We start from the raw sequence: 52,880 nt of genomic DNA on the forward strand, positions 1-52,880 counted from the left end.
GACGCCGCCGACGCGTGGGACATCGACTCCAAGCTCGAACTCGCGATGGATGCGCTGCGCTGCCCGCCGCCGGACGCCGACGTCACCAAGCTCTCCGGTGGAGAGCGCCGCCGGGTCGCGCTGTGCAAGCTGCTGCTGGAGGCGCCGGACCTGCTGCTGCTCGACGAGCCCACCAACCACCTGGACGCGGAGAGCGTGCAGTGGCTGGAGCAGCACCTGGCCAAGTACGCCGGCACCGTCCTGGCGATCACCCACGACCGGTACTTCCTGGACAACGTGGCCAACTGGATCCTGGAGCTGGACCGCGGCCGGGCCTACCCGTACGAGGGCAACTACTCCACCTACCTGGAGAAGAAGGCCGCCCGGCTCTCCGTCGAGGGACGCCGCGACGCCAAGATGAAGAAGCGGCTGTCCGAGGAACTGGAGTGGGTCCGCTCGAACGCCAAGGCTCGGCAGACCAAGTCCAAGGCCCGCCTGGACCGCTACGACGAGATGGCCGCCGAGGCGGAGAAGACCCGGAAGCTGGACTTCGAGGAGATCCAGATCCCGCCGGGCCCGCGACTGGGCAACACGGTCATCGAGGCGCAGAACCTGACAAAGGCGTTCGGTGACCGGGTGCTGATCGACGACCTGTCGTTCTCGCTGCCCCGCAACGGCATCGTCGGCATCATCGGCCCGAACGGCGTCGGCAAGACCACGCTGTTCAAGACCATCGTCGGGCTGGAGCAGCCGACCAGCGGCTCGGTCCGGGTCGGCGAGACCGTCTCGCTGTCGTACGTCGACCAGAACCGGCAGGGCCTGGACGGCGACAAGACGGTCTGGGAGGTCGTCTCCGACGGGCTGGACCACCTCATGGTGGGCAAGGTCGAGATGCCGTCCCGGGCGTACATCGCGGCGTTCGGCTTCAAGGGGCCGGACCAGCAGAAGCCGACGAAGGTGCTCTCCGGCGGCGAGCGCAACCGGCTCAACCTGGCGCTGACGCTGAAGATCGGCGGCAACGTGATCCTGCTCGACGAGCCGACGAACGACCTGGACGTGGAGACGCTGTCCAGCCTGGAGAACGCGCTGCTGGAGTTCCCCGGCTGCGCCGTGGTCATCTCCCACGACCGGATGTTCCTGGACCGGGTCGCCACGCACATCCTGGCCTGGGAGGGCGACGACCAGAACCCGGCGAAGTGGTTCTGGTTCGAGGGCAACTTCGAGGCGTACGAGAAGAACAAGATCGACCGGCTCGGCGCCGAGGCGGCCCGGCCGCACCGGGTGACCTACCGCAAGCTCACCCGTGACTGACCGCTTCGTCTACCACTGCGCGTTGCGCTGGTCCGACCTGGACGCGTACGGCCACGTCAACAACGCCCGCTTCCTCACGCTCTACGAGGAGGCCCGGGTGGCGATGATGTTCGCCGGTGGCCGGGCGTGGGGAGTGGGCTCGTTCGCCGACGGGGTGGTCATCCGCCGGCACGAGGTCGACTATCTGCGCCCGGTCGACTACGCGCTCGGCCGGGCCAGCGCGGAGGCGGCCCCGACCGTGCGGATCGAGCTGTGGGTGGACCAGATCCGCAACGCCTCGTTCTCGGTCGCCTACGAGCTGTACGACGGCGACACGCTGGCCAGCACCGCCCGGTCGGTGCTGGTGCCGTTCGACCTCGCCGCCCAGCGGCCACGCCGGATCTCGCCGGACGAGCGCGCGTTCCTGCTCCGCTACGCGCCGGGGCTGAGCGGATGACGACCGGGCACGGGCTGACCGGGGTGGCCGACGCGGGGGCCTTCCTGGCCCGGCTGGTCCGGTTCGACCCGGCCACGGTGGTCCGCCTGCGGCCGGTGCCCGGCGCCGGGCGTACGGCGCTCTGGGCGCGGCTGCCCTGGGGGGTGCTCGTGGTCCGTACCGTGCCCGGCGCCGCCCCCGGTGACGTCACTGTGGCCGCGGGGGAGCTGCTGGCCGAACTCTCCGCCGGGGGCGCGGCGCTGCCGGTACGGCGGGACGACGGCTGGCGCTGGCAGCTCCCACCGGCTGCCAGCCGCCTGGTGGAGACGCTGCCCGGCGCGGAGTTGCGCCGGATCGCGGAGGCGGCGGCCGGGACGCTGCGCGAGGCGGCCACGCACGGGGTGGCCGGCCGCGCGGTGGGTCAGCGGGTGCTGCGGGACGCGTTGCTGGACCACGTCGCCGTGGTGGTGACGCCGGACGAGGACCCGCGCACGCCGGTGGAGGTGTCGCAGCGGCTGGTGCAGGGTCTGGTCCGGATGGGCTTCGCCGGTAGCGGCGAGGACGACGTTCAGGTGCGGGTCGCCGGCCGGTGGGTCGGGCTCGTCGGTCCGTTCGGGGCGGTGTGGTCGCGTACCGTCGCCGATCTTGCACTCAGGCCGATGCCGGGTCAGCCGAAAGTATGACCCATCATCGGCCTTCCGGTTTGGGGCGGCCGTTGGGGGGATGCCTCATGCCGCCTGTCCGGGTACCGTCCTTCCTCGGATCCAACGCACCGTAGGCGATTGGATCCGCTGGGGAGTGAGGTGCGCGAGCGATGCCGTGGTGGTCATGGCGCCCTGGTCCCGCCGCTGGCGGCGAACCGGAGACTCGAAGCGGAGTCACAGTGGATGACACCATCCGGGTGGGGCCACCTACCCCGCGCCAGCCGGGAGACGACGCGCCGGCACCCGAGCGCCCGGCCCTGGCGGACATGCCGGCCACTGTCGCCCCGGTCACCCTGAGCCGGGTCTGCGACGCGCTCGACCTGCTGGACGTGCGCTACCTGGCCGACGGCGGCGGCAACCTGCTGGCCATGTGGGAGCGGCACGCCGTGCTCGTCGCGCTGGAGGGCCCGGAGGACGAGATCCTGGTGATGCGGGCCCGCCCGCACGCCACCGTCCCGCCGGACTGGGCCGACCGGGCGTACCGGGTGGTCAACGAGTGGAACCACACCCGCCGCTTCTGCAAGGCGTACATCGGCGACCCGACCGAGCGCGGCCAGCTCCCGATCTACGCCGAACTCCAGGTCCCGCTCGGCGCCGGGGCCCACGACGCGCTGCTCGTCGAGATGCTCGACTGCGGCGCCGCGGTCGCCACCACGTTCGTCGACTGGCTGCACGACGAGGGCGCGCTGCTCTGAGAGCCGGGCGGCTCAGCCGGCCGCCGGGTCCTCCATCACGTTCACCATGAAGTAGGCGGCCCGCTCCAGGTAGTCCCAGAGCGCGCCGGCGAGCTGCGGCGGCAGGTCCAGCGCGTCCACCGCCCGGCGCATGTGCAGCAACCAGGCGTCGCGCTCCGCGGCGCCGATCCGGAACGGGGCGTGCCGCATCCGCAGCCGGGGGTGCCCGCGCTGCTCGGAGTAGGTGTGCGGCCCACCCCAGTACTGGATGAGGAAGAGGGTCAGCCGGTCCGCCGCCGGGCCCAGATCCTCCTCCGGGTACATCGGCCGCAGCAGCGGGTCCTCGGCGACGCCGGCGTAGAACTCGTCCACCAGCTTGCGGAAGGCCGGTTCACCGCCGATCGCCTCGAAGAGGGTCATCGACTCGCCTGGGGAAGTCACGCTTCCATCCTGCCAGGTGCGCCCCCGCGGTCGCGCCCGCCCGCGGGGCGGCGCGGATCACGTCACCGCGTGCCGGCGCCGGCCGTGCTCCCGGCCCCGGTCGCCCGCCGCCGGGCCACGCGCGGCGTGCGTGGGTGCGGCGGCGTCCGGGGCCGACTCGGCGCGGGCAGCCGCGATCGCCGCGTCGATGGTGCGCGGCCGAGGCCAGGCGAACGCCGCGACGAGCATCAGCAGCACGCCCGCCGCGCTCCACGCGCCGACCACCGACGGGACGGAGAACCGCTCGGCGAGGGCGCCGGTGGCGAGCACCGCGGCGCCCTGGATGACCTGGGTGCCGGTGGCCATCACCCCGAACGCCCGGGCCCGGTAGCCGTCCGGCAGGGCCTGCACGAACAGCCCGTTGGCGACCGGCACCAGCCCGGCGACGGCGAAGCCGCACGCCGCGGCGAGCAACGCCACCACGGACGGGGCCGGGTCGAGGAGCGCGGGCACGAGAACCGCCGGCGCGATCACCATCAGCGGCCGCATCAGCGCCAACCGGCGCGCCGGGGCGATCAGCCGCCCGATGATCACCCCGCCGAGGACGTATCCGACCGGACCGGCGGCCATGATGACCGCCTGGGCGGTGCCGGCGTCCATCGTGCCGTCGGTGCGCTCGGCGGCCCAGCCGGCGGCCAGCCCTTCGGGGACGATCGAGAACAGCATCGCGCTGAACACCAGCATCGCGATGGCCCGCAGCACCGGCCGTTCGAAGACGATGCGGAAGCCCTGGCCGGTCTCCCGCAGCAGGTGGCTGCGGTGCTTCGCGGTCATCGTCGACGGCCGGTCGCGTACGCCGACGCGGACCAGCAGGGCCGACAGGGCGAAGGTCGCCGCGTTGACGAGCAGCGCGGCGTTCGGGTTCAGCGCGGCGATGGTCGCGCCGATCAGGTAGCCGACGACCTGGGCGGCCTGGGACGCGCTGGTGAACGCGGACAGGCCCACCACCAGCCGGTCGCCGGTGAGGATCTGCGGCATCACCGCCGAGCGCGCCGCCTGGCTCGGCGGATTCGCGAGCGTGGCCAGGAAGATCAGCGCGAGGACCGACCAGGCCGGCATGAACGGCATGGCGACGAGCACCATCAGCGCCATCCGGATCAGGTCGCAGATCACCATGACCCGGCGGTAGCGGTGCCGCTCGGCGAGCGCGGAGAGCAACGGGCCACCGAGCAGCCAGGGCAGATAGCTGACCGCGAACGCGGCGGCGGAGAGCGCGACCGATTCGGTCTCGCGCAGCACGAGCACGGTGACCGCGGCCTTGGCGAGATAGTCGCCGACCCAGGAGAGGATGTTGGCGGCGAAGAGCGCCCGGAACTCCGGCTGACCGAACACGTCGCGGAAGGTGGCCGGGCCCTCCTGGGCGGGTCGCTCGTCGGACACCGTCGCCTCCATCGTTCCTGGTCGACCACTTGTGATGGCCCGACCGGGAACCGTCGTCAGATCAACCGATCAGCGAGGACACGAGCACGCTCCCCGGTGGAGCGTGTTCACCGGATTCTGCCCGATCGTCTGACAACTGGCTAGGGTGAACGGATTGATCGTCGCATCTCCGACTGAACCGAACGGACGATACCCGAGGGGCCGCGCGGAGCGCGACCCCCGGAAAATAGTCCGGCTTGTCCGGCGACTCAGGTGGGTCCGCTGGTCCCCGTGCCCTCGGCAGTGGGCGTCGCCGGCGTCTGGGGCGGCAGCCCGGGGAAGAGCCGGGCCGCCGCGATCTGCGCGGTGATCCCGGAGTTCTCCAGCGCCTCGGCGAGGCGGCGGCGCAGCTCCCGGCCCACCGCGAACTGCCCGTCCGCGGTGGTCTTGACGACGGTACGGATCACCGTGCCGTCCACGGTGATCTGCTCGACGCCGAGGACCTCCGGCGCCTCGACGATCTTCGGCGCCAGCTCCGGGTCCAGCGCCACCGACGCCGCCGCGGTACGCAGCACCGCCGTGGCCTCCTCGGTGCCGGCGAAGCCGATCGGCAGGTCGACCACGACCAGGGCCCAACCCTGACTCTTGTTGCCGACGCGGACGATCTCCCCGTTGCGGATGTACCAGAGCACCCCGCGGCCGTCACGGACCGTGGTCACCCGCAGGCCCACCGCCTCCACCACGCCCGTCGCCTCGCCGAGGTCGACCGTGTCACCGACGCCGTACTGGTCCTCGATCAACATGAACAGGCCGGCGATCAGGTCCTTGACCAGGCTCTGCGCGCCGAAACCGAGCGCCACGCCGGCGATGCCCGCGCTGGCCAGCAGCGGGGCCAGGTCGAAGCTGAACTCCTTGAGCACCATCAGCAACGCGATGCCGAACACGAACGCGGTGACCATGCTGCGCAGCACCGACCCGATCGCCTCGGCCCGCTGCCGCCGCCGCTCCGGCACGAACTGGTCCGGGTCGGGCGTGGCGCTGGGAATCCGTTCCCGCAGCGGGCGGAGCATGGTCGGCACCGCGCCGTCGGTGGTGGTCCGCACCAGCCGGTTGATGGTCCGGTGCAGCGCCCAGCGGGCGGCCACCGCGAGCAGCAGGATCAGCGCCACCCGCAGCGGCTTGAACAGGATCCAGTAGCTGCTCTCGGCGAACCAGGCGGAGTCGGTGACCCGGTACACCCACTCGCAGGAGCTGCTGCCCTGGCAGTCCGGCCGCCGGTCGGAGACGGCGGACAGCAGGGCGGAGATCAGGTCGGAGAGATTCACAGTGCTTTCGTACCGCACCCGCGTCGCCCGTCCGGCGCGGACCCACCGCCGGCCGGGCAACCCGCCCTGCTTCCTGCTCCGTTGTACCGGGGGGCGGCAAAAACGCCCCGGCCCGCACGGGGGCCCCGCGACTGGCCGTCCAGCGCGCAGATGGGCGGAGCAAGGGGAAAAGCGACATGACGGAGGAACTCTTAGGCGCGCGCCGATCCTGGTCCCGTCGTCAGGTGCTGACGGTGGTGGCGGCGGCGGCCGGCGCCGCGCCGCTGGTGGCGACCGGGGCGGCGAAACTGTCTGCCGAATCGCCTGTCAAGTTCCGCAGCGACCCGTTCGAGATCCGCGATCTGCCGCAGGGGCAGCGGCCCTACTACAGCGGGGTGCGGCTGCCGCTCGTCGACACGGGCACGCACGACGAGCACGGCGTACGCATGGCGCTGCTCACCGGCAAGCTCTACGACCATCCGGTGGCCCAGGCCCAGTACGGCATCAACCTGCTGGAGAGTCACCGGGTCACCGGCGATCAGGTGTACCTCAAGCGGGCGATGGCGCAGGCGCAGCGCCTGATCGACAGGCGGGTCGTGCGGCGGGACGCCTGGTTCTACCCGTACCGGTTCCGGCACGCCATGCACCGCGGCACCGACGTCTACGAGACGCCGTGGTACTCGATGATGGCCCAGGGGCAGGCGATGAGCCTCTTCGTCCGGCTGGCGCAGATCGTCGGCGAGCGCACCCACTGGCGGCAGGCGGCCGACTCGACGTTCGCGTCCTACCTGCTCCCGCCGGTGGGCGGCCTGCCGTGGGGGGTGTACGTCAAGGACGGGCTGCTCTGGCTTGAGGAGTACGCCCACCCGACGCGGGTGCGCGGCGACCAGACCTACAACGGGCACGTCTTCTCGGCCTTCGGGCTCTGGGACTACTGGAGCCTGAGCCGCGACGCCCGGGCCCGCCAGATGCTCCAGGGCGCGATCACCACCGCCCGGGACGCCCACCACCTCGTCCGCACCCGCCAGTGGCGGAGCCGGTACTGCCTCACCCACCGCAAGGACGCGGGCATGTACCACTCGACGCACATCATCCAGCACGCCGTGCTGCACGCGATCACCGGCGACCCGACATTCGCCGGGATCATGGACCTGTTCTACTCCGACCACCCCACCTACGGGGTGTCCGGAACGATCCGGCTCGCCCCCGGGGACCACGTCGGCTACAAGTTCGACGCGTCCGGCACGGTCCTGGACCGCAAGCGGATCTCCCTGACCAGGCCGACCGAGGCGGCCTCCACGGAACGGCACAAGGTGATGCGGCAGACCGGCATCTGGTACGACATCAGCGAGGGGAGCCTGAGCGGCTACCTGGTCCAGGAGATCCCCGGCCGGTCGTACCAGATCGGGAGAGCGGCGCCGATCGGCTACCGCATCCCGCGCTCGGCGGTGGTCGTCGCCGCGCCCGGCAGGGCGTACTCCCTGGACGACGCCGGGAAGGTGACGGCGGTGACCGCCGGCCTCGCCGTCGGTGACACCGTGACAGTGGATCTGCGCGCCGCCATCGACGGCGTCCAGCACTACCGCCTGGCCGCCGGCCCGCACGAGGGCCAGTGGGTCCGGCTGGGCACCCTGCGTAGCGTCGGCACGGCGTAGCGCGAGCGCGCCGGACCGCCCCGGTGCGGGTGATCCGGTGGGCCGCTTGCAGATTCGTGCGTGCAATCGAGGGCGCGATCAGGGACTATTGGCGCAACGGACGTCGGTGATCCGGCCGGCGTCGGAATTCGTTCCGCGCTGTTCGCGGGCGGTTCCGGCGCGCAGACGGCGGGAGCGGCTGGACCGGGAGGGTGAGCGCGATGCCTGACATACGACCCACGGCGGGCTCCGGTGCGCTCGTTCTCAACGCCACCTACGAACCCCTGTGCGTCGTGTCGGTGCGTCGTGCCGCGATCCTCGTGCTCTCCGCCAAGGCGATCTGCGTCGCCGACGGCGAGGGCATCCTGCACAGCGCGCGCAACGCGTTACCGGTGCCCTCAGTGGTACGCCTGACCCGCTACGTCCGGGTGCCCTACCGCACCCACGTCGGGCTGTCCCGGCGGGCCGTGTTCGCCCGCGACGGGTGGCGGTGCGCGTACTGCCGGGGGCCGGCGGAGACCATCGACCACGTGTTCCCGCGCAGCCGGGGTGGCCGGCACGCCTGGGAGAACGTGGTCGCCGCGTGCGCGCGGTGCAACCACACCAAAGGCGACAAGACGCCGGCCGAGCTGGGCTGGCGGCTGCACCACCTGCCGGCCGCCCCGAAAGGGGCGGCCTGGCGGGTTCTCGGGCACCGCGCGCCCGACCCGCGCTGGGCGGACTGGCTCGACCTGCGCGAGCCCGAGTCCGAGGCGGCCTGACCGGAGCGCTCAGCGCGCCTTGACCAGCGAGGCGTAGACGACCAGGTTGTCCGCGTACCCGGTCTCGCCGCCCACCCAGCGCCCACCGCAGGTGATCAGCCGCAGGTTGGGCCGGCTGAAGTCGCCGTAGACGTCCTCCACCGGCAGTTTCTCCTTGCCGTACCGCTCGATCGAGGTCACCTCGAACACCGCCACCGAGCGGTCCTCGCGGGTCACCTCGATCCGGTCGCCGTCGTCGAGGTTCTTCAGCCCGTGGAAGACGGCCGGCCCGGTGGTGGTGTCGACGTGCCCGACGAGCACCGCCGGGCCGTACTGGCCGGGGGTGGGGCCCTGGTCGTACCAGCCGACCTCGCCGGCCCGGTCCACGTCCGGCACGTCGATGCTGCCGTCCGGCGCGATTCCGACGCGGTGCACCGGCGCGCGCAGGTCGAGCTTGCCGATGCTCAGGTCGGTCGGCGGGCTGGCCGGCAGCACCGGGAACTTCTTCGGCGGCGGGCGCAGGCCGGCGACGATCCGGTCCGGCAGCACGCTGACCCCGGTCACCCGTTCCAGCCCGAGCATGGCCACGATCAGCGCCATCACGCTCGCCACCACGAGCACCGGGACACCCGGGTTGCGGCTCGGGGCGTACCGGCGGGTGGTGGCCGGTGCGGCGCGGGCCGGGACCGGCCGCGGGTCGGCGGTGGTGACGCTGGCCGTGAAGGCGTGCCCGGCGACATGGGCGAACCGGCGCGCGGCCCGGGACGTCAGCCGCAGCGCGGCCCGGAGCCGTTTCGCGCGCTCCGGCGGCCGGCGGCCGGCGGCGCGACGGCGGGTGCGGTCCGCCGCCGGGCCGGCGCGGTCCCGGCGGCGCGATTTGCGGGCCATGTCGGCGCCTCGTCAGACGCGGTTACCGGTCTTGCGGCGGGCGCTCACGCCGGCCACCACTGCCACCGCCACCAGGCCGCCGACCAGCAGCAGCGAGCCGGTGCCCCGGCCGCCCGCGGCGCCCCCACCGCCGGTCGCCGGTCCCTTGCTCGGCTGCGCCATGTTCAACACGGTGAGCATGGTCGAGGCGGTGTTGCCGTTGGAGCAGTCCAGGTTCACCGGGTAGTCGCCGGGCGCCTTGTTGCCGGGCACGGTGACCGAGCCGGTGAGGAAGCCGTTGTCGGGCCGCAGCGTCACCCGCCCGAAGGCGTCCGAGGTGACCTGGGCCTGACGGTTGTTGCTGTTGTCGCAGCCGGCCCGCAGGCTCACCCGGGAACCGGCCTGGACGCTGTTCGGCGTCACCTCGATGAACACGCTCTCGCCGGCCCGCGCCGGTGGCGCGGTCGCCAGGACGAACGTCGCGACCAGGCCGAACAGGCCCAGTACGGACGACAGCACGCGGTGTGACAGGAGCCCTCGCATGGTTCCCCCCTCCCGGCGCGACGGTGCGCCGGACCCACTGACGGGCAGCGGCGGCTGCTTTCCCGGGGGGCGGGGGAAGCTAACGAGGCGCCTTCACCACCGGATGCCAGGCCAGCGGCGTGGAGAGCACCATCGTGCTGGACGGCTGGCCGTACGGGGCGAGCCGGTCGATGACCTCCTCGAACTCGCCCATGTTGGTGGCGGCGACCTTGAGCATGCTGCAGGCGTCCCCGGTGATCCGGTGGATCTCCATGATCTCCGGCCAGCCGGCCACCTCGGGGTCGTTGAGGATGCAGCGCGCGCCGTAGCAGGACATCCGGATCAGGGCGAGCACCGTGCGTCCGGCCCGGGTGAGGTCGACGTGGGCGTGGTAGCCGGTGATCACGCCGGACTCCTCCAGCCGCCGCACCCGTTCGGCCACCGCGGGCGGGGACAGGTGGACCCGGCGGGACAACTCGCTGTACGAGAGCCGGGCGTCGGCCTGGAGCTCACGCAGCAACGCCCAGTCCATGTCGTCCACGCGGGGACCTTCCTTCCGTAAAGGGAGCGACGCGAGATGGTTTCGGTTCGCGAGGTGAGACCACCATACCGCCGTTGAACAGGCATTCCATTCGGCCGCCCACCAGCGGGATCATGACGTCTACCCCGCGCACGGACGGAGAACGACTGTGGAACAGACGACGGCGGTGCGCCCGGTAACCCCCCAGGAACGGGCGGCTCGGGCGGCACGCAACGGCGGCGAGCCGACGCTGGAATTCGCCGAGCGCGTGCCGTACGACGCCTACGTACGGGCCAGCACCCTGCACCGGCTCCAGGAGCCGCTCAGCGACGACCCGGGCGAGATGTCCTTCCTGATGGTCAGCCAGATCATGGAGCTGTACTTCGGGCTGACCTGCCACGAGCTGCGGCACGCCAAGCGTGAGCTGCGCGAGGACCGGATCTGGGAGGCGCTGGCCCCGCTGCGCCGGGCCGCCCTGCACCTGGAGGGCCTCAACGCGGCCTGGCACGGCCTGCGCTGGATGAGCCCGGCCGACTTCAACCGCTTCCGCGACCGGCTCGGCGAGGGCTCCGGCTTCCAGTCCGCGATGTACCGGCAGCTGGAGTTCCTGCTCGGCCTGCGCGACCGGGCGCTGATCCGCCCGTTCCGCCGGCAGACCGACGTGTACGACGAGCTGACCGCCGCGCTGGCCACGCCGAGCCTCTGGGACGAGGTGGTGGCGCTGCTGGCCCGCAAGGGCTTCGACGTGCCGGCCGAGCTGCTGTCCCGGGACGTCAACACCGAGCACGAGGCGCACCCGGCGATCGAGGCGGCCTGGGTCCGGATCTACGGCGACAGCGGCCCGGACAACCACCTGCGCCTGCTCGGCGACGCGCTGACCGAGATCGCCGAGGAGTTCGGCGACTGGCGCTGGAACCACGTCAAGGCCGTGCAGCGCACCATGGGCGCCAAGGTCGGCTCCGGCGGTTCCGCCGGACTGGCATGGTTGCAGCGCAGCATGGCCCGGGTGGTCTTCCCGGAGCTGTGGTCGGCCCGCACCGCGATGTGACGAGAGAGAACAGCATGCACACCCCCGAGAACGAAGCCCTCCGCCGCGACGCCGACGACCCCGGTCACCGGCACCTGTTCCACATCCCGCCGGCTGACGGCGGTCCCTACCCGGACACCGCGTACCTGGCCGGCAACTCGCTCGGCCTGCAGCCCCGCGCCACCCGGGACGAGCTCCTCGCCGACCTGGACGCCTGGCAGCGCCTGGGCGTGGAGGGGCACCTGGAGTCGGAGCGGCCCTGGCTGCCGTACCACGAGCTGCTGACCGCGCCGGCCGCCCGCCTGGTCGGCGCGCTGCCCGCGGAGACGGTGGTGATGAACTCCCTCACCGTCAACCTGCACCTGCTGATGGTGAGCTTCTACCGGCCGGCCGGCGAGCGCACCCGCATCGTGATCGAGGACAGCGCGTTCCCGTCGGACAGCTACGCGGTGCGCAGCCAGGCCCGCTTCCACGGCCTGGACCCGGACACCACTGTCGTCCGCCTCAAGCCGCGCCCCGGCTCCGACACGCTCGGCACGCAGGACGTGCTGGACTTCCTGGCCCGCGAGGGCCACACGGTGGCGCTGCTGATGCTCGGCGGCGTGAACTACCTGACCGGCGAGCTGATGGACATCCCCGCCATCACGGCCGCCGGGCGGGCCGCGGGCGCGGTCGTCGGCTGGGACCTGGCGCACGCCGCCGGCAACGTGCCGCTGGCGCTGCACGACTGGGACGTCGACTTCGCGGCCTGGTGCTCCTACAAGTACCTCAACTCCGGCCCGGGCGCGCTGGGCGGCGTCTTCGTCCACGAACGGCACCTCGGCGACCCGTCGATCCAGCGCTTCGAGGGCTGGTGGAGCACCGAGGCGGCCACCCGGTTCGAGATGACCCCGGTGTCCCGGCCGCCGGCCACCGTCGAGGCGTGGCAGATCTCCAACCCGCCGATCTTCGCGATGGGCCCGGTGCGTACCTCGCTGGAGCTGTTCGACTCCGTCGGCATGCCGGCGCTGCGCGAGCGCAGCCTGCGGCTCACCGCCTTCCTGGAGCAGCTGCTCGACGAGGTCACGCCGGGCCGCCCGCTGAGCGTGGTCACCCCGCGCGACCCGGCCCGGCGCGGCTGCCAGCTCTCGGTGCGGATCGGGGTGGGCAGCGCGAACGAGCTGACCAAGCGGCTGCGGCACGAGCACGGCGTCGTCGCCGACGCCCGGGAGCCGGACATCGTCCGGTTCGCCCCGGTGCCGCTCTACTCGACGTACCACGACTGCTGGCGGGTCGCCGAGGCGCTGGCGGCAACTGTTGAGAAGGAGGGCTCATGACCGAGCGCGACGAGATCGCTGTCGTCGGCGCCGGGCTGGCCGGCTGCCTGCTGGCCTGCTACCTGGCCCGGCGCGGCTACCCGGTGGCCCTCTACGAGCGGCGGCCCGACCCGCGTACCGGCACCGTCGAGCGGGGCCGCTCGATCAACCTGGCGCTGTCCGAGCGCGGCCTGGACGCGCTGCGCCGCATCGGCCTGGAGGACGAGGTGATGGCGGACGCGCTGCCGATGCGCGGCCGCATGATCCACCCGGTCGAGGGTGAGCCGGAGTTCCAGTCCTACAGCGGCACCGGCGACCTGGCGATCAACTCGATCAGCCGGGGCGCGCTGAACAACGCGCTGCTGGACGCCGCCGCCGCGCTGCCGAACGTGCGCGTCGCGTTCGACCACCGGCTGGTCGGCCTCGACCCGCTCGGCGGCGAGATGACGTTCGAGACCCCGCAGGGCAAGGTCACCGCCACCGCCTCGGTCATCCTCGGCGCCGACGGCGCCGGCTCCGCGGTGCGCGGGCAACTGCTCGCGTACGGGGGCCTGACCGAGAGCCTCGACTTCCTCGACTACGGCTACAAGGAGCTGACCATCCCGCCGCTGGGCGGGGAGTTCGCGCTCGACCCGGGCGCGCTGCACATCTGGCCGCGCGGCACCTCGATGATGATCGCGCTGCCGAACCCGGACCGCTCCTTCACCTGCACGCTGTTCTGGCCGACCCACGGCACGCGCAGCTTCGCGTCGCTGAGCAGCCCGGCCGCGATCGAGCGGTTCTTCGCCACCCACTACCCGGACCTGGTCCCGCTGGCCCCGAACCTGGTCGACGACTATCAGCACAACCCGATCGGCCTGCTCGGCACGGTGCGCTGCACGCCGTGGCAGGTGGCCGGGAAGGTCGGCCTGATCGGCGACGCCGCGCACGCCATCGTGCCGTTCTACGGCCAGGGCGCGAACTGCGCGTTCGAGGACGTGGTCGAGCTGGACCGCTGCCTCGACGAGTGCGACGACGAGTGGGCCGCCGCGCTGCCGTTGTTCCAGCACCGCCGCCAGGACAACGCGGAGGCGATCGCCCGGATGGCGCTGGCGAACTTCGTGGAGATGCGGGACAAGGTCGCCTCGCCGGTGTTCCGGGCCCGCAAGCAGGTCGAGCACGCGCTGGAGCGCGCGCTGCCCGGCCGCTACGTCTCCCAGTACGAGCTGGTCTCCTTCTCGACCACCCCGTACGCGCAGGTGCGCCGCCGGGTGCGCGCGCAGTACGCGGTCGTCGGCGCGGTGGCGGCCGGCGCGGTGGCGCTGCTCGCCGGTGGGGTCCGCGCGGCGCTGGGGCGGCGGCGATGACGCTCTGGGATCCCCGGCTGATGGCCGGGCACGCGCCGGACGGCCCCGGCCTGCTGCGCAACTTCGTCGGCGGCGAGTTCGTCGACGCCGGCTCCCGGTTCACCAAGCGCAGCCCGGTCACCGGCGAGCCGGTGTTCGAGGTGGTCGAGGCGTCGCAGTCCACGGTGGACGACGCGGTGGCCGCCGCCCGGGCGGCGCTGCGCGGCCCGTGGGGCCGGATGGGGGAGCGGGAACGCGCCGAGGTGCTGCGCCGGGTCGCCGACGAGCTGGAGAGGCGATTCGACGACCTGGTTGCCGCCGAGGTGGCGGACACCGGCAAGGCCATCTCGCAGGCCCGGACGCTCGACATCCCGCGCGGCGCGGCGAACTTCCGCGCGTTCGCCGAGATCGTGGCGACCGCGCCCACCGAGTCGTTCACCACTGTCACCCCGACCGGTGGCCGGGCGCTGAACTACGCGGTTCGCAAGCCGGTCGGCGTGGTCGCGGTGATCGTGCCGTGGAACCTGCCGCTGCTGCTGCTCACCTGGAAGGTCGCCCCGGCGCTGGCCTGCGGCAACGCCGTGGTGGTCAAGCCCAGCGAGGAGACCCCGGCCTCGGCCACGCTGCTGGCCGAGGTGATGGCCGCGGCGGGCGTGCCCGACGGCGTGTTCAACCTGGTGCACGGCTTCGGCCCGGGCTCGGCCGGCGAGCACCTGACCCGCCACCCGGGCGTGGACGCGATCACGTTCACCGGCGAGTCGGCCACCGGCAGCGCGATCATGCGCGCCGCCGCCGACGGGGTGAAGGCGGTCAGCTTCGAGCTGGGCGGCAAGAACGCCGGCCTGGTGTTCGCCGACGCCGACCTGGACGCGGCGGTCGCCGGTTCGGTGCGGTCCAGCTTCACGAACGGCGGCCAGGTGTGCCTGTGCACCGAGCGCATCTACGTGCAGCGGCCGGTGTTCGAGGAGTTCACCGCGCGGCTGGCCAAGCGCGCCGACGAGCTGGCGTACGGCTGGCCGGACGACGAGGCGACGGCGAACATGCCGCTGATCTCGCACGGGCACCGGGACAAGGTGCTCGGCCACTACGCGCTGGCCCGCACCGAGGGCGCCGAGGTCCGCGCGGGCGGCGGTACGCCGCGCTTCGGCGACGGCCGCGACGGCGGGGCGTACGTGCAGCCGACGGTGCTCACCGGCCTCGGCGCGGACGCCCGCACCAACCAGGAGGAGATCTTCGGCCCGGTGGTGCACGTCGCGCCGTTCGACGACGAGGACGAGGCGTTCGCGCTGGCCAACGGTACCGACTACGGCCTGGCCGCGACGGTGTGGACGCGGGACGTGGGCCGGGCGCACCGGGCCGGCGCCCGGCTCGACGCTGGCATCGTCTGGGTGAACACCTGGTTCCTGCGCGACCTGCGCACCCCGTTCGGCGGGGTGAAGGCGTCGGGTGTCGGCCGCGAGGGCGGCGTGCACTCGCTCGACTTCTATTCGGAACTGACAAACGTCTGTGTGGACCTGTCATGAGCGCGCGTGGTGGGCAGAATGGCCGGAATCCCCAGCGACGTAAGCGAGGAACCGCCATGACCGTGGACATCGAGGCCGCCAACCGGGAACTCGCGGTGGCCCGGCAGGAGGGCAAACCCTGCCCGCCGCTGCGCGGCCGGCTGCTGCCCGAGGGCGACGTCGAGGCCGCGTACCAGGTGCAGCAGGTCTACACCCGGCAACGGCTGGGCAAGGGGCACCGCCGCGTCGGCGCGAAGATCGGCCTGACGTCGCGGACCGTGCAGGAGAGCTTCGGCGTCTTCCAGCCCGACTTCGGGGTGCTCTTCGACGACATGGCCGTCGGCGACGGCGTCGAGGTGCCGATCGACCGGCTGCTCCAGCCGCGGGTGGAGGCGGAGATCGCCTTCGTGCTCGGCGCGGACCTGCCGGACGAGCGGGTCACCACTGTCGACCTGATCCGGGCGGTGGACCACGTGCTGCCGGCCATCGAGATCGTCGACTCGCGGGTCGCCGACTGGGACATCTCCATCGTGGACACGGTGGCGGACAACGCCTCCAGCGGGCTGTTCGTGCTCGGCACCGCGCCCCGGCGGCTCGCCGACGTGGACCTGCGGTTGTGCGGCATGGTGCTGGAGCACGCCGGTGAGCCGGTCTCGGTCGGCGCGGGCGCGGCCTGCCTCGGCAACCCGCTGCACGCGCTGCAGTGGCTGGCCGCGACCATGGCCCGGGCGGGCGACCCGCTCAAGGCCGGTGACGTGGTGCTCTCCGGCGCGCTCGGCCCGATGGTGCCGGTCACGCCCGGCGCCGCGTACGAGGCGCGCATCTCCGGGCTCGGCTCGGTGCGTACCTGTTTCTCGCGGGAGGGAAGCTCATGAGCGGCGTCGGAGTGGCGGTGCTGGGGTCGGGCAACATCGGCACCGACCTGATGATCAAGGTGTTGCGGCTCAGTGAGAGCCTGCGCATGGTGGCGATGGCCGGCATCGACCCGGCCTCGGACGGTCTGGCCCGGGCCCGCCGGCTCGGCGTGACCACCACCGCCGAGGGCGTCGACGGCCTGGTCGCGCTGCCCGAGTTCGCCGACGTCCAGCTCGTCTTCGACGCCACCTCGGCCGGCGCGCACAAGCGGCACGACGAGGTGCTGCGGGCGCACGGGCGCACGGTCGTCGACCTGACCCCGGCCGCGATCGGCCCGTACGTGGTGCCGCCGGTGAACCTCGACGAGCACCTGGGCGAGCCCAACGTCAACATGGTGACCTGCGGCGGGCAGGCGACGGTGCCGATCGTGCACGCGGTCGGCCGGGTCACCCCGGTCGCGTACGGCGAGATCGTCGCCTCGATCGCCTCGAAGTCGGCCGGTCCGGGCACCCGGGCCAACATCGACGAGTTCACCGAGACCACCGCTCGGGCGATCGAGGTGGTCGGCGGCGCCGAGCGCGGCAAGGCCATCATCGTGCTGAACCCGGCCGACCCGCCGCTGCTGATGCGCGACACGGTCTACTGCCTGTGCCCGGACGCCGACGCCGACCGGGTGAAGATCGCCGCCTCGGTGGCCGACATGGTGGCCGCCGTGCAGGAGTACGTGCCCGGCTACCGGCTCAAGCAGGACGTGCAGTTCGACGCCGTCGACACGTACGCGCCGGTGCTCGGCCGGCACTTCACCGGCCTGCAGGTGTCGGTGTTCCTGGAGGTCTCCGGCGCCGGGCACTACCTGCCCGCGTACGCCGGGAACCTCGACATCATGACGTCGGCCGCGCTGCGCACCGCGGAGCGGCTGGTGGCGCTGCGTTCCCCGGAGGGGGCACCCCGATGACCGACCTGTACATCCAGGACGTGACGCTGCGCGACGGCATGCACGCCATCGGGCACCGCTACACGGTCGACCAGGTGCGTACCATCGCCGCCGCGCTCGACGCGGCGGGTGTGGCCGCTGTCGAGGTGGCGCACGGCGACGGCCTGGCCGGTTCCAGCGTCAACTACGGGCACGGCGCCGCCGCCGACGCGGACTGGATCGCCGCTGCCGCCGAGGTGCTGACCACCGCGCGGCTGACCACGCTGCTGCTGCCCGGCATCGGCACCATCGCCGACCTGAAGGCGGCGAAGGCGCTCGGCGTGACAAGCGTCCGGATCGCCACGCACTGCACCGAGGCGGACATCTCCGCCCAGCACATCGCCTGGGCCCGCGAGAACGACATGGACGTCTCCGGGTTCCTGATGATGTCGCACCTCAACGACCCGGCCGGGCTGGCCGCGCAGGCCAAGCTGATGGAGTCGTACGGCGCGCACTGCGTCTACGTCACCGACTCCGGCGGGCGGCTGCTGATGTCCGGCGTGGCGCAGCGCGTCGACGCGTACCGGCAGGTGCTGGAGCCGGAGACGCAGATCGGCATCCACGCGCACCACAACCTGTCCCTGGGTGTGGCGAACAGCGTGCTGGCGGTCGAGCACGGCCGGATCCTCGGCGACGGCCCGCTGGGTTCGCCGTCCGGGCGGACCGTCCGGGTGGACGCGTCGCTGGCCGGCATGGGCGCGGGCGCGGGCAACGCGCCGCTGGAGGTCTTCGTCGCGGTCGCCGAGCTGCACGGCTGGAAGCACGGCTGCGACGTGTTCGCGCTGATGGACGCCGCCGACGACCTCGTCCGCCCGTTGCAGGACCGGCCGGTCCAGGTGGACCGGGAGACGCTCTCCCTGGGGTACGCGGGCGTCTACTCCAGCTTCCTGCGGCACGCCGAGCGGGCCTCGGCCAAGTACGGCGTGGACGTCCGCTCGATCCTGGTCGAGCTGGGCCGTCGCCGGATGGTCGGCGGCCAGGAGGACATGATCGTGGACGTGGCACTGGACCTGGCGAGCAAGGAGACCTCATGATCGGGCCGGACATCGCCGGCATCGCGGAGAAGCTGGGCGCGGCGGCCGACACCGCCACCGCGATCCCGCAGCTCGCCGCCGAGACCGGCCTCGACGTCGACGCCGCGTACGCGGTGCAGACCGCGCTGGTGAAGCGCCGCCTCGACCGGGGCGAGCGGCTGGTTGGCCTGAAGATGGGCCTGACCAGCAAGGCGAAGATGGCGCAGGTCGGCGTGGACGAGGTGATCTGGGGCCGGCTGACCGACGTGATGCGGGTGCCCGACGGCGGCGCCGTCGACGTCGGTGACTTCATCCACCCGCGCGTCGAGCCGGAGGTGGCGTTCCTGCTGGACCGGCTGCCCGACCCGGGCGAACCGGTCGGCTCGTTCACCCGGGCGGTACGCGCTGTCGCCCCGGCGATCGAGCTGATCGACTCCCGGTACGCGAACTTCACCTTCTCCCTGCCGGACGTGATCGCCGACAACACCTCGGCCGCCGCGTTCGTGGTCGGGCCGTGGGCGCCGGTGCCGGACGGGCTGGACAACCTCGGCGTGCTGCTGGAGATCGACGGGCGGGTGGCGCAGGTCGGCTCGACCGCGGCCATCCTCGGCGACCCGCGCCGCGCGCTGGACGAGGGCCTGCGGCTGGCCGGCCGGCACGGCGTCCGGCTGCGCAAGGGCTGGGTGTTCCTGGCCGGCGCGGCCACCGCCGCGGTGCCGCTGCGCCCCGGGGCGCACGTCCGCGCCACAGTGGAGAAGCTCGGTTCCGCCTCCCTGAAGGCTCTCCCATGACCGCCCGCGTGGTGGCCGGGAAGGCCGTGCCGCGGGGCGCGTTCCCGCACGTCAAGGTGGCCGGCGGATTCGTCTACGTGTCCGGTACGTCGTCGCGCCGGCCGGACAACACGTTCGCCGGGGTGTCGGTGGACGAGCTCGGCACCACCGACCTGGACATCCGGGAGCAGACCCGGGCCGTGATCGAGAACATCCGGGACCTGCTGCGCTCGGTCGGCGCCGACCTCGGCGACCTGGTGCAGGTCACCAGCTACCTGGTCAACATGAACGACTTCGGTGGCTACAACCAGGTGTGGGCCGAGTTCTTCGACGCCACCGGCCCGACCCGGACCACTGTGGCCGTGCACCAGCTTCCGCACCCGCATCTGCTGATCGAGATGCAGGCCGTCGCCCTTCTTCCGTCGGGAGGTTCCCATGAGTGAGATCGCCGAGCCGTTCAGCTTCTCCGGCTGGATCGGCGACAACCAGCACCTGCTCAAGCCCCCGGTGGGCAACAAGGAGATGCTGCCCGGCAGCGACGACTTCATCGTCATGGTGGTGGGCGGCCCGAACCAGCGCACGGACTTCCACGTCGACCCGTACGAGGAGTTCTTCTACCAGGTCAAGGGCAACATGCACGTCAACCTGATGCTGCCCGAGGGCCCGCGTACGGTGCACGTGCGCGAGGGCCAGATGTGGATGCTGCCGCGCAACACCCCGCACTCGCCGCAGCGTCCCGAGGCCGGCTCGATCGGCATGGTGATCGAGCGGGTCCGCGAGGAGGGCACGCTGGAGAAGTTCCAGTGGTACTGCGCCGAGTGCCACCACAAGGTGCACGAGGTGGAGTTGCAGGTCCGCGACATCGCCGCCGACCTGCCCCCGGTCTTCGCCGCGTTCTACGCCGACGAGAAGGCCCGCACCTGCGACAACTGCGGCGCGCTGCACCCGGGCAAGGGCTGACGCCGGTGTCGATGCCGGTCGTGGACGTGCACACGCACGTCGTACCGAAGGGGTGGCCGGACCTCGCCGCGGCGTGCGGCGGGTCCGGCTGGCCCTGGCTGCGGGTGGACTCCGAGCGCGCCGCCATGATCATGGTGGGGGAGACGGAGTTCCGCCCGATCGGCGCGCAGTGCTGGGACGCGCCGACCCGGCTCGCCGACATGGCCGCCGACGGCGTGGACGTGCAGGTCGTCTCGCCCACCCCGGTCTTCTTCAGCTACGACCGCCCGGCCGACCAGGCGGTCAAGGTGGCCCGGATCTTCAACGACCTCACCCTGGAGGTCACCGCGGCCGGCGGCGACCGGCTGGTGCCGTTCTGCCAAGTGCCGTTGCAGGACGCGGACGCGGCCTGCGCCGAGCTGGACCGCTGCCTGGCGGCCGGGCACGCCGGGGTGGAGATCGGCAACCACGTCGGCGACCGGGACCTGGACGACGCGGGCATCGTGCAGTTCCTCACCCACTGCGCCGAGGTCGGCGCGCCGGTCTTCGTGCACCCGTGGGACATGCCCGGCGGCCCCCGCCTGGACCGGTGGATGGCCCGGTGGCTGACCGGGATGCCGGCCGAGACGCACCTGTCGGTGCTGGCGCTGATCCTCGGCGGCGTGTTCGACCGGGTGCCGGAGACGCTGCGGATCTGCTTCGCGCACGGTGGCGGCAGCTTCCCGTTCTGGCTGGGCCGCGCCGACAACGCCTGGCACCGCCGCGGCGACCTGGTACGCGGCGCGTCGAGCGCGCCGCCCAGCTCGTACGTGGACCGGTTCCACGTCGACTCGGTGGTCTTCGAGCCGGCCGCGCTGCGGCTGCTCGTGGACACCATGGGCGCCGAGCGGGTGCTGCTCGGCAGCGACTACCCGTACCCGCTGGGGGAGCGGCCGGTGGGCCAGGTGGTGCACCGGGCGGACTTCCTCACCGACGATCAGCGGGCCGCGCTGCTCGGCGGCAACGCGCTGCGGTTCCTCGGCCGCTGAGACCGGCGCGGGTGCGTCCGTCGTCGCCCTAGAGTCGACGGACGCACCCGGCGCTGCTCAGGACCCGCCGGACGTGTCGCCCGGCCTCCCGGCCGCCGGACCGGCAGGATGGACGGCATGGCCGAGCCGCACGACCTGACCGCGCTGGAACAGGCCGCCGCGATCCGCCGGGGCGCGCTGTCCAGCCTGGAACTTGTCGAGCACCACCTGCGCCGGGTCGAGGCGCTCGGCGACACCGTCGGCGCGTTCGTCACCGTCACCGCCGAACACGCGCGGGCGGCGGCCCGGGCGGCCGACGCGGTCCCGGCGGCGGACCGGCATCCCCTGCACGGCGTGCCGACCGCGATCAAGGACCTGACACTCACCGCCGGGGTACGCACCACCTTCGGCTCGGCCGCCTTCGCCGACTTCGTCCCGCCGGTCGACGCCGACGTGGTCCGCCTCATGACCGACGCCGGCCTGGTCAGCGTCGGCAAGACCACCACCTCCGAGCTGGGCTGCTCGCTGTACTCCGAGGGGCTGGTGGCGCCGCCGGCCCGCAACCCGTGGGACCTCGCGGGCACAGCGGGCGGGTCCAGCGGCGGGGCGGCCGCAGCGGTAGCCGCCGGACTGGTGCCGGTGGCCCAGGGCTCCGACGGCGGCGGCTCGCTGCGCATCCCGGCCGCGCTCTGCGGCCTGATCGGCTACAAACCCAGCCGGGGCATGGTCTCCGGCGGGCCACTCGGCTTCGGTGGCTTCGGGCTGCCGGTGAACGGGCCGATCGGCCGCACCGTCGCCGACGTGGCCGCGCTGCTCGACGTGCTGGCGCGACCCGTGCCCGGCGAGCCGTACCTGCCGCCGGCCGCGCCCGCCGGCGGCTACCTCGGCGTCGCCCGCTCCGCCCGCGCCACCGGCCCCGGCCGGCTGCGCGTCGGCCGCTTCACCACGCCGATGCTCGCCGACGAGCCGGTCCACCCCGACTGCGTCGACGCCGTCGACCGGGCCGCCGCGCTGCTCACCGACGCCGGGCACGAGGTGGTCGACGTCCCCGCGCCGCTCGGCCCCGAGGCGTGGCCGCTGTTCGAGACCCTCTGGTACGCGCTGGCGGTCACACCGGTCCCGCCCGACCGGGAAGGCGAGCTGCTGCCGCTGACCCGGTACCTGCGGGAGCGCGGCGCGGCCCTCGGCGTCCCCACGCTGATGGCCGCGCTCGGCGAGCTGCAGGCGCAGGTACGCCTCGGCGTACGCCGTACCGCCGGTTGTGACCTGCTGCTCTGCCCGACGCTCGCGGCCCCGCGGATGCCGGTCGGCGCGCTCGCCGCCCTCGAACCGGCAGAGGATTTCGACAGGCAGCGGCGCTTCTCGCCGTACTGCGCGGTCTTCAACGTCACCGGCGATCCGTCCGTTTCCCTGCCGGTCGGACGCACCCCCGACGGCCTGCCGGTCGGGGTGCTGCTCACCGGCCGGTACGGCGACGACGCGACATTGGTCGCCACTGCCGCGCAGCTTGAGCACTCGAGTGGCGGATGGGATCAGCACCCCGCAATCTGGCTGGCCACCGACTCCGCTAACGTGAACATCACAAGTGAGGTGCGGCGCGGCCGGTCCTGACCGGTCACCCGACCCGAATCATTCCTGGTCTCTCTTTCCGCCTGGGGGCGTTGGGATTGTCTGTTACCGAGACGTTGGTGGTCTTCGTCGGCATCCCGGCCGCCGCGGTGCTGCTGATCGCCGGCCTGGCGGCCGTCGGGGGCAGCCGTGGCAACGGTGGCGGCGCCAAGCGCTACCGGCCGGGCCGGCCCTTCGACTTCACTCCGGTCTGGTTCCTGAGCCGTCCGGAGCAGCTGGCCGACTCGGCCGGCACGGCGCTGTCCGCCGGAGCGCAGGCGCCGGCGTTGACCAGCCGCAAGCAGGAGCAGGCCGGCCGGGAGGCGCCGGCCGGTGGAACCGGAGGCGCAAGTGACCGTTGGTGAAGCGCGGCCCACGACGGGGACGGACACTCCGCCCGACGTGCTGGACGGACCGTTCTCGACCCGTCAGCTGCTCCGCATCGACGAGGCGCTGCGCCTCGCCGACCAGGGCACCGGCCTGGTCTTCTCGGTCTACGTCGGCGGGCTGGACGAGCCGATCCGGGAGCACGCCGAGCGGCTGCACCGCCAGCTCGCCGAGCCCGACCGCTCGGTGCTGATCGCGGTGTCGCCCAACCAGCGGCAGCTGGAGGTCGTCACCGGCCGGTACGCGCGCAAGCGCATCCCGGACACGTACGCGAAGCTGGCCGCGCTCTCCATGGTGGCCGCCTTCGGTGGCGGCGACCTGGCCGGCGGCATCATCCAGGGCCTCGACCAGCTCGCCAGCCACGCCGGCAAGGGCTGACCCGCCCCGCACACGACGAAGCCCGGCCCGCGCACCGCGCGGGCCGGGCTTTCTCGTCGTCTCAGCGGGGCCAGGCAGAAGGATCCAGGCGCATGGGCCACGGCTCGTCGAGCTGGGCGGCGTCATCCGGCCCGACCGTACCCATCAGGTTGTAGTGGACACCCTTGACCAGTTGGTAGCGGTAGATCACCGGGCCGAAGTCGCCTCGCTCCACCCGCCAGTAGTGCGGGATGCCGGCCTCGGCATAGAGCGGAGGCTTGATCAGCCGGTCATACCGGCGGCTGCTGGGTGACTCGATCTCGACGACGAGCGCGACATCCGAGGGGTGCGTCCACAAGCCGTCCGGGGGAGCGCTCGGCCTCAGCACGGAGATGTCCGGAATGAGATTGGCGACAGGTGCCCGGAGCCCGGCCTCCCGAATGACCCACCAACCGGTCGGCGCAGTGGCCTGGAGCGCCGATCGGATCTCGTCGGCCAGAAGTTGGTGCCCGTACCCGGGGGGTGGGGTCACGTGCAGGCTCCCGTCGATGATCTCGTAGCGGCTTCCGTCCTCGGGGAGGTCGGACAGGTCCTGCTCCTGCCACGGCCGCTCCGGCGGGCGCCACTCGTGGGTCGGTTGTGCCATCACGTCCACCTCCTCCGCACACGATAACGGCCGGGGGTCGGCGCGGGCTCCCACCCACGCCGGCCCCCGGCCGCCGCGCCCCTGCTTTCAGGCGCTGCGGGCGTCCCGCTCGCGGGCCCTCAGCGCGCGGACCACACCGTCGCGACCCTCCGCCACCAGCCGCCGCAGCGACGCCGGCCGCCCGTCCTGGGCCAGCCACTCGTCGGTGGCCGCGACCGTGTCCTCCTCGACCAGGTGCGCCGGGTAGGCGAGCTGGACGAACTCCTGCGCCGGCTCGCTGTCACGCTGCGCCCACACCTGGTCCACCGTGGCGAAGTACCGCTCCCGGTACGGCGCGGTCAACTCGACCTGCGCCGCGTGGGTGAAGCCCTGCAGCAGCGCCCGGTTGCGCCAGTTGGGCAGCGCGTCCGGGCCGGTGAGCAGCGCCCACACCGCCGCCTTGTTCTCCTCGGTCGGCACCAGCGCGTACGCGTACGCGGCCTCCCGCTCGCCGCTGGCGGTACGGTCGGCGGCCAGTTCCGCGTCCACGTCGGCGGCACCGGCCGCGCCGTTGGCCACGAGCGACTGCAGCACGGTCCAGCGCAGCTCGGTGTCGACGGTCAGCCCCTCCGGCACCCCGTTGCCGTCCAGCCAGCCGCGCAGCGTCGCCAGGTCCTCGCCGGAACGGGCCGACGAGGCGTACGCGCGGGCCCAGGCGAGCTGGAAACCGCTGCCCGGCTCGGCGGCGGCCAGCGCGGTCCGGGCGGTACGGGCCAGGTCCGCCCAGCCGGTCGGCGCCCACTCCGGGTCGGCGTAGAAGGTGAGCGCGGTGTTCGCCTGCCGCAGCGTGGCCGTGACCAGGTTGATGTCCGTCTCGGCGGTCAGCCCGGCCAGCACCAGCGCCACGTAGTCGCGGGCCGACAGCTCGGCGTCACGGGTCATGTCCCAGGCGGCCGTCCAGCACAGCGCCCGGGCCAGCGACGAGTCGAAGCCGGCGATGTGCTGCACCACGGTGGCCATCGACCGCTCGTCCAGCCGCAGCTTGGCGTACGTGAGGTCCTCGTCGTTGAGCAGCAGCACGTCCGCGGCGGGCTTGCCGTGCAGCTCGGACAGCTCGGTCAGCTCGCCGGTCACGTCCGTCTCGATCAGCTCCCGGCGCACCAGCCGGCCGTCGGTCAGGTCGTACAGGCCCACGCCGATGCGGTGGGTACGCAGCGTCGGGTAGCCCGACGGCGCCTCCTGCCGGACCACCACCCGCTCGTACGTGCCGTCGGCGCCGATGGTCACCTCCGGGCGCAACGTGTTGACCTGCGCGGTCTCCAGCCACTGGGCGGCGAACTTGCGCAGCTCCCGGCCCGAGGCCGTCTCCAGCTCGGACAGCAGGTCGTCGAAGGTGGCGTTGCCCCACGCGTACTTGCCGAAGTAGGCGCGCAGGCCGGCCAGGAACGGCTCCTCGCCCACGTACGCGACGAGCTGCTTGAGCACGCTCGCGCCCTTGGCGTACGTGATGCCGTCGAAGTTGACCTCGACCGCCTCCAGGTCCGGCATCTCGCAGTAGACCGGGTGGGTGGAGGAGAGCTGGTCCTGCCGGTAACCCCAGTTCTTGCGGATCGACAGGAACGTGGTCCAGGCGTCGGTGAAGCGGGTGGCGTGCGTGTTGCACCAGTGGCTGGCCCACTCGGCGAACGACTCGTTCAGCCACAGGTCGTTCCACCAGCGCATGGTGACCAGGTCACCGAACCACATGTGCGCCAGCTCGTGCAGGATCGTGTTGGCGCGCTGCTCGTACTCGAAGTCGGTGACCTGCGAGCGGAAGATGTAGTGCGACTCGGCGTGCGTGACGCAGCCGAAGTTCTCCATCGCGCCGGCGTTGAAGTCCGGCACCCAGAGCTGGTCGTACTTGGGCAGCGGGTAACGCACGCCGAACTTCTCCTGGAAGAAGTCGAAGCCCTGCGTGGTGATCAGGTGCAGGTCGTCGGCGTCCATGTGCGGGGCCATGCTGGCCCGGCAGAAGTAGCCCATGTCGATGCCGTCGTGGCTGCGGCGCACCTCGTGGTACGGCCCGGCGCAGAGCGCGGTGATGTAGGTGCTCATCCGCTCCGAGAGCGCGAAGTGCACGGTCTTCAGCCCCTCACCGGCCGCCTCCTCGCGGGCCACCGGCATGTTCGACACGACCCGCCAGTGGTCCGGCACCGTGGCGTGCCAGGTGTAGACGCTCTTCAGGTCGGGCTGGTCGAAGCAGGCGTAGACCTTCTGCGCGTCGGCGGTCTCGAACTGGCTGTACAGGTAGGTCTCGCCGTCCACCGGGTCGACGGTGCGGTGCAGGCCCTGCCCGCTGTTCGAGTAGCCGAAGTCGGCGTCGACCACGAGCACGTTCTCGGCGGCCAGGCCGGTCAGCGTGAGGCCCCTCTCGGCGGACCAGCCGGACAGGTCGACCGGCTCGCCGTTGAGCGTGGCGGAACGCACCGACTCGGCGGCCGCCTCGATGAAGGTGGTGGCCCCCGGCTCGGCGCAGCGGAACCGGACCTCGGTCACCGAGCGGAACGTGCGACCGGTGGGCTGCACCGCGGTCGACAGGTCAAGGCTGATGTCGTACCCGGTCACCTCGAGCAGGCGGGCCCGCTCGGTCGCCTCGACCTGGGTCAGGTTGCGCACTCCCGGCACTGTTCGTCTCCATCCCACTCGTCTCGCCGCGCCCCGCGGCACCGGTCTTTCCCGGCCCGCTCGTGACGGCCCGCTGAGAACCGAGTCTTCCATGCACGGACCGCTCCCGGTGGTCGAGGTCACGCTCTCATTCCGGTACCGGTCGATACGGCCGTGGGTGGAGGATCGGGAGTGACCGCGCCGGATCCCCGGCGCGACATTGTCGTGAAGGGATGACACCGTGACCGAACGTGTCACCGCGGACATGTGGTTCGACCCGCTGTGCCCGTGGGCCTGGATCACCTCCCGCTGGCTGCTCGAGGTCGAGCAGGTCCGGGACGTGGACATCCGGTTCCATGTGATGAGCCTGTCCGTGCTCAACGAGGGCCGGGACCTGCCGGAGGAGTACCAGGACCTGATGGTCAAGGGCTGGGGTCCGGTGCGGGTGTGCATCGCCGTCGAGCAGGCGCACGGCGCCGAGACGCTGGCGAAGCTCTACACCGCGATGGGCACCCGGATCCACCTCGGCAAGGAGGAACTGGGCCGCGACATGCTGGTCGGCGCGCTCACCGACGTCGGTCTGGACCCGGCGCTCGCCGACGCCGCCGAGTCCACCCAGTACGACGACGCGCTGCGGGCCAGCCACGAGGCGGGCATGCGGCCGGTCGGCACCGAGGTGGGCACGCCCGTGATCCACGCGCCGGGCCCGGACGGCGGGCAGGTCGCCTTCTTCGGCCCGGTGATCACCCCGGCGCCCAAGGGCGAGGCGGCCGGCCGGCTCTGGGACGGCGTGCTGCTGGTCTCCGCCACCCCCGGGTTCTACGAGCTCAAGCGCACCCGCGAGCAGGGCCCCATCTTCGACTGAGGGGTAAGGAAGGGCCCCTTCTTAACGCCTCCGGCAGCGGAAGGGCCCCTTGTTAACACCCGCAGCGCGCCCCGAGCCCCGCACCCGCCCGTCACCGGGCCGGTGCGGGGCTCGTTTCACCGGATGTCCCAGCCGACGGCCCACGCGAGGCCGCACCACGGCAGCTCCTGGAGGCGTTCCCATGGCTAAGCACCGCCGCATGTCCGACGACGCGCCGCAGCCGGCGACCGAGGACTCCGGTGCGACGTACTGGTCGGTGACCGAGAGCGACTGGCCGGCCGGCCCGGCCGAGGTGGCCGACCTGCTGGCCCCGCCGATCGTGGTCGGCGTGGCCCGGGTGGTGGCCACGTCGCGGATGACGCCGCCGGCCGAGACCGTCCGGCCCGGGCGGGCGCCGTCGCGTACCGGCGCCGCCGCGGGCGCGACGACGGTACGCCTCAACGCCGGCTCCCGCCCCGCCGCCCCGGCTCGCCGTCCGGTTCCGGGCCGGCACCGTAACCCCACCGCCTGAGCCGCCCTCCCGGTGTTAAGAAGGGGCCCTTCCTCTACCGGAGGCGTTAACAGGGGGCCCTTCCTTTCACCTGGTGGTAAGGGGGTGAGTCCGGCGGCGGGGGCGATCGGGGCCCGGGTAGCGTCAGCGGACATGACGGTCGTGCATCCGATCAACCGGGCCTGGATCACCACTGGYGGCACCGGCGCGCAGAACTACGACGAGTTCGCCGACGACGCGGAGATCACCTCCATCGTCGAGGCGAATCCGCACAGCGCGCTGGGCATCGAGATGCCCCACCGGGCGCCGGGCAGCCTCGGGAAGTCGTTCCTCGACGCGCTGCCGGACGCGGTGGCGCGCCTGGCCGAGGCGAAGGCGGACGGCAGCTACACGCCGGCCGAGCAGGTGGTGGTGCTCTACCGGATCAGCGCGCCGGGCGAGGAGAGCGCGTACGGGCTGTGGGCCATGGTCGACACCGACCAGATCTCCACCCGCGCCGACGAGCCGGGCCTGGTGATCCGCAACGAGGACGTGTTCATCGCCAAGGTGCGCGAGCGCGTCGCCCTGGCCGAGGCGCTCGGTCACCTGCTCTCGCCCGTACTCCTGCTCCAGACCGGTAGGGGCGACGAGCTGCACGCCGCGCTCGCGGCGGCGACCGAGGCGGCCGGGGCCCCCGCCGCGACCGACGTCGACCAGTCCGGTCGCACGCACGCCATCTGGCTGCTCGGCCCGGGTGCCACGCAGGACGAGCTGACCGCGCTCGCCGGCGGCGGGGAGCTGGTGGTCGCGGACGGCAACCACCGCAGCCTGGCCGCGCAGACCGGCGGGTTCCCGCGCTTCCTCGCGGTGGTCACCACGCCCGCGTCGGTCGCGATCCAGCCCTACAACCGGCTGGTCAGCGAGCTGACCACCACGCCGGAGGAGTTGCTCGACCGGCTGCGAGCGGCGGGCGCGGAGATCACCCCGGTGGACGGGCCGGTCGACGTGCCGGCCACCGGCGGCGTCGTGCGCCTCTACCTCGGCGGCCGGGGGTACGCGGTGACGCTGCCGCACGTCGGCGCGGGCCGGCTGGAGAACCTCGACCACGCGCTCGTCGAGCGTCTGCTGCTGCGCGACGCGCTGGGCCTCGACCCGGGCGACAAGCGGATCACGTACGTGGGCGGCGACTATCCGGCGAGCTGGCTCGTCGGTGAGGTCGACGCCGGCCGGGCCGAGCTGGCGGTGCTCGTCGCGCCGGTGACCGTGGACGACTTCGTCGCGGTGAACCTGGCCCGGGAGAAGATGCCCCGCAAGAGCACCTGGTTCACCCCGAAGGCGCGGGCCGGCCTGGTCGTGGCCGAGCTGCCGCACTGACCGTGTGACGTACCGCCTCCGGGTCGCCGCCGGTTCGCCGGCCCGGAGGCGGGCCTGTCAGACTGCGCGGTATGCGCGTCTACCTGGGATCCGACCACGCCGGTTTCGAGTTGAAGGTGCACCTCGCCAACCACCTGGCCAAGCAGGGCTACGAGGTGGTGGACGTGGGTCCGCACGCCTTCGACCCGGACGACGACTACCCGGCGTTCTGCCTGCACACCGGCGACCGGGTGGTCGGTGACCCGGGCAGCCTCGGCGTGGTCATCGGCGGCTCCGGCAACGGCGAGCAGATCGCCGCGAACAAGGTCGCCGGCGTCCGGGCGGCGCTGGCCTGGAACGTGGAGACCGCCCAGCTGGCCCGCGAGCACAACGACGCCAACGTCGTCGCGATCGGCGCCCGGCAGCACACGCTGGACGAGGCGACCGCGCTGGTCGAGGCGTTCCTGACCACGCCGTTCTCCGGCAACCCCCGGCACAGCCGGCGCATCGAGCAGGTGGCCGCCTACGAGCAGAGCCGCAAGCTGCCCGAGCTGCCCGCCTGACCGGACGCCGCCGGGCTCACCGCCCGTTGCGGGGCAGCTCCTCGCGGGGCACCCAGTTGCGCCGGATCAGCACCACCCGCTCCTCCGCCGCGGCGAGATCGTCGTCGGTGGGGCGGGCGGCGTCCCGTGCCCGCAGCGCGGCGGTGACGCTCACCTGCGACGAGCCGGAGCCGACCAGCCCGCGCAGCCCGCGCTCGCCCTCCTCGGCGGTCGGGGCGGCGCGGCGTCCGCGGGGCTCCGGCTCGCCCGGCCGGCCGCCGCGCGGGGCCCGGGGCGTCACGTCGTCGTGTACGGGGGCGGTGCTGGCCGTGGTGCCGTCGGCGCTGTCGGCCGGGGCGCCGGCCTCGCCGTGATGCCGTAGCCGTCGTCGCCGTCGCTCCGCCTCACCCATCCCCCGACCGTACCGCCCCCGGCCCACCCGCGCCCGGGGTCGCGCCCGCGCCCGCGCGATCATGAAGTTGGCCGGGACGAAACGGACGGTTCACGCCGCCAACTTCATGATCGACGGGGAAAACGGGCGGGGCGGGCGGTCAGAAGACCTCCATGGGGGAGGGGGCGCGGTACCAGGTGAAGGCGGGCGTCAGCGCGGTCAGCGTGTCCGGGAGCAGCTCCCGGACACGGCCGGCGGCGGCCAGCGCGTACGGGTTCGCGCCGCCGAGGTACAGCTCACCGAGCGCGCGTACGTCACACGCCAGCCCGGCCGGTGCGGTGGTGGGCGTGCACTCCGCCCCGTCGGGGCCGCCGACCAGCCGCCAGCGGCCGGTGTTCTCCTTCAGCAGCTCGTCGGTGACCTCGATCACCACGTCCACGTCAGCGGCGTAGCGCCGGGCGGCGAGCGCGGCCGGCACGTCCACCACCCGCACCCAGAGCGCGTCGGCGAGATGCGGGGAGAGCTGGCGGGGTTCGTCCACCAGCCGCAGCAGCGGCTCGTCCAGGGCCGCGATCGGGAACGACAGCCGCCGGGTCAGGTCGACCGAGAGCAGCAGCCGCCACAACGCCGTGTACGCCTCCGGCGTCAGCGCCACCACCTCGCCGACCTGCGTCTCGGCCTGCGGGCCGGTGGCCGTCGAGCTGTCCTTCGTCCGGTAGAGCGCGTACCCGTCGAGCCCGCCGGGGCCCTCGTGCAGCAGCACCCGGCGTTCGGTGGCGCCGCCCCGGTGCGCCTTCAGGTCCGCCAGCAGGTACGACCACCAGCGCTCGTCGCGGCGGGACCAGCCGGGGCGGTCGGCGCGCGCCTGCTCGTACAGCCGGGCCAGCTCGTCCCGGCGCGACTCCGGACGGTCCAGACGCAGCCTGCCCTCGGCGGGCGCCGGGGCGGGCAGGCGCAGCCCGGTGGTGTCCACGGACAGCATGTACCGCGGTGCCGCCGACCCGTAGCCGAAGCGGGGATAGATGCGGCCCTCGCTGGCCCAGAGCACCGCGATCGGTTCCCGGCCGGCGTCGCGGACGTCCCGCAGCTGGCGGTGCATCAGCGCGGTGAGCAGGCCGCGCCGCCGGTGCGTCGGCGCGACAGCGACCATCGTCACGTGCGCGGCCGGCACGTTCGCGCCGGGTACGGCCAGTTCGCGGCTGAACGCGGCGGCGTTTGCCACGATCGTCCCGCCGTCGCGGACCAGTAACGACCGGTCCGGCTCGAAGATCGGGCGTTCGAGCGCCTGCACGTCGGGGTCGAGATCGCCGTGGAAGGCCAGCGCCAGCAGCGCCGCGATGTCGTCGAAGTCCTCAGCCCGGGATACCAGCACGTCAGTCACGGCACGTGTGTATCGCACCGCGATGGGGGTCGGCACCCTATTTGCGGGCTGGCTACCCTCGAAAGCGAGGCCGGGATCGGCCGAGGGGGAGGACGAGGATGGCGGACCAGACACAGCCGTGGGCCGAGCGCACCGTGGAGGTGCCGCCCCAGCCGGGGGTGGTGCCCCCGCAGCGGGACGCGTTCCAGCGCGGGGTGGCGGCGGTCGGTCAGCCGCGCACGCGGCGTACGCCCCGCACCGAGCAGTTCCCCACCGTCGAGCAGCACGGCGACTGGGCCGGTGAGCCGGCGCCGCGCCGGCCGATGAGCTGGCATCTCGCCCAGGCCCGCAAGGGCGGGGAGCTGAGCGCCGCCGGGGCCCTGTTCGCGTTCGTCTGCTGGGGCATCTGGGCGATCTCCGGGCGGGGCAACCTGATCGCGCCGCTGCTCACGTTCGTGCTCAGCCTGCTCACCGCGGTCGGCCTGTTCGCGCTGGCCCGGCTGCTGGGCCGGCTGATCCTGGAACGGCAGTTCGGCCGGGTGCGCCGCAGCGCCAAGGGTGCTCACCTGGTCACCGCGTTGTTCCTGGTCGGCGTGGGGGTGGCGTACCTGCAGCAGACCGAGTGGGTGGTCTCCGCCTGGAACTGGGTGACCGGCGTCTAGGTGACTGTCGTCCGTCCGGCCCGCGCCGGACGGACGACAGGGGCGTCGGCGTCAGAAGGTGGTCGGTGCGCCGGCCGTCTTGCAGGCGGCGTTGATGTCCTTGCTGGCCTTCTCCATGGCGGGGTTGTCGGCGGCGGTGCCCGGGTCGGCGGCTGAGCCCGCCTTGCCGGCTTCCGCGGCGAACTCCTTCAGGGCGGTGGCCGCCTTGCCGTCGCCGGCGGTCCCGGCGAGCTGGGTCACCCGGTCACCGAGCTCGGTCAGGATCGCGCCGGTCTGCTTCGTCAGGTCGCCGCCCGACTGCACGGCGGTCATGAGCTTCGCCCGCATGTCCTTGTTGATCTTCTCTGCGGCGGTGCAGAGTTCCTTGTCGCTCACGGCGGCCGCCGACGGCGAGGGGGCAGCCGACGAGGGGGTGGCGGAGGCCGAGGTGGCCGCCGGCCCGGCCGTGGTCGAGGGCTTCTCGTCGCCGCACGCGGCGAGCCCCAGCACGGCACAGGTCAGGAGGATCGGCAAGATCCGATTGGTTTTCACGCCTGCGCACGCTAGTCGACAGCCGTCGTCGATCAAACTCGGTTTGCCCCGGGATGCGCGGGCGGGCGGCATTCGCGCCGCCCGCCCGCGTGCCCGGCCGCGGTACGCCGCGACACCGGTCGTCTCTCCACCAGGACCGTGCTGGGTTACCCCGCCCCACGGGCTTCATCCGTCGCCCGTTGGGCTGAGCGGCCACCGCCCACCGCCGTGAGCGGCCGTTCAGCGAGCCGGGCCGTGCTTCCGGCGCACCGGACCCGTCCGGCCGTCGTGCCGGCGGTGCGCCGCGGCGCAGCATGACGGCATGGGCGCGTATCGATCAGCGTACGAGCGGAGCATCGCCGACCCGGCCGGTTTCTGGCGGGACGCGGCGGCCGACATCGACTGGGTCATCCCGCCGGAGCACATCCTCGACGAGGAGGCGGCGCCGCTGTACCGCTGGTTCCCCGACGGGGTGCTGAACACCTGTCACAACGCGCTGGACCGGCACGTCACCGCCGGGCGTGGCGACCAGCCCGCGTTGATCCACGACAGCCCGGTGACCGGCACGGTCCGCACGCTCACCTACGCCGAACTGCTCGCCGAGACCGCCCGGTTCGCCGGTGCGCTGCGCCGGCTCGGCGTCGGCCGGGGCGACCGGGTGCTGCTCTACCTGGCGATGGTCCCGGAGGCGGTGATCGCCATGCTGGCCTGCGCCCGGATCGGCGCGGTGCACTCGGTGGTATTCGGCGGCTTCGCCGCGCACGAGCTGGCCGTCCGGATCGACGACGCGCGGCCGAAGGTGGTGGTGGCGACCTCCTGCGGCATCGAGGCCGACCGGGTGGTGCCGTACCACCCGATCCTGGCCGCCGCGCTGGACGAGGCCGGGCACGCGCCGGAGCGCTGCGTGGTGGTGCAGCGCCCGCAGGAACCGGCTCCGCTGGTGCCGGGCCGCGACCTGACCTGGGCCGAGGTGATGGCGGACGCGGAACCGGCGCCGTGCGAGCCGGTGGCCGCCACGGACCCGCTCTACGTCCTCTACACCTCCGGCACCACCGGCCGGCCCAAGGGCGTGGTGCGGGACAACGGCGGGCACGCGGTGGCGTTGCGCTGGTCGATGCGCAACGTCTACGGCATCGAGCCGGGCGAGGTCTTCTGGGCCGCCTCCGACGTGGGCTGGGTGGTCGGCCACTCCTACATCGTGTACGCGCCGCTGCTCACCGGCGCGACCACCGTGCTCTACGAGGGCAAGCCGGTCGGCACCCCCGACGCCGGGGCGTTCTGGCGGGTCGCCGCCGAGCACCGGGTGGCGGCCCTGTTCACCGCGCCCACCGCGATCCGGGCGATCCGCCGCCAGGACCCGGACGGCGCGCACATCGACCGGTACGACCTGAGCGCGCTGCGTACCCTCTTCCTCGCCGGTGAGCGGCTGGACCCGGACACCTGGGCCTGGGCGGGGCAGCGGCTCGGCGTACCCGTGGTCGACAACTGGTGGCAGACGGAGACCGGCTGGCCGGTGGCGGCCAACCCGCGCGGCCTGGAGCCGCTGCCGATCAAGCCGGGGTCGCCGACGGTGCCGGTGCCCGGCTACGACGTGCGCGTGGTCGACGGCGCGGGCCGGGACGTGCCGCCCGGCACGGACGGCTCGATCGTGATCCGGCTGCCGCTGCCGCCCGGCTGCCTGCCCACGCTCTGGGGTGACGACGAGCGGTTCGTCCGCTCCTACCTGTCGACGTTTCCCGGCCACTACCTGACCGGCGACGGCGGCCGGTTCGACGAGGACGGCTACCTGTACGTGATGGGCCGCACCGACGACGTCATAAACGTGGCCGGGCATCGCCTGTCCACCGGCGCGATGGAGGAGGTCCTGGCGACGCACCCGGCGGTGGCCGAGTGCGCGGTGATCGGCGTGGCCGACGCGCTGAAGGGGCAGGTGCCCAGCGGGTACGTGGTGCTCAAGGCCGGCGCCGACGTGGACTCGGACGCGCTCGCCGCCGAACTGGTCGCGCTGGTCCGGCAGCGGATCGGCCCGGTGGCCGCGTTCCGCCGGGTGACAGTGGTGCCGGCGCTGCCCAAGACCCGTTCCGGGAAGATCCTGCGGCGCACCATGCGGGGCCTGGTCGAGGGGCGCGACGAGCCGGTCCCGGCGACCATCGACGACGCGGGCGCGCTCACCGTCTTCCGCGACCTCGGCGCCGCGGACCGGGACGGGCAGGGCTGACGCGGTCCCCGGCCGGGCTCCACCGGCCGGGGACCGCCTGCCCTCAGCGCCGGACCGGGTTGCTCGCCGCGTAGTCGCGGGCGACGCGGACCAGCTCCACCAGGCCGCCGGCGTACTCCTGCGCCTCGCCGTGCGCCTCGTCGAACGGCGGCTGGAAACCGACGCCCTCCCACTGGCCGGTGGCCTCGTTCCACCTGTCGTTGCCGACCTCGAAGTCCCAGGCGAAGATGCCCAGCTCGTAGTAGAGCTGGTCGGCCGAGTTGCCGGCCGCCGAGTAGAGCACGTCGGCGACCGGGCCGGTCTGCGACGGCCAGGTGACGGTGCCGCGCTCGGCCGCGATGGCCCCGACGATGCGCCGGGCGCTGGCCAGGAACAGCGTCGACTCGTCGATCGACGGGCGCGGCAGCGTCACCCGCCCGTCGGCCTTGTACGCCCCGGGCGGCCACATGAAGTAACCGCCGTACGAGTGCACGTTCATCGCGAACTTGATGTTCGGGTGCGCCTTGGCCAGGTCGATCACGTTGCGGCTCTCCGGCTCGGACAGCTCCGCCGTGCCCGCGTAGTTGCCGGCCAGGCAGTTCGTGCTCGCGCCCACGTACCCGTCGAACAGGGATCCGACCGTGTAGTTCCGGTTGACGTCGACGCCCCACATGTTCCGGTACTTCGGGTCCCGCGCTTCACCGGCGCAGTGGTTGACCAGGTTCTTGCGCTGGAAGTTGTAGTCGTGGAACGAGTAGTTCGCGCCGTCCGGGTTCACCGTCGGGATGACGAACACGTCCACCTGCTCCAGCAGCTTGCGGGTCGCCGCGTCGGTGCGGGCGTTGGCGAGCAGCCGCTCGGCGAACTCCAGCGTGACGAGCGGGGTGGCCCACTCGCGGGCGTGCTCCTGCGAGTACGCCAGCACGCCGATCCGGGAGCCGTCACGGTGTTTGCCGATGCGCAGTGCCTGCACCGTCCACGGCCGGGCCGGCACCTCGGTGCCCTGCAACCCGTCGTCGAGGCGTACCGGCCCGGTGACCGGCATCGGCAGCCCGGCCGAGCCCTCCTCCACAGTGGCCCGGAAGCGGGCGCCGCGCGGCGCGTTGATCAGGGCGGCGACGTCGTCGGTGGTGCTCGTCACCTTGCCCGCCCGGTCGGTGGCCAGCGAAATCGTGAGCACCCGGTCCCGGTAGCGCATGCTCAGCGGCCGGCTCGGCCGGCCCGGGTCGACGGTGCGTACCTGCACGCCGTTCATGCCCTGGTCGCCGAAGCGGACCGACTCCACCACCACGGCGGCGGCCGCCGGGTCACCCAGGTAGGCGGCGGCGTTGCGGCGGTAGCCCTGCGTCTTGTTCGGCAGGTCGATCACGTCGACCAGGTCGCGGTACTGGCGGCCGAGCCGGGCGATGCGCGCCTTGATGTCGACCGGCGTCAGGTACGCGTCGATGAAGTCCTTCTGGTAGCCGGCCGGCTGCGGCGGCGGGGAGGCGTTCGGCCAGAGCGACGGCGTGACCGGCCGGCTCGTCCCGCCCAGGCTGGACGTGGCGGTGAACTGCACGGGCCGGCCGGGCGCCGGCTGCGGCAGCGCGTAGTGGTACTGGTATTCGCCCGAGTCCTCGAAGCGGTACAGCGGGAACGAGCCGGTGGCGCCGTCGGCGGTACGCCAGGTGACGGTGATCTCCACGTCGGGGTCGTCGCTGGCGGTGGTGGCGACCTGCGCCTGGACGAACGTCCGCCCGCCGGTGGTCCACCAGTACGCCTGGAGGAACTGGAGCGTGTCGACAGCGGCGGCGCCGCTCGCGCGCAGCCCGGCGCGGGTGCGCTCCTGGGCGGCGCGGCGGCTCTCGGCGATCCGCCGGGTGCCGTCGTCGGCCCGCTGTACGACCTGCAGGGCGGTCGCGCCCTGCCGGGTGAGGTCGGTGAGCTGCCGGCCGGTGAGGACCAGGTCGGCGATCAGCCTGCCGTCCCGGGAGCGGGGACGGTTGGCCAGGTCCGCGCCGCCGGCGACCAGGCGGTCGAGCTGCGCCCGGTCGGCGAGCTGCACGCGGACCAGCGCGGTCTCGGTGGGGGCGAGGGTGAGCGCGGGGGCGGCCGGCGCGGCGGCGCCGGGGCCGGGATGGGACAGGACAGCGGCGATCAGGATGCTGGTGGTGGCGAGTGCGGTCCACCGTCGTCGGACGAACACGGGGCCTCCTGACGAACGTCGATCTCTCTGCCGTTCACACCAGCCGAGGCATCGATCGCTGTCAAGCTCACTTCCGGTCAGCCGGCGAACCGGTACAACCGGAACTCCTTCTCCGCGCCGCACACCAGCATCTCGGTGTTCCACGAGCAGGACTCGCTGCGGATCTGCTTGAGCTGCCCCATCTCGACCGGCTTGCCGTCCACCGCCGTGCCGGCGAGGACCCGGTCGTCCTCGTACGCGCTCGGCGCCTCGGAGAAGATCAGCAGGTTGCCGGCGTCCAGCCGGACCGCGAACCCGTCCCGGTCCCGCAGCACCTTCGCCGTGCCGTCCGGCGCGAACAGCGTCACCGCGTCCGGCGAGCCCTGCACGGCCAGCACGTGCTCACCGACCGGCACCAGCGACTCGGCGCGCGGTGCCGGCCACTGCCGGGTGCCCTCACCCTCGGTCGCCGCCACCACCCGGGTGCCGTCGGCGCCGCCGGCGGGCGTCTCCAGCAGGCACACGCGACGTTCCCCGCAGGTGACCAGATCCTTCACCCGGCCGCCCTGCTCCGGCGCCTCGTACAGCACGCCGGGCGTGCCGAGGCTGCCCAGGTCGTAGGAGAGCAGCCGCAGGCCACGGTCGTCCTCCGCCACGTACAGCCGGTCGTCGCGGGCGGCCATCGGGTCGTCGAGGCCGGCCACGTTGCCCCGGTCCTTGAGGACCTTTCCGCTGCGCAGGTCCAGGACCCGGACCGAGCGGTCCGCGCCGACCTGCACCAGCCGGTCCGCCTTCCCCGCCCACGGGGCGAGCGGCGAGCCCTCGGCGTCACCGGGCCCGTCCAGCGCCGCGCCGGTGCCGACCGGCAGCACCTTCGTACGGGCGTCGCCGTACTCGGTGCGCGGGTTGCGCCGCTCCCACCGCTGCCGGCCGTCGTCCAGCCGCAGCCCGACCAGGCGCTCGCCGGCCCGGTCCACCCGGACCAGCGTGTCGGCCCCGAAGAACAGCGCGTCGTCGCGGCCCACGTCCGTCTGCCAGCGCTGCTCGCCGGAATCGCCGTCGAGCACCGCGAGCACGCGCGGAGTGCCGCTGCCGGTGGCGTCGCCGAGGACGAGCAGCCCGTCGGGCAGCGCCCGGATCCCCGCCCACCGCTGCGTGGCCGCGTCGGTCCGCTTCTCCCAGACCGTCCTGCCGGTGGCCGCCTCGACGGCGGTCACGTGGAGGTGGTCGTCGGGCAGCGAACGGGCCAGGTAGGCGCGCTCCCCGAGCGTCGCGGTGAACATCTGGCCCGGCCGCGTGTCGCCGGCGGCCACCGTCCTCACCAGTTCGGCGGTGTGGAAGTCCAGCGCCGGGTGCCGGTCCCGGAACACCCAGAGCAGCACCGACGCCGCCACGGCGACGACCACGAGACCCGCGCCGAGCGCGAACCACCGGCCGCGCCGGGGCCGGCCGCCGCCGGGCCGGACACCGCCCGGAGCGGGGGAGAAAGGCGCCCCGGGTACGCCGGGACCGGGCCCCGCCGGCGGCCATCCACCGCCGGGCGGCGGCATCCCGGGTACGCCGGGTCCGGCGTGGTGCGCGGCGGGCGCTGCCCCCGGCGGCACGAAACCGGGGGCGCCCGGAGTGCCGTCGTACCTCGGGTGCGGGACCGGACCTCCGGCGAGCGGCGTGCCGTCGTACCTGGTGGCGGGGGTCTGCGGGACGGGCCCGTCGGCGACCAGCGTGCCGTGCGGTCCGGCGGAGGCCGCGTCCGTGCCGCCGAGCGGCGCGGTCGGGTTCGTCCTGGTCGCACCGGCGGGGACCGTGGCGGCGCTCGCCGTGCCGGCGTCGGTCCCGCCCGGCGCGGGCCCTGTCGGTTCGGGCTGCGTGGGCGCGGGCTGGACCGGCGCGGCCGGGCGGCCGGACCGGCGGGGCAGCGGCAGGTCGGTGAGCGCGCCCTCGGCGACCGGCATCTCCGGCTGCTCCAGCACCGTCGGCGCGATGCCCAGCTCGGCGTGCAGCAGCCGGGCCACCAGCGGCACCCGGGTCGACCCGCCGACCAGGAACAGGCCGCTGAGCTGCTCCGGTCGCAGCCCGGCGGCGGCGGTCACCTCCCGGGTCTCCGTCACCGCCCGGGCCAGCAGCGGCGCGGCGAGGCGTTCGAAGTCCTCCCGGGGCAGCGGCACCGCCGCCTCCACCCCCGGTACGGCCACCGGCGCCACCATGGCCCGGGACAGCATCTCCTTCGCGCCGCGCACGTTGTCCCAGAGCTGCTGGCGGTCCCGCCGCTCGGCGGTCGTCGTCGCCTCGGTCAGCCGGGCCCACTCACGCGGGTGGGCCGGGCCGACCAGCTCGCCGAGCCGCCCGAGCAGGGCCGCGTCCAGGTCCAGGCCGCCGAGGTCGGGAATCCCGCCGGTGGCGACCAGCTGGAAGCCGGAGTCGCCCCACGGGTCGGCGCCCTCGTTGCGCAGCACCGCCACGTCGAGCGTGCCGCCGCCGAAGTCGAACACCGCCACCGAACCGCCCACCGGCACCGGCCGGCGCAGCACCTGCGTGAAGTAGCGCGCCGCGGCCACCGGCTCGCGCAGCAGGCGGGTGCCGGGCGCGATCGGCCCGGCCAGCGTGTGCTCGGCCGCGGCCGGCCAGCCGGCGAGTTCCAGCGCGTCGTGCAGCACCTGACGGCGGGCCGGCGTCCAGGCCGCCGGGTGGGTGACCACCGCCGGGGGCAGCATCCCGACCGCCGTCACCGCCGCGTCCGCGACCTCGCGCAGCGTCGCGGCCAGCAGCTCCGCCGGCCGGTACGCCCGCCCACCCAGCTCGACGGTCTCCTCGTCGACCCGGCGCTTCGGGTTCGGCTCGTAGCCGGCCGGGTCGGCCTGTGCCAGGCGCTGCGCGTCCCGCCCGACGTGCAGGTGACCGTCCGCGTCGGCGTACACGCCGGACGGCAGGATCGGATGGCCGTCGACGAGCACCGGCCGGGTCCGCCCGTCCGGCCAGCGCAGCACCGCCACGGTGTTCGAGGTCCCGAGGTCCACGCCGAGGGCGAAACCGTCCTGCTGGCCTGCCATCCGCGGCTACCTCCACCACCCGACGAGGATGTCCGGCCCGCATCGTACGCAGGCCACGCCGCCTCGCCGTTCACCCGGCCCGGGGGAATGGACTGGCCCGTCCGGCCCTGCGCCGCATACCGTCGCCGTCATGAGGGTGATCTCCGTAAACGTGGGCCGACCGCAACCGAACCCGTGGAAGGGCATCGGGGCCACCGGCATCGACAAGCGGCCCGTGGACGGCCGGGTCGCCGTCACCGCCCCCGGACCGAAGGGCACCGGCGATGTCGGGCTGGCCGGCGACCGGGTCTACGACGTGGCCCACCACGGCGGCACCGACCAGGCGGTCTACGCGTACGCGCGGGAGGACCTCGACCACTGGGAGGCCGAGCTGGGCCGCCCGCTCGCCGACGGCAGCTTCGGCGAGAACCTGACCACCAGCGGGCTGGACGTCAACGGCGCGCTGATCGGCGAGCGGTGGCGGATCGGCCCGGACCTGGTGCTGGAGGTCACCTGCCCGCGCATCCCCTGCGGGACGTTCCAGGGGTGGCTGGGCGAACGCGGCTGGATCAAGCGGTTCACCGAGGAGGTACGGCCCGGGGCGTACCTGCGGGTGATCACGCCGGGCAGCGTCGGGACCGGAGACCCGGTCGAGGTCGTGCACCGGCCCGGCCACGACGTGACGGTGGCGCTGGTGTTCCGGGCCACGACGCTGGAGACGGAGCTGCTGCCCCGGCTGCTGGTGGCCGACGCGCTGCCCGAGGAGGACATGGCACGGATCCGCCGCCGCCTGTCCTGACCGGCCGTCAGGGCTGTCCGCGTCCGGTCCGCCGCCTGGCCGCCACCACCAGCCCGGCGACGGCGAGCGCCGCCACCGTCACGCCGCCGACGATCCACCAGGCAGGCGGTCCCGCGGCCCGCGTCCGCTCAGCCGTGGCGACGGACGGCGTGGTGGCCGCCGCCGGGCTCGACAGCTCGCGGATTCCGGCGCACACGCCGGTGGCGCCACCATACGAGTTCACCCGGTACCGGGTGCCGAGGCGGAAGGCGTAGCCGCAGGCGGCCTCGCCGGGCGAGACGCGCAGCGTGAGGCTGTTCCCGACCTGGGCGCCGCCCTTCTCGACGGACTCGACGGTGAGCCGGATCGCCCTGTCGGTCACCTGCGAGACGGTGCCGACGACGGTGCTGTCGGCGTTGGCGTCCTGTTCGGTGGTGGACCCGACGCACGAGCACGCCCACGCGGGTTTCGGGGGTGACATGACGACGACGAGGCCGAGAGCTGCCAGGGCGACGACAAGCAGAGCACGAAGTCTCATGGCCGCTTCGACGTCGTCCGATCCCCGCCGGTTCCGCGCCGCTTGACGTCAACCGGACTTCAGGTCGGACGCTTGCCGACGTGCTGAACTCCGTACTCGACGAGGCGTACGAGCGCGTACGCCACACCGGTCCCGAGCGCGACGGGTGGCTGTCCAACCACGTGCCGATGGCGGCGGAGGCGCTGGTGCGCCACGGCCACGGGCGGGCGGTGCACCGCTGGATCGACGCGTACGCCGACCGGCTGGAGGAACGTCCACGTGGCATCCGGCGTATCGCACCCGCGGAGTGGCGCGACCCGCTCGGCGACCCGGTGCGTAGCGGCGACTGGCTCGACTTCTTCGACCGAGAGCTGGCCGGCGAGCCGTGGCGCGACGTGCTGGCCCGGTGGTGGCCGCGACTGTTGCCGGGCATCGCCGCCGGGGCCACGCACGGTGTCATCCGCGTCGGCCACGCCGTACGCGCCCTGCTCGACGCCGAGACCGGACCGCGGGTCACCGAACTCGGCCACGGGCTCGCCTACTGGGCCGCCCGCTGGCAGCCGCTCGCGCCGCCAGGCGCCGGGCCGTACCCGGTGACCGACGCGCGGTCCGCGCTCGACGCGGTGCCCCGCGTACCCGATCAGCGGTTCGGCATCCGGTCCCGCCTGGCGCAACTGGCCGACCTGACCCGGTGGCCGGCGGTGGCGGCGGCGGTGCCCGGCGACGCGGCCGACGACGCGTCCACCCGGCTCGCCGCGGTCGTCGACGCCGCCGTGCAGCGGCACGGCACCCACGGGTACGCCGCCCCCGTCATGCTCGTGCACGCGGCGACCGCGCCGAACGCCGTGCTGCGGACGCTGCCGGCCCTGCCGCCGGCGCTCTGGCGGCCGAGCCTGGCCGCCGCCTGGGCGGCGACCGCCGCCGTCACCGCCGCCTACGCCCCGGTCGAGGCGCGTGCCCTCCCACCGGCCGCCGGGCCGGAACTCGGCGAGGCCATGGCGCGTGCGCTGGACACCGGGGACGCGCACGCGATCAAATTCATCGACACCCTGAGCGATGCGTACGCCCGCAGCGGTGACCCGGTCCTGCGCGCCGTCGCCGCCCGATCCGTCGAGCAGATCGCCGCCGACTGACCACCAGGAGAGCCGATGACCCCCGACGACGAAGCGTTCCTGCGCCGCGCCGTGGAACTCGCCGACCGGGCCGGCGCGTCCGGCGAGCGGCCGTTCGCGTCGCTGCTGGTCGGCGCGGACGGCACCGTCCTGATCGAGGACCACAACACGGTGGTCTCCGAACGGGACGTCACCGCGCACCCGGAGCTGAAGCTGGCCCGCTGGGCCGCCCGGCAGCTCGCCCCCGAGGCGGCGGTCGCCACCACCATGTACACCAGCTGCCAGCCCTGCCCGATGTGCACCGTGGCGATCAACGCATCAGGCCTCGGCCGGGTCGTGTACGCCCTGTCCACCGAGCAGTTCGAGCAGGTCAAACCGGCCACCCCGGCGCCGCGCCCGGTGCGGTACGACGGACCGGCGCTGTTCGACGAGGCGCGCCGGCCGATCGAGGACCACTACTAGGCCATCGGCGCCGATCGGGTGGAGATGGCGGCTCGCCGAGCCGGTGTGGCCCATCTGACCGGGGGCTCGCTCCGGCGCTGCTGACCAAGGTCGACGCGACTGAGCTGCTTCACAGCCAGGCGTTCGGAACGGGCACGAGATGGCGGGAGACCCGCCGGCCGTACGGCTGGCCCGTCACCGTCGCCTGAGGACGCGGGCGGGTGGCAGGCACCCCGTACGGTCGGCGGGGTGTTGTTCGAGCCGGTGTCCGCGGAGTTCTCGTTCCTCGACGACGGGAACGAGCTGGTCGGCGACTTCGTCCGGCCGCCCTGGCCGGGGCCGTACCCGGCGGTGGTCTTCGTCGAGGGTTCCGGTCCCGGTGGCCGCGACCAGGGGTCGTGGCAGACGAGGCTGGCCGCAGCCGGCGTCGCGAGCCTCGCCTACGACAAGCCCGGTTCCGGAGCGTCAACGGGTGACTGGACCCGTCAGACCATGACCGACCGCGCCGACGAGACCGTGGCAGCGGTCCGGGCCGTGCGGAGCCGCGCGGACGTGCTGTCCGGCGCGGTCGCGCTGATCGGCGGCAGCCAGGGCGGCTGGGTGGCTCACCTCGCGGCGGCCGCTGACGACGGGATCGCGGCGGTGGTGACGGTGTCGGGTCCGGGCGTGAGCGTACGGATCCAGGAGGAGTACCGGCTCCGCCACCAACTCGCGGCGGAGGGCTTCAGTGACACGGACATCCAGCAGGCGCTTCTCCTGCTACGCGACCAGATCCGGCGGGTCCGGTCGGGCGACGACCCGGCACGCGTGCACGCCGCGCAGGCGCACTGGCACGGCGCCCCCTGGTATCCGATGCTCGCCGGGACGACACCCGAGTCCATCGCGTTCATCGCGGGCATCGCGGACTACGACCCCGCCCCGGCACTGGCGGCCCTGCGCTGCCCGCTGCTGGCGATCTTCGGCGCGGACGACCTGCTCGTGCCGGTGGAGGCGAGTGTCCGCGCGATCAGCAGCGCCCTCGACGACGCGGGCCACGCCGATCACACGACTGTGGTCTTCCCCGGCGCCGACCACAGCATCCGCGTCTACACGGGCGACGGACCCGCGCAGGTGAAGGAGGGTCGCTACACCCCTGCCGAGCGGGCGCCGGGCTTCGACGAACTCGTCGTCACCTGGCTGCGGCGCCGCCTGCCGGCGACCGACCTGGGGTACGCGGCGCGCTGATCGCGGCATGGGCGGGTGCTCACGCGGGGAACCACCTCCACTGCCCCTTGGAGACGACCTCGACGGCGCTCAGCCCGACCCAGACGGTGTCCCGCAGCGACGGCATGAGGTCCGCCAGCCCGGACTGCCGCATCCGGTGGACCCAGTGCTCCTCGCCGATGTTCGGTAGTGCTGACAGTTTCGAGTACGCCCAGCGGCCTCCTGCGCGTAGCGGTCATGACGCTCTGCCCGGTGTCCGGAGATGGGTGCGCAGGAATGCTGACCGGACGCGGTAACGAAACCCGTCGCTGTCGACCGGGGGCTGCGGATGGTCGCAAGATCCACCCCACGGAAGCGAAAGGCCCAGGTGCCGCAATCATGCGGTCTGCCTGGGCCTTCGTGGGTGGAGCGGGCGACGGGAATCGAACCCGCACCGTCAGTTTGGAAGACTGAAGCTCTGCCATTGAGCTACGCCCGCGAGCACCCCACCACAGCAGGGCGCGCCGACAGCGTACCCAATCCGGGTTGGCGCCGCGAAGCGCATACCCCGCGCTCGCCGCGGACCGTCAAGATCCACACCACCTCGGCGAGGTGGCGCCTTCCCGGGCCCTCGGACCCAGCCACTTCCCCGAACTGGCGGCGCGGCGGCGGCCCGGCGGCGGCCCGCCGACCGCCGCGCCGCGCCCCGGTCACCCGCGCGGGGGACCGGACGGCATACACTCTTCGTCGCCACGGGGTGTGGCGCAGCTTGGTAGCGCACTCGCTTTGGGAGCGAGGGGCCGTGGGTTCAAATCCCGCCACCCCGACTGTCGTTCGCGACCGGATCGTCCCGGGAACCGCCGGTTTTTTCCGCGCGGTGCCCGGGCCCTGCCGATGCCGTCGGCCGGCTCGCCTACACTCGATGCGCGCAATCACGCCCCAGAATCAACACCCAGATCCGTCAAGGAGTACGCCTGTGAAGAGCACCGTCGAGACTCTGAGCCCGACGCGCGTGCGGCTCGCCATCGAGGTGCCGTTCGTCGAGCTCGAGCCGAGCCTCAAGAAGGCGTACCGGGAGATCGGCCAGCAGGTCCAGGTTCCCGGCTTCCGCCGGGGCAAGGTTCCCAGCGCGGTGATCGACCAGCGGGTGGGCCGGGGGACCGTCCTCAACGAGGCGATCCAGGAGGCCATCCCGCAGAACATCCTCGCCGCGGTCCGGGAGCACGACCTGAAGACGCTGGGCCGTCCCGAGGTCGACATCACGGAGTTCAACGACGGCGACTCGCTCAACTTCACCGCCGAGGTGGACGTCCGGCCGGAGATCACCCTGCCGGACCCGGCCACCATCGAGGTGACCGTCGACGAGATCGAGATCGCCGACAGCGAGATCGACGAGCAGATCAACAGCCTGCGCGAGCGTTTCGCCACGCTGAAGACCGTCGAGCGGGCCGCCCAGGAGGGCGACTTCGTGCAGATCGACCTGAACGCCACCGTCGACGGTGAGGAGGTCCCGGGCGGCTCGGCGAGCAACATCTCGCACGAGGTGGGCAGCAAGCAGCTCCTGCCGGGTCTGGACGAGGCGCTGGTCGGCCTGGCCGCCGGCGACAGCACCACCTTCACCACGCAGCTCGTCGGCGGCGACTACGCCGGCCGCGACGCCGACGTGGCGGTGACCGTCCGCACGGTCAAGGAGAAGGAGCTCCCCGAGCTCAACGACGACTTCGCGCAGATGGCCAGCGAGTTCGACACCATCGACGAGCTGCGCGGCGACCTGCGGGAGCGGATCACCCGGGGCAAGCAGGTCGAGCAGATCTACGCCGCCCGCGACAAGGCCCTGGAGCAGATGGTGGCCGCCGCCGAGGTGCCGGCGCCCGAGGGCGTCGTCAAGGAGGAGGTCGAGAGCCGCAAGGCCGCGATGGTCGACCAGCTCGAGCGCATCGGCGCCTCCCTGGAGGAGTACCTCGCGGCGGAGGAGAAGACCGAGGAGCAGATCGACGCCGAGCTGACCGAGGCGGCGACCGACGGCGTCAAGATCCAGCTCCTGCTGGACACGCTGGCCGACGCCGAGGACGTGCAGGTCTCCGACGACGAGTTCGGTCACGAGATCGTGCACCGGGCGCAGCGCGCCGGCATGGCCCCGCAGCAGTACTACGACCAGCTGGTCCGCTCCGGCGCCGCCGCGGCCGTCTTCGGCGACGTCCGCCGGGGCAAGGCGCTCGCCGCGGTGATGGAGAAGATCAAGATCAAGGACTCGGCGGGCAACGAGGTCTCCCTCGACGCGCTGCGGGCCCAGAACGAGGCCGAGCACGACCACCAGCACTGACCGTCGGGGGTGTCGGCCGCCGTCCCGCGCTGTGCGCCGGGAGGCGGCCGAAACCCTTTCCGGGGTACGCCGTGCGGGTGACTGCGCTGAGAGCGAACAGTGCCCCGACCGGGAGTACGCCTCCCGGCTGAGCGGTTAGTGTCGGGTAGGACGGTACGGAGAGCGAAGGGCTGCCATGACCGACATGCACATCCCCAAGAAGTCGCTCCGGGTGAACGAGGCCCGCGGTGGCGACTCCATTGGCAACCTCGACGACTCGGTCTACAACCGGTTGCTCAAGGAACGGATCATCTTCCTGGGCAGCGAGGTGAACGACCAGGTGGCCAACCGCATCTGCGCGCAGCTCCTGCTGCTCGCCGCGGAGGACCCGGACCGCGACATCTTCCTCTGGATCAACTCGCCGGGTGGCTCGGTCTACTCCGGCATGGCGATCTACGACACCATGCAGTACATCGACAACGACGTCTCGACAGTGGCGATGGGCATGGCGGCCTCGATGGGCCAGCTGCTGCTCTGCGCCGGCACCAAGGGCAAGCGCTACGCCCTGCCGCACGCGCGGATCATGATGCACCAGCCGTCGGGTGGCCTCGGCGGCACCGCGTCGGACATCGCGATCCAGGCCGAGCAGATGCTCTACACCAAGCGGATGTTCCAGGAGCGGGTCGCGTTCCACACCGGCCAGTCCCAGGCGCAGATCGAGGCGGACTCGGACCGTGACCGTTGGTTCACCGCCCAGGAGGCCATGGACTACGGCTTCATCGACAAGGTGATCATCGGGGCCGCGCAGGTTCCGGATGGCGCCGGGACCCTGAGCTGACCGAGGAGCTGACGATGACCGACCTGAGCCTGCCGCCCCAGTTCGCGGCCGTGCACAACCGCTACGTCCTGCCGTCGTTCGTCGAGCGCACGTCGTACGGGATGAAGGAGTCCAACCCGTACAACAAGCTCTTCGAGGACCGGATCATCTTCCTCGGCGTGCAGGTGGACGACGCGTCGGCCAACGACGTGATGGCCCAGCTGCTGACGCTGGAGGGCACCGACCCGGACCGCGACATCATCATGTACATCAACTCGCCCGGTGGCTCCTTCACCGCCATGACGGCGATCTACGACACCATGCAGTACGTCCGCCCGGACATCCAGACCGTCTGCCTCGGGCAGGCGGCGAGCGCGGCGGCGGTGCTGCTCTCCGCGGGCACCCCGGGTAAGCGGATGGCGCTGCCCAACTCCCGGATCATCATCCACCAGCCGGCCACCGAGGGCGGCTACGGCCAGGGCTCGGACATCGAGATCCAGGCGCGGGAGATCCTGCGGATGCGGACGCAGCTGGAGGACATGCTGTCCCGGCACTGCAACCGCCCGATCGAGCAGGTTCGCAAGGACATCGACCGTGACAAGATCATGACGGCCGAGGAGTCCAAGGAGTACGGGCTGGTCGACACGATCCTGACCAGCCGCAAGAAGGGTCTGCTGGCGTCGCACGCCGCGGGCTGAGCCACGTGTGGTCGGAGGTCGGCCGGGGTATCGTTCCCGGTCGACCTCTGACACACCGGTTTTGGGGGTCGGAGAAAACCCGGCCACCGGGTAACGTCGGGTCTGTACCGCTCCGCCGGTCGGATCGGTGGAGCCGACAGCATGGTGGAACGACAGGACGGACGGGCGCTCCGGCGCTCGCAGGTCAGGGCCGGCGTTCCGGCCGATGAGTGCAGGGAGAACGTAGGTGGCACGGATCGGTGACGGCGGCGACCTACTGAAATGCTCGTTCTGCGGCAAGTCGCAGAAGCAGGTCAAGAAGCTCATCGCGGGCCCTGGCGTCTACATCTGCGACGAGTGCATCGATCTCTGCAACGAGATCATCGAAGAGGAGCTGGCCGAGTCCGGCGAGGTGAAGTGGGAAGAGCTTCCCAAGCCGATGGAGATCTGCCAGTTCCTCGACAACTACGTGGTGGGTCAGGAGCAGGCCAAGAAGGCGCTCGCCGTCGCGGTCTACAACCACTACAAGCGGATCCAGGCCGAGGCCGCCGGCGCCCCGGGCTCCGGCACCGACGGCGTGGAGCTGGCCAAGTCCAACATCCTGCTGCTCGGCCCGACCGGCTGCGGCAAGACCCACCTGGCGCAGACGCTCGCCCGGATGCTCAACGTCCCGTTCGCCATCGCGGACGCCACAGCGCTCACCGAGGCGGGCTACGTCGGCGAGGACGTCGAGAACATCCTGCTGAAGCTGATCCAGGCCGCCGACTACGACATCAAGCGCGCCGAGACGGGCATCATCTACATCGACGAGGTCGACAAGATCGCCCGCAAGTCGGAGAACCCCTCGATCACCCGTGACGTCTCCGGCGAGGGCGTGCAGCAGGCGCTGCTGAAGATGCTCGAAGGCACTGTCGCCAACGTGCCGCCGCAGGGCGGGCGCAAGCACCCGCACCAGGAGTTCATCCAGATCGACACCACCAACGTGCTGTTCATCTGCGGTGGCGCGTTCGCCGGGCTCGACCAGATCATCGAGGCCCGCACCGGCTCCGGCGGCACCGGCTTCGGCGCCCGGCTCCGGTCGGTGTCCGAGCGGTCGACCGACGACATCTTCAGCCAGGTCATGCCGGAGGACATGCTGAAGTTCGGGCTGATCCCCGAGTTCATCGGCCGGCTTCCGGTGATCACCAACGTGCGCAGCCTCGACCGCACCGCGCTGGTGCGGATCCTGACCGAGCCGCGCAACGCGCTGGTCCGGCAGTACCAGCGCCTGTTCGAGCTGGACGGCGTCGAGCTGGAGTTCGAGCAGCCCGCGCTGGAGGCCATCGCCGATCAGGCCATGCTCCGCGGCACCGGCGCCCGCGGCCTGCGGGCGATCATGGAAGAGGTGCTCCTCTCCGTGATGTACGAGGTGCCGAGCAACCCCGACGCGGCCCGGGTGCTGATCACCCGCGAGGTCGTGCTGGAGAACGTCAACCCGACGATCGTGCCCCGCGAGTTCACCGGCCGGCGCCGGCGGGACCGCGAGGAGAAGTCGGCCTGACCGCCGTCGCGACCGCGCCCGGGTCAGCTCGGGCGCGGTCCGCGTGAACGGGTCCGCCGGTCCCACTCGCCCGACGGGGTGACCACCACCATCATCAGGCGCACCGGCTCGTCGCCGGCCGTCCGGTAGCCGTGCTCCCGGTCGGCGTGGAACTCGACCGTCTCGCCGGCGCGTACCTCGTGGTCGACGCCGTCGACGGTGACCGTCGCGGCGCCGTCGAGCACGTGCAGGATCTCCCGGGTGCCGTGGGCGTGGTCGGGGGAGCGCAACGTCTCTCCAGGTTCCATCCGCCAGTCCCACAGCTCGACCAGGTCGGGTTCGCCGAGCCCACTGAGCAGACGCGCCAGGCCGCCGTGCGGGCCGCGCCACAGCACCGGCGCGTCATCGGCAGCGCTGACCCGTACCGTGCTCTCCTCGGCCGGCTCCAGAAGTCGGGCGATGCTGACGCCGAACGCGTCGGCGACCCGGCAGAGCGTGCCGATGCTCGGGTTGGTGCGGGCACCCTCGATCTGCACGAGCATGCCCTTGCTGACGCCGGACCGGCCGGCCAGTTCCTCGAAGGACCAGCCGCGGGCGGCTCGCAACTCATGTACCTGCCGGGCGACCGCTGAGGTCACCGCGCCGACCCGTCCGCTTGCGTCGGTCATCACACTGTCCTTCACGGTCACTATTATGGTACGACTGCGGGGTGCTCCCCATTGTCCTCGCCGCCGTCTCGGCGCTCGCCTTCGGCACGGCCGACTTCTCCGGCGGCAAGGCGTCCCGATGGGCCGACCCCATCGCTGTCACCGTCGTGTCGCAGATGCTCAGCCTTCCGCTGCTGGTCGTGCTCGTACTCGTCGTGCCCGGCACCCCGAGCGCGCTCGACCTGGGCTGGGGACTGCTGGCCGGGGTGGCGGGCGCGGGCGGCGTCATGCTGCTCTACCGCGCGCTGGCCACCGGCGTCATGGCCGTCGTCGCGCCGGTCACCGCGATCACGGCGGCGATCGTGCCGATCGTCGCCGGCCTGGTCCTCGCCGATTCCCCGGGTGCGGTGGCGCTGGGCGGCGCCGGGCTCGCCGTGGTCGCGATCGCGCTGGTCAGCCTGGGGGAGCGCGGTGCCGCACGCCGCGTCTCCGGCCGCGTCCTGGCCATGGCACTCGCCGCGGGACTGCTCTTCGGCGTCTTCTTCGCGCTGCTCGGCCAGGCCGACGAGAGTGCGGGCATGTGGCCGGTTCTGGCGGTACGCGTCAGCTCCGTCGCGTTCGGCCTCGCGCTCGCCGCGCGTACCGGCACTCGCCTGCGCCTCGGGCGGCGGGTGCTCGGCTGGGCCGCGGCCGCCGGCCTGCTCGACTCGGCAGCGAACGCGCTCTTCCTCGCCGCCGCCGGACGCGGCCACCTGAGCGTGGTGGCCGCCGTCGCCTCGCTCTACCCGGCGAGCACCGTCCTGCTCGCGCTCGCCGTCGACCGGGAACGGCTCCGGCCGGTGCAACTGGCCGGACTCGGCTTCGCCGCCGCCGCGCTCGTGCTGTCCAGCGTCTGAGCCCTGTCGCGCGCCCGCCTGCGCCCGTACCCTCGGGTCATGCGCGTCGCAGTCTGCCAGCTCAACGCCCGCGACGACCGGGCGGCGAACCTCGCCGCCGCCGAGGCCCTGCTGGTCAGGGCCGCGGCGGCCGGCGCCGACCTCGCCCTCCTTCCGGAGTACGTCGACTACCTCGGCCCCGACGACCGGATGCCCCCGGCGGAGCCGGTCGACGGCGAGGTGGGGCGGTTCTTCGCGGCGGTCGCCCGGCGGCTCGGCATGTGGGTGATCGCCGGCTCGTTCCACGAGGCCGGGCCGGACCCCGCGCACACCTGGAACACCTCGCTGGTCTTCGACCGCGAGGGCGCGCTCGCCGCCGCCTACCGCAAGATCCATCTGTACGACGTGGAGATCCCCGGCCGCGTCTCCTACCGGGAGTCGGCAACCGTCGCGCCCGGAGAGAAGCCGGTGGTGGTCGACGTCGAGGGCCTGCGGGTGGGCCTGTCCATCTGTTACGACCTGCGGTTCCCCGAGTTGTACCGGCAGCTCGCGACCGACGGCGGCGCCGAACTGCTCGTCGTGCCGGCCGCGTTCATGATGCACACCGGGCGGGACCACTGGGAGGTGCTGCTGCGGGCCCGGGCGATCGAGAACCAGTGCTTCGTGGCGGCGGCGGGCCAGACCGGTGACCACGACCCGGGCCGGACGTGCTTCGGCCGGAGCATGGTGGTGGACCCGTGGGGGACAGTGCTGAGCCAGGTCGCCGACGGTCCGGGACTGGCGGTCACCGAGATCGACCTGGAGCGGCTGCGGACGATCCGCGCCGAGCTGCCCAGCCTGGCCAACCGCCGGCTCTGACCGCGGTCAGCCTCCGAACAGCAGGCCCAGGGCGGCGATTCCGGCGATCGCCGCTGCAGTGACCAGCAGGGCGGTGGTCATCCGGGAGGGGCCGCGCCGGGCCAGGCGTCTGATCGACAGCACCAGTACGGCGAGCACGACGGCCCCGATCACCAACTGCCAGAACGGCAGCAGGAGGCCGAGCAGAGCGTCCTCGGCGACGGCCGGGACCGGGGACGGGTCATCCATGCCGACCACTCTGGCACGGGGCCGCCGCCGGGGGATCCCTTCCGCGGGTGCTTTCCGGCCGGTATCGGCTGCGCGCGCTCCGCTCGGGCAATGACGATCATTGATTTGCCTTCCACGGCCGGTCCGCGTAACTTTCTCTCTGCACGCGGGAGGCCGGGGCAAACCGGCCGAGAGCGGGCGCCAGGCTGGTGGCGGCGACGCCGAGCCAGACTGAGATTCGGGCGGTGCTCGACACTCCGGGACACGGAGTTGCGAAGGCGAAGCCGACCGGGTAGAGTTCGAAAGCCGGCAGGGAGCCGGGCGGGTGGTCGCGAAAGCGACGCCGGCCGGTCCGCCGAAACCCATGAGAGCCACGAACGCCGGAAACGGCGAGCGTCAGCGTGGGTCTGGTCGAGCCAAGTTGATCACCTCGGACACGAGGTTGACGACGAACGTGAGACCGAGTAGGTTGGAGAGGTTGCCCCAAACGGGGGCTCCGCGGTGCGGGGTTTCTGGTTGGTGTGTGGTTGTTCTTTGAGAACTCAACAGGGTGCTTGTAAAGCCAGTGCCAATT

The 52,880-nt window shown here is 72.9% G+C and carries 51 protein-coding genes, 2 tRNA genes and 1 pseudogene (1 of these 54 only partly in view); 37 read left to right on the forward strand and 17 right to left on the reverse strand.

The features are described from left to right. The 4 genes from ettA to A8711_RS01995 all read left to right on the forward strand — a co-directional run. Nucleotides 1-1,290, forward strand: the 3' portion of a protein-coding gene (ettA, locus tag A8711_RS01980) for an energy-dependent translational throttle protein EttA (RefSeq protein WP_043328893.1). It extends 387 nt beyond the left edge of the window; only the last 1,290 of its 1,677 coding nucleotides appear in the window; its start codon lies off the left edge, out of view; its stop codon occupies nucleotides 1,288-1,290. Next, on the forward strand, nucleotides 1,283-1,726 hold the full coding sequence (locus tag A8711_RS01985; protein ID WP_043328894.1) for a thioesterase family protein: 444 nt from the start codon (nucleotides 1,283-1,285) through the stop codon (nucleotides 1,724-1,726). Before ettA ends, A8711_RS01985 begins: the two co-directional genes overlap by 8 nt. Then, complete coding sequence (locus A8711_RS01990) at nucleotides 1,723-2,388, forward strand: hypothetical protein (protein WP_064448653.1); 666 nt, start codon at nucleotides 1,723-1,725, stop codon at nucleotides 2,386-2,388. Before A8711_RS01985 ends, A8711_RS01990 begins: the two co-directional genes overlap by 4 nt. A 131-nt stretch (nucleotides 2,389-2,519) precedes the next feature. Next, on the forward strand, nucleotides 2,520-3,104 hold the full coding sequence (locus A8711_RS01995) for a YbjN domain-containing protein (protein WP_043328898.1): 585 nt from the start codon (nucleotides 2,520-2,522) through the stop codon (nucleotides 3,102-3,104). A gap of 12 nt (nucleotides 3,105-3,116) precedes the next feature. On the opposite strand, the gene A8711_RS02000 is transcribed toward A8711_RS01995, so the two are convergent. The 3 genes from A8711_RS02000 to A8711_RS02010 all read right to left on the reverse strand — a co-directional run bounded on the left by A8711_RS02000 (nucleotide 3,117) and on the right by A8711_RS02010 (nucleotide 6,247). Further along, nucleotides 3,117-3,503 carry a globin gene (locus tag A8711_RS02000; protein ID WP_051611386.1) on the reverse strand — a complete coding sequence of 129 codons (387 nt, stop codon included), beginning with the start codon at nucleotides 3,501-3,503 and terminating at the stop codon, nucleotides 3,117-3,119. A 78-nt stretch (nucleotides 3,504-3,581) separates the two neighbouring features. Continuing rightward, on the reverse strand, nucleotides 3,582-4,955 hold the full coding sequence (locus A8711_RS02005) for an MFS transporter (RefSeq protein ID WP_064448651.1): 1,374 nt from the start codon (nucleotides 4,953-4,955) through the stop codon (nucleotides 3,582-3,584). Nucleotides 4,956-5,191: 236 nt separating this feature from the next. Then, nucleotides 5,192-6,247 carry a mechanosensitive ion channel family protein gene (locus A8711_RS02010; protein WP_223201338.1) on the reverse strand — a complete coding sequence of 352 codons (1,056 nt, stop codon included), beginning with the start codon at nucleotides 6,245-6,247 and terminating at the stop codon, nucleotides 5,192-5,194. Between the two features lie 176 nt (nucleotides 6,248-6,423). Between A8711_RS02010 and A8711_RS02015 the strand changes: the two genes are divergently transcribed. Together A8711_RS02015 and A8711_RS02020 are read left to right on the forward strand one after the other, a co-directional pair. Next, on the forward strand, nucleotides 6,424-7,881 hold the full coding sequence (locus A8711_RS02015) for a D-glucuronyl C5-epimerase family protein (RefSeq protein WP_083296908.1): 1,458 nt from the start codon (nucleotides 6,424-6,426) through the stop codon (nucleotides 7,879-7,881). A 200-nt stretch (nucleotides 7,882-8,081) separates the two neighbouring features. Further along, nucleotides 8,082-8,621, forward strand: a complete 540-nt coding sequence (locus A8711_RS02020; RefSeq protein ID WP_030502198.1) for an HNH endonuclease — start codon at nucleotides 8,082-8,084, stop codon at nucleotides 8,619-8,621. Nucleotides 8,622-8,630: 9 nt separating this feature from the next. On the opposite strand, the gene A8711_RS02025 is transcribed toward A8711_RS02020, so the two are convergent. From A8711_RS02025 to A8711_RS02035, 3 genes are all read right to left on the reverse strand, one after another. Next, nucleotides 8,631-9,488: a class F sortase gene (locus A8711_RS02025; RefSeq protein WP_043328904.1), complete on the reverse strand. Its 858-nt coding sequence runs from the start codon at nucleotides 9,486-9,488 to the stop codon at nucleotides 8,631-8,633. A gap of 12 nt (nucleotides 9,489-9,500) precedes the next feature. After that, nucleotides 9,501-10,010 carry a hypothetical protein gene (locus tag A8711_RS02030; protein ID WP_043328906.1) on the reverse strand — a complete coding sequence of 170 codons (510 nt, stop codon included), beginning with the start codon at nucleotides 10,008-10,010 and terminating at the stop codon, nucleotides 9,501-9,503. A gap of 79 nt (nucleotides 10,011-10,089) precedes the next feature. After that, nucleotides 10,090-10,530: an Lrp/AsnC family transcriptional regulator gene (locus tag A8711_RS02035; RefSeq protein WP_030502195.1), complete on the reverse strand. Its 441-nt coding sequence runs from the start codon at nucleotides 10,528-10,530 to the stop codon at nucleotides 10,090-10,092. A 148-nt stretch (nucleotides 10,531-10,678) separates the two neighbouring features. Here A8711_RS02035 and A8711_RS02040 point away from each other — a divergent pair, with 148 nt between their 5' ends. The 14 genes from A8711_RS02040 to A8711_RS02105 all read left to right on the forward strand — a co-directional run bounded on the left by A8711_RS02040 (nucleotide 10,679) and on the right by A8711_RS02105 (nucleotide 23,588). Then, entirely contained in the window at nucleotides 10,679-11,557 is an 879-nt protein-coding gene (locus A8711_RS02040) for a tryptophan 2,3-dioxygenase (RefSeq protein WP_043328908.1), read from the forward strand. Between the two features lie 14 nt (nucleotides 11,558-11,571). Then, the gene (gene kynU / locus A8711_RS02045) at nucleotides 11,572-12,852 is read left to right on the forward strand and encodes a kynureninase (RefSeq protein ID WP_069087294.1); all 1,281 of its coding nucleotides are present in this window, start codon (nucleotides 11,572-11,574) and stop codon (nucleotides 12,850-12,852) included. Continuing rightward, nucleotides 12,849-14,177, forward strand: coding sequence for an NAD(P)/FAD-dependent oxidoreductase (locus tag A8711_RS02050; protein WP_069087295.1), 1,329 nt, complete (start codon nucleotides 12,849-12,851; stop codon nucleotides 14,175-14,177). The genes kynU and A8711_RS02050 overlap by 4 nt, the downstream gene beginning before the upstream one ends. 20 nt (nucleotides 14,178-14,197) lie before the next feature. Beyond that, nucleotides 14,198-15,679, forward strand: coding sequence for a 2-hydroxymuconic semialdehyde dehydrogenase (locus tag A8711_RS02055; RefSeq protein ID WP_069087322.1), 1,482 nt, complete (start codon nucleotides 14,198-14,200; stop codon nucleotides 15,677-15,679). A 56-nt stretch (nucleotides 15,680-15,735) separates the two neighbouring features. Then, nucleotides 15,736-16,533 carry a 2-keto-4-pentenoate hydratase gene (locus A8711_RS02060; protein ID WP_069087296.1) on the forward strand — a complete coding sequence of 266 codons (798 nt, stop codon included), beginning with the start codon at nucleotides 15,736-15,738 and terminating at the stop codon, nucleotides 16,531-16,533. Next, nucleotides 16,530-17,468 (forward strand): acetaldehyde dehydrogenase (acetylating), encoded by a 939-nt coding sequence (locus tag A8711_RS02065; protein WP_069087297.1) that lies wholly within the window; start codon nucleotides 16,530-16,532, stop codon nucleotides 17,466-17,468. The genes A8711_RS02060 and A8711_RS02065 overlap by 4 nt, the downstream gene beginning before the upstream one ends. Next, nucleotides 17,465-18,520 (forward strand): 4-hydroxy-2-oxovalerate aldolase, encoded by a 1,056-nt coding sequence (gene dmpG / locus A8711_RS02070; protein ID WP_069087298.1) that lies wholly within the window; start codon nucleotides 17,465-17,467, stop codon nucleotides 18,518-18,520. Before A8711_RS02065 ends, dmpG begins: the two co-directional genes overlap by 4 nt. Further along, nucleotides 18,517-19,290: a 2-keto-4-pentenoate hydratase gene (locus A8711_RS02075; RefSeq protein WP_069087299.1), complete on the forward strand. Its 774-nt coding sequence runs from the start codon at nucleotides 18,517-18,519 to the stop codon at nucleotides 19,288-19,290. The genes dmpG and A8711_RS02075 overlap by 4 nt, the downstream gene beginning before the upstream one ends. After that, complete coding sequence (locus A8711_RS02080; protein ID WP_069087300.1) at nucleotides 19,287-19,712, forward strand: RidA family protein; 426 nt, start codon at nucleotides 19,287-19,289, stop codon at nucleotides 19,710-19,712. The genes A8711_RS02075 and A8711_RS02080 overlap by 4 nt, the downstream gene beginning before the upstream one ends. After that, nucleotides 19,705-20,229 (forward strand): 3-hydroxyanthranilate 3,4-dioxygenase, encoded by a 525-nt coding sequence (locus A8711_RS02085; protein ID WP_030502185.1) that lies wholly within the window; start codon nucleotides 19,705-19,707, stop codon nucleotides 20,227-20,229. Before A8711_RS02080 ends, A8711_RS02085 begins: the two co-directional genes overlap by 8 nt. Nucleotides 20,230-20,234: 5 nt before the next feature. Then, the gene (locus A8711_RS02090) at nucleotides 20,235-21,236 is read left to right on the forward strand and encodes an amidohydrolase family protein (RefSeq protein ID WP_176722732.1); all 1,002 of its coding nucleotides are present in this window, start codon (nucleotides 20,235-20,237) and stop codon (nucleotides 21,234-21,236) included. Nucleotides 21,237-21,353: 117 nt separating this feature from the next. Then, on the forward strand, nucleotides 21,354-22,826 hold the full coding sequence (locus A8711_RS02095; protein ID WP_069087323.1) for an amidase: 1,473 nt from the start codon (nucleotides 21,354-21,356) through the stop codon (nucleotides 22,824-22,826). Between the two features lie 74 nt (nucleotides 22,827-22,900). Next, nucleotides 22,901-23,188: a hypothetical protein gene (locus A8711_RS02100; protein ID WP_043328923.1), complete on the forward strand. Its 288-nt coding sequence runs from the start codon at nucleotides 22,901-22,903 to the stop codon at nucleotides 23,186-23,188. Continuing rightward, nucleotides 23,175-23,588, forward strand: a complete 414-nt coding sequence (locus tag A8711_RS02105) for a DUF5130 family protein (RefSeq protein WP_030502180.1) — start codon at nucleotides 23,175-23,177, stop codon at nucleotides 23,586-23,588. The genes A8711_RS02100 and A8711_RS02105 overlap by 14 nt, the downstream gene beginning before the upstream one ends. A 61-nt stretch (nucleotides 23,589-23,649) precedes the next feature. Here A8711_RS02105 and A8711_RS02110 read toward each other — a convergent pair whose 3' ends face one another. Together A8711_RS02110 and pepN are read right to left on the reverse strand one after the other, a co-directional pair. After that, nucleotides 23,650-24,213 (reverse strand): Uma2 family endonuclease, encoded by a 564-nt coding sequence (locus tag A8711_RS02110; protein WP_043330997.1) that lies wholly within the window; start codon nucleotides 24,211-24,213, stop codon nucleotides 23,650-23,652. Between the two features lie 87 nt (nucleotides 24,214-24,300). Continuing rightward, entirely contained in the window at nucleotides 24,301-26,847 is a 2,547-nt protein-coding gene (pepN, locus tag A8711_RS02115; protein WP_069087301.1) for an aminopeptidase N, read from the reverse strand. 229 nt (nucleotides 26,848-27,076) lie between these two features. On the opposite strand from pepN, the gene A8711_RS02120 reads away from it, so the two are divergent. The 4 genes from A8711_RS02120 (at nucleotide 27,077) to A8711_RS02135 (ending at nucleotide 30,085) form a co-directional block, all read left to right on the forward strand. After that, a complete protein-coding gene (locus tag A8711_RS02120) occupies nucleotides 27,077-27,700 on the forward strand; it encodes a DSBA oxidoreductase (RefSeq protein ID WP_043328926.1) in 624 nt (207 codons plus the stop codon). A 181-nt stretch (nucleotides 27,701-27,881) separates the two neighbouring features. Beyond that, nucleotides 27,882-28,211 (forward strand): hypothetical protein, encoded by a 330-nt coding sequence (locus A8711_RS02125; RefSeq protein ID WP_069087302.1) that lies wholly within the window; start codon nucleotides 27,882-27,884, stop codon nucleotides 28,209-28,211. A gap of 132 nt (nucleotides 28,212-28,343) precedes the next feature. Further along, a complete protein-coding gene (locus tag A8711_RS02130) occupies nucleotides 28,344-29,543 on the forward strand; it encodes a DUF1015 family protein (protein WP_069087303.1) in 1,200 nt (399 codons plus the stop codon). 71 nt (nucleotides 29,544-29,614) lie between these two features. Beyond that, nucleotides 29,615-30,085, forward strand: coding sequence for a ribose-5-phosphate isomerase (locus A8711_RS02135; RefSeq protein ID WP_043328932.1), 471 nt, complete (start codon nucleotides 29,615-29,617; stop codon nucleotides 30,083-30,085). 16 nt (nucleotides 30,086-30,101) lie between these two features. On the opposite strand, the gene A8711_RS02140 is transcribed toward A8711_RS02135, so the two are convergent. Next, nucleotides 30,102-30,476, reverse strand: coding sequence for a hypothetical protein (locus A8711_RS02140; protein WP_043328934.1), 375 nt, complete (start codon nucleotides 30,474-30,476; stop codon nucleotides 30,102-30,104). A gap of 139 nt (nucleotides 30,477-30,615) precedes the next feature. Further along, the gene (locus A8711_RS02145; RefSeq protein ID WP_223201339.1) at nucleotides 30,616-31,836 is read right to left on the reverse strand and encodes a GNAT family N-acetyltransferase; all 1,221 of its coding nucleotides are present in this window, start codon (nucleotides 31,834-31,836) and stop codon (nucleotides 30,616-30,618) included. A gap of 98 nt (nucleotides 31,837-31,934) precedes the next feature. Between A8711_RS02145 and A8711_RS02150 the strand changes: the two genes are divergently transcribed. Beyond that, on the forward strand, nucleotides 31,935-32,477 hold the full coding sequence (locus A8711_RS02150) for a hypothetical protein (RefSeq protein WP_069087304.1): 543 nt from the start codon (nucleotides 31,935-31,937) through the stop codon (nucleotides 32,475-32,477). Nucleotides 32,478-32,528: 51 nt separating this feature from the next. Here the strand turns inward: A8711_RS02150 and A8711_RS02155 are convergent, their stop codons facing one another. Beyond that, entirely contained in the window at nucleotides 32,529-33,044 is a 516-nt protein-coding gene (locus A8711_RS02155) for a hypothetical protein (protein ID WP_233607717.1), read from the reverse strand. A 199-nt stretch (nucleotides 33,045-33,243) separates the two neighbouring features. On the opposite strand from A8711_RS02155, the pseudogene A8711_RS02160 reads away from it, so the two are divergent. Beyond that, nucleotides 33,244-35,205 (forward strand): annotated as a pseudogene (locus tag A8711_RS02160) (propionyl-CoA synthetase); the annotation flags it as partial. 43 nt (nucleotides 35,206-35,248) lie between these two features. On the opposite strand, the gene A8711_RS02165 reads toward A8711_RS02160, so the two are convergent. Both A8711_RS02165 and A8711_RS02170 read right to left on the reverse strand, forming a co-directional pair. Further along, nucleotides 35,249-37,369, reverse strand: a complete 2,121-nt coding sequence (locus A8711_RS02165; RefSeq protein ID WP_069087307.1) for a M14 family zinc carboxypeptidase — start codon at nucleotides 37,367-37,369, stop codon at nucleotides 35,249-35,251. A gap of 77 nt (nucleotides 37,370-37,446) precedes the next feature. After that, the gene (locus tag A8711_RS02170) at nucleotides 37,447-40,395 is read right to left on the reverse strand and encodes an Hsp70 family protein (RefSeq protein WP_069087308.1); all 2,949 of its coding nucleotides are present in this window, start codon (nucleotides 40,393-40,395) and stop codon (nucleotides 37,447-37,449) included. Nucleotides 40,396-40,525: 130 nt separating this feature from the next. Here A8711_RS02170 and A8711_RS02175 point away from each other — a divergent pair, with 130 nt between their 5' ends. After that, nucleotides 40,526-41,173, forward strand: coding sequence for an MOSC domain-containing protein (locus A8711_RS02175; RefSeq protein ID WP_069087309.1), 648 nt, complete (start codon nucleotides 40,526-40,528; stop codon nucleotides 41,171-41,173). A gap of 7 nt (nucleotides 41,174-41,180) precedes the next feature. On the opposite strand, the gene A8711_RS02180 is transcribed toward A8711_RS02175, so the two are convergent. After that, a complete protein-coding gene (locus A8711_RS02180) occupies nucleotides 41,181-41,690 on the reverse strand; it encodes a hypothetical protein (protein ID WP_069087310.1) in 510 nt (169 codons plus the stop codon). A gap of 83 nt (nucleotides 41,691-41,773) precedes the next feature. Between A8711_RS02180 and A8711_RS02185 the strand changes: the two genes are divergently transcribed. From A8711_RS02185 to A8711_RS02195, 3 genes are all read left to right on the forward strand, one after another. Next, nucleotides 41,774-42,802: a questin oxidase family protein gene (locus tag A8711_RS02185; RefSeq protein ID WP_369830098.1), complete on the forward strand. Its 1,029-nt coding sequence runs from the start codon at nucleotides 41,774-41,776 to the stop codon at nucleotides 42,800-42,802. 15 nt (nucleotides 42,803-42,817) lie between these two features. Continuing rightward, nucleotides 42,818-43,243, forward strand: coding sequence for a nucleoside deaminase (locus tag A8711_RS02190; RefSeq protein ID WP_043328949.1), 426 nt, complete (start codon nucleotides 42,818-42,820; stop codon nucleotides 43,241-43,243). Nucleotides 43,244-43,471: 228 nt separating this feature from the next. After that, nucleotides 43,472-44,446 carry a S9 family peptidase gene (locus tag A8711_RS02195; protein ID WP_069087312.1) on the forward strand — a complete coding sequence of 325 codons (975 nt, stop codon included), beginning with the start codon at nucleotides 43,472-43,474 and terminating at the stop codon, nucleotides 44,444-44,446. A 383-nt stretch (nucleotides 44,447-44,829) separates the two neighbouring features. Here A8711_RS02195 and A8711_RS02200 read toward each other — a convergent pair. Next, nucleotides 44,830-44,903 (reverse strand) — tRNA-Gly (locus tag A8711_RS02200). 254 nt (nucleotides 44,904-45,157) lie between these two features. Here A8711_RS02200 and A8711_RS02205 point away from each other — a divergent pair. The 5 genes from A8711_RS02205 to clpX all read left to right on the forward strand — a co-directional run bounded on the left by A8711_RS02205 (nucleotide 45,158) and on the right by clpX (nucleotide 49,740). Beyond that, nucleotides 45,158-45,231 (forward strand) — tRNA-Pro (locus A8711_RS02205). Between the two features lie 149 nt (nucleotides 45,232-45,380). Then, entirely contained in the window at nucleotides 45,381-46,727 is a 1,347-nt protein-coding gene (gene tig, locus A8711_RS02210; RefSeq protein WP_043328957.1) for a trigger factor, read from the forward strand. 175 nt (nucleotides 46,728-46,902) lie between these two features. Continuing rightward, nucleotides 46,903-47,544, forward strand: coding sequence for an ATP-dependent Clp protease proteolytic subunit (locus A8711_RS02215; protein WP_013288035.1), 642 nt, complete (start codon nucleotides 46,903-46,905; stop codon nucleotides 47,542-47,544). Nucleotides 47,545-47,558: 14 nt separating this feature from the next. Next, nucleotides 47,559-48,221, forward strand: a complete 663-nt coding sequence (locus A8711_RS02220; RefSeq protein ID WP_013288034.1) for an ATP-dependent Clp protease proteolytic subunit — start codon at nucleotides 47,559-47,561, stop codon at nucleotides 48,219-48,221. A 226-nt stretch (nucleotides 48,222-48,447) separates the two neighbouring features. Next, complete coding sequence (clpX, locus tag A8711_RS02225) at nucleotides 48,448-49,740, forward strand: ATP-dependent Clp protease ATP-binding subunit ClpX (RefSeq protein ID WP_018786885.1); 1,293 nt, start codon at nucleotides 48,448-48,450, stop codon at nucleotides 49,738-49,740. 23 nt (nucleotides 49,741-49,763) lie between these two features. Here the strand turns inward: clpX and A8711_RS02230 are convergent, their stop codons facing one another. Beyond that, nucleotides 49,764-50,387, reverse strand: a complete 624-nt coding sequence (locus A8711_RS02230; RefSeq protein WP_069087324.1) for a helix-turn-helix domain-containing protein — start codon at nucleotides 50,385-50,387, stop codon at nucleotides 49,764-49,766. Between the two features lie 41 nt (nucleotides 50,388-50,428). Between A8711_RS02230 and A8711_RS02235 the strand changes: the two genes are divergently transcribed. Both A8711_RS02235 and A8711_RS02240 read left to right on the forward strand, forming a co-directional pair. Next, nucleotides 50,429-51,262 carry an EamA family transporter gene (locus A8711_RS02235; protein ID WP_069087313.1) on the forward strand — a complete coding sequence of 278 codons (834 nt, stop codon included), beginning with the start codon at nucleotides 50,429-50,431 and terminating at the stop codon, nucleotides 51,260-51,262. Between the two features lie 39 nt (nucleotides 51,263-51,301). Then, on the forward strand, nucleotides 51,302-52,099 hold the full coding sequence (locus A8711_RS02240; RefSeq protein ID WP_064448628.1) for a carbon-nitrogen hydrolase family protein: 798 nt from the start codon (nucleotides 51,302-51,304) through the stop codon (nucleotides 52,097-52,099). Nucleotides 52,100-52,105: 6 nt separating this feature from the next. Here the strand turns inward: A8711_RS02240 and A8711_RS02245 are convergent, their stop codons facing one another. Beyond that, the gene (locus A8711_RS02245; protein WP_013288029.1) at nucleotides 52,106-52,327 is read right to left on the reverse strand and encodes a hypothetical protein; all 222 of its coding nucleotides are present in this window, start codon (nucleotides 52,325-52,327) and stop codon (nucleotides 52,106-52,108) included. Nucleotides 52,328-52,880: the final 553 nt, after the last annotated feature.

It is taken from the genome of Micromonospora sp. II (genome assembly GCF_001709195.1).
GTDB classification, from domain to species: domain Bacteria; phylum Actinomycetota; class Actinomycetes; order Mycobacteriales; family Micromonosporaceae; genus Micromonospora; species Micromonospora chalcea.

Bases quoted from the DNA above. Each gene is read 5' to 3' on its own strand.
- A8711_RS01990 (WP_064448653.1), top strand. From the start codon at position 1,723: ATGACGACCGGGCACGGGCTGACCGGGGTGGCCGACGCGGGGGCCTTC.
- A8711_RS01995 (WP_043328898.1), top strand. From the start codon at position 2,520: ATGCCGTGGTGGTCATGGCGCCCTGGTCCCGCCGCTGGCGGCGAACCG.
- A8711_RS02000 (WP_051611386.1), bottom strand. From the start codon at position 3,503: ATGACCCTCTTCGAGGCGATCGGCGGTGAACCGGCCTTCCGCAAGCTG.
- A8711_RS02005 (WP_064448651.1), bottom strand. From the start codon at position 4,955: ATGGAGGCGACGGTGTCCGACGAGCGACCCGCCCAGGAGGGCCCGGCC.
- A8711_RS02015 (WP_083296908.1), top strand. From the start codon at position 6,424: ATGACGGAGGAACTCTTAGGCGCGCGCCGATCCTGGTCCCGTCGTCAG.
- A8711_RS02020 (WP_030502198.1), top strand. From the start codon at position 8,082: ATGCCTGACATACGACCCACGGCGGGCTCCGGTGCGCTCGTTCTCAAC.
- A8711_RS02025 (WP_043328904.1), bottom strand. From the start codon at position 9,488: ATGGCCCGCAAATCGCGCCGCCGGGACCGCGCCGGCCCGGCGGCGGAC.
- A8711_RS02030 (WP_043328906.1), bottom strand. From the start codon at position 10,010: ATGCGAGGGCTCCTGTCACACCGCGTGCTGTCGTCCGTACTGGGCCTG.
- kynU (WP_069087294.1), top strand. From the start codon at position 11,572: ATGCACACCCCCGAGAACGAAGCCCTCCGCCGCGACGCCGACGACCCC.
- A8711_RS02050 (WP_069087295.1), top strand. From the start codon at position 12,849: ATGACCGAGCGCGACGAGATCGCTGTCGTCGGCGCCGGGCTGGCCGGC.
- A8711_RS02055 (WP_069087322.1), top strand. From the start codon at position 14,198: ATGGCCGGGCACGCGCCGGACGGCCCCGGCCTGCTGCGCAACTTCGTC.
- A8711_RS02060 (WP_069087296.1), top strand. From the start codon at position 15,736: ATGACCGTGGACATCGAGGCCGCCAACCGGGAACTCGCGGTGGCCCGG.
- A8711_RS02065 (WP_069087297.1), top strand. From the start codon at position 16,530: ATGAGCGGCGTCGGAGTGGCGGTGCTGGGGTCGGGCAACATCGGCACC.
- dmpG (WP_069087298.1), top strand. From the start codon at position 17,465: ATGACCGACCTGTACATCCAGGACGTGACGCTGCGCGACGGCATGCAC.
- A8711_RS02075 (WP_069087299.1), top strand. From the start codon at position 18,517: ATGATCGGGCCGGACATCGCCGGCATCGCGGAGAAGCTGGGCGCGGCG.
- A8711_RS02080 (WP_069087300.1), top strand. From the start codon at position 19,287: ATGACCGCCCGCGTGGTGGCCGGGAAGGCCGTGCCGCGGGGCGCGTTC.
- A8711_RS02085 (WP_030502185.1), top strand. From the start codon at position 19,705: ATGAGTGAGATCGCCGAGCCGTTCAGCTTCTCCGGCTGGATCGGCGAC.
- A8711_RS02095 (WP_069087323.1), top strand. From the start codon at position 21,354: ATGGCCGAGCCGCACGACCTGACCGCGCTGGAACAGGCCGCCGCGATC.
- A8711_RS02110 (WP_043330997.1), bottom strand. From the start codon at position 24,213: ATGGCACAACCGACCCACGAGTGGCGCCCGCCGGAGCGGCCGTGGCAG.
- A8711_RS02125 (WP_069087302.1), top strand. From the start codon at position 27,882: ATGGCTAAGCACCGCCGCATGTCCGACGACGCGCCGCAGCCGGCGACC.
- A8711_RS02135 (WP_043328932.1), top strand. From the start codon at position 29,615: ATGCGCGTCTACCTGGGATCCGACCACGCCGGTTTCGAGTTGAAGGTG.
- A8711_RS02140 (WP_043328934.1), bottom strand. From the start codon at position 30,476: ATGGGTGAGGCGGAGCGACGGCGACGACGGCTACGGCATCACGGCGAG.
- A8711_RS02150 (WP_069087304.1), top strand. From the start codon at position 31,935: ATGGCGGACCAGACACAGCCGTGGGCCGAGCGCACCGTGGAGGTGCCG.
- A8711_RS02170 (WP_069087308.1), bottom strand. From the start codon at position 40,395: ATGGCAGGCCAGCAGGACGGTTTCGCCCTCGGCGTGGACCTCGGGACC.
- A8711_RS02175 (WP_069087309.1), top strand. From the start codon at position 40,526: ATGAGGGTGATCTCCGTAAACGTGGGCCGACCGCAACCGAACCCGTGG.
- A8711_RS02180 (WP_069087310.1), bottom strand. From the start codon at position 41,690: ATGAGACTTCGTGCTCTGCTTGTCGTCGCCCTGGCAGCTCTCGGCCTC.
- A8711_RS02190 (WP_043328949.1), top strand. From the start codon at position 42,818: ATGACCCCCGACGACGAAGCGTTCCTGCGCCGCGCCGTGGAACTCGCC.
- A8711_RS02215 (WP_013288035.1), top strand. From the start codon at position 46,903: ATGACCGACATGCACATCCCCAAGAAGTCGCTCCGGGTGAACGAGGCC.
- A8711_RS02220 (WP_013288034.1), top strand. From the start codon at position 47,559: ATGACCGACCTGAGCCTGCCGCCCCAGTTCGCGGCCGTGCACAACCGC.
- A8711_RS02230 (WP_069087324.1), bottom strand. From the start codon at position 50,387: ATGACCGACGCAAGCGGACGGGTCGGCGCGGTGACCTCAGCGGTCGCC.
- A8711_RS02240 (WP_064448628.1), top strand. From the start codon at position 51,302: ATGCGCGTCGCAGTCTGCCAGCTCAACGCCCGCGACGACCGGGCGGCG.
- A8711_RS02245 (WP_013288029.1), bottom strand. From the start codon at position 52,327: ATGGATGACCCGTCCCCGGTCCCGGCCGTCGCCGAGGACGCTCTGCTC.